The sequence below is a fragment of the Nonomuraea sp. NPDC048901 genome, from assembly GCF_040649695.1.
Taxonomy (GTDB): domain Bacteria; phylum Actinomycetota; class Actinomycetes; order Streptosporangiales; family Streptosporangiaceae; genus Nonomuraea.
Map to the genome: position 1 here is coordinate 1 of NZ_JBEZFW010000018.1, position 56,860 is coordinate 56,860.

The 56,860-nt window shown below is 70.4% G+C and carries 50 protein-coding genes; 11 read left to right on the forward strand and 39 right to left on the reverse strand.

Features of this window, described 5'->3' with window-relative positions; genetic code table 11:
- Positions 1–1,395: 1,395 nt before the first annotated feature.
- Positions 1,396–1,839, reverse strand: coding sequence for a MarR family transcriptional regulator (locus AB0C30_RS44245; RefSeq protein WP_357955476.1), 444 nt, complete (start codon positions 1,837–1,839; stop codon positions 1,396–1,398).
- An 89-nt stretch (positions 1,840–1,928) separates the two neighbouring features.
- Between AB0C30_RS44245 and AB0C30_RS44250 the strand changes: the two genes are divergently transcribed.
- Positions 1,929–2,312: a PPOX class F420-dependent oxidoreductase gene (locus AB0C30_RS44250; RefSeq protein WP_357955478.1), complete on the forward strand. Its 384-nt coding sequence runs from the start codon at positions 1,929–1,931 to the stop codon at positions 2,310–2,312.
- A gap of 561 nt (positions 2,313–2,873) precedes the next feature.
- Here AB0C30_RS44250 and AB0C30_RS44255 read toward each other — a convergent pair.
- Entirely contained in the window at positions 2,874–3,473 is a 600-nt protein-coding gene (locus tag AB0C30_RS44255) for an HAD family phosphatase (RefSeq protein WP_357955480.1), read from the reverse strand.
- Between the two features lie 31 nt (positions 3,474–3,504).
- Here AB0C30_RS44255 and AB0C30_RS44260 point away from each other — a divergent pair, with 31 nt between their 5' ends.
- Entirely contained in the window at positions 3,505–4,989 is a 1,485-nt protein-coding gene (locus AB0C30_RS44260; protein WP_357955482.1) for a glycosyltransferase family 39 protein, read from the forward strand.
- 91 nt (positions 4,990–5,080) lie between these two features.
- Here AB0C30_RS44260 and tyrS read toward each other — a convergent pair whose 3' ends face one another.
- Positions 5,081–6,346 (reverse strand): tyrosine--tRNA ligase, encoded by a 1,266-nt coding sequence (tyrS, locus tag AB0C30_RS44265; protein WP_357955483.1) that lies wholly within the window; start codon positions 6,344–6,346, stop codon positions 5,081–5,083.
- A gap of 84 nt (positions 6,347–6,430) precedes the next feature.
- Here tyrS and AB0C30_RS44270 point away from each other — a divergent pair, with 84 nt between their 5' ends.
- Positions 6,431–6,832 (forward strand): PH domain-containing protein, encoded by a 402-nt coding sequence (locus AB0C30_RS44270; protein ID WP_357955485.1) that lies wholly within the window; start codon positions 6,431–6,433, stop codon positions 6,830–6,832.
- On the opposite strand, the gene AB0C30_RS44275 is transcribed toward AB0C30_RS44270, so the two are convergent.
- From AB0C30_RS44275 to argC, 9 genes are read right to left on the reverse strand one after another with little or no spacing between them, the layout of a single operon-like run.
- A complete protein-coding gene (locus AB0C30_RS44275) occupies positions 6,772–7,551 on the reverse strand; it encodes a DNA-3-methyladenine glycosylase (RefSeq protein WP_357955487.1) in 780 nt (259 codons plus the stop codon). The two genes, AB0C30_RS44270 and AB0C30_RS44275, sit on opposite strands and share 61 nt — an antisense overlap.
- A gap of 8 nt (positions 7,552–7,559) precedes the next feature.
- The gene (gene argH / locus AB0C30_RS44280) at positions 7,560–8,981 is read right to left on the reverse strand and encodes an argininosuccinate lyase (RefSeq protein ID WP_357955855.1); all 1,422 of its coding nucleotides are present in this window, start codon (positions 8,979–8,981) and stop codon (positions 7,560–7,562) included.
- Positions 8,982–9,013: 32 nt separating this feature from the next.
- Complete coding sequence (locus AB0C30_RS44285; protein WP_357955489.1) at positions 9,014–10,213, reverse strand: argininosuccinate synthase; 1,200 nt, start codon at positions 10,211–10,213, stop codon at positions 9,014–9,016.
- A gap of 29 nt (positions 10,214–10,242) precedes the next feature.
- Positions 10,243–10,749, reverse strand: coding sequence for an arginine repressor (locus AB0C30_RS44290; RefSeq protein WP_357955491.1), 507 nt, complete (start codon positions 10,747–10,749; stop codon positions 10,243–10,245).
- Complete coding sequence (gene argF, locus AB0C30_RS44295; protein WP_357955493.1) at positions 10,746–11,717, reverse strand: ornithine carbamoyltransferase; 972 nt, start codon at positions 11,715–11,717, stop codon at positions 10,746–10,748. Before argF ends, AB0C30_RS44290 begins: the two co-directional genes overlap by 4 nt.
- A complete protein-coding gene (locus AB0C30_RS44300) occupies positions 11,714–12,880 on the reverse strand; it encodes an acetylornithine transaminase (RefSeq protein WP_357955495.1) in 1,167 nt (388 codons plus the stop codon). The genes argF and AB0C30_RS44300 overlap by 4 nt, the downstream gene beginning before the upstream one ends.
- Positions 12,880–13,752, reverse strand: a complete 873-nt coding sequence (argB, locus tag AB0C30_RS44305; protein WP_357955497.1) for an acetylglutamate kinase — start codon at positions 13,750–13,752, stop codon at positions 12,880–12,882. The genes AB0C30_RS44300 and argB overlap by 1 nt, the downstream gene beginning before the upstream one ends.
- Positions 13,749–14,900 (reverse strand): bifunctional glutamate N-acetyltransferase/amino-acid acetyltransferase ArgJ, encoded by a 1,152-nt coding sequence (gene argJ, locus AB0C30_RS44310; RefSeq protein ID WP_357955499.1) that lies wholly within the window; start codon positions 14,898–14,900, stop codon positions 13,749–13,751. Before argJ ends, argB begins: the two co-directional genes overlap by 4 nt.
- A gap of 55 nt (positions 14,901–14,955) precedes the next feature.
- Complete coding sequence (gene argC, locus AB0C30_RS44315) at positions 14,956–15,984, reverse strand: N-acetyl-gamma-glutamyl-phosphate reductase (protein WP_357955501.1); 1,029 nt, start codon at positions 15,982–15,984, stop codon at positions 14,956–14,958.
- 211 nt (positions 15,985–16,195) lie between these two features.
- Here argC and AB0C30_RS44320 point away from each other — a divergent pair, with 211 nt between their 5' ends.
- Positions 16,196–17,857: a class I adenylate-forming enzyme family protein gene (locus tag AB0C30_RS44320; protein ID WP_357955504.1), complete on the forward strand. Its 1,662-nt coding sequence runs from the start codon at positions 16,196–16,198 to the stop codon at positions 17,855–17,857.
- Here AB0C30_RS44320 and AB0C30_RS44325 read toward each other — a convergent pair.
- The 6 genes from AB0C30_RS44325 to nuoB are packed head-to-tail and all read right to left on the reverse strand — an operon-like array spanning position 17,854 to position 24,856.
- Positions 17,854–19,317, reverse strand: coding sequence for an NADH-quinone oxidoreductase subunit C (locus tag AB0C30_RS44325; protein WP_357955506.1), 1,464 nt, complete (start codon positions 19,315–19,317; stop codon positions 17,854–17,856). The two genes, AB0C30_RS44320 and AB0C30_RS44325, sit on opposite strands and share 4 nt — an antisense overlap.
- Positions 19,314–20,798 (reverse strand): proton-conducting transporter membrane subunit, encoded by a 1,485-nt coding sequence (locus AB0C30_RS44330; RefSeq protein WP_357955508.1) that lies wholly within the window; start codon positions 20,796–20,798, stop codon positions 19,314–19,316. Before AB0C30_RS44330 ends, AB0C30_RS44325 begins: the two co-directional genes overlap by 4 nt.
- The gene (locus AB0C30_RS44335) at positions 20,798–21,457 is read right to left on the reverse strand and encodes a hypothetical protein (RefSeq protein ID WP_357654682.1); all 660 of its coding nucleotides are present in this window, start codon (positions 21,455–21,457) and stop codon (positions 20,798–20,800) included. The genes AB0C30_RS44330 and AB0C30_RS44335 overlap by 1 nt, the downstream gene beginning before the upstream one ends.
- Positions 21,458–21,462: 5 nt before the next feature.
- The gene (locus tag AB0C30_RS44340; RefSeq protein WP_357955510.1) at positions 21,463–22,389 is read right to left on the reverse strand and encodes an NADH-quinone oxidoreductase subunit H; all 927 of its coding nucleotides are present in this window, start codon (positions 22,387–22,389) and stop codon (positions 21,463–21,465) included.
- A gap of 5 nt (positions 22,390–22,394) precedes the next feature.
- Positions 22,395–24,422 (reverse strand): proton-conducting transporter membrane subunit, encoded by a 2,028-nt coding sequence (locus tag AB0C30_RS44345; RefSeq protein ID WP_357955512.1) that lies wholly within the window; start codon positions 24,420–24,422, stop codon positions 22,395–22,397.
- The gene (nuoB, locus tag AB0C30_RS44350) at positions 24,419–24,856 is read right to left on the reverse strand and encodes an NADH-quinone oxidoreductase subunit NuoB (RefSeq protein ID WP_357955514.1); all 438 of its coding nucleotides are present in this window, start codon (positions 24,854–24,856) and stop codon (positions 24,419–24,421) included. The genes AB0C30_RS44345 and nuoB overlap by 4 nt, the downstream gene beginning before the upstream one ends.
- 280 nt (positions 24,857–25,136) lie before the next feature.
- Between nuoB and AB0C30_RS44355 the strand changes: the two genes are divergently transcribed.
- From AB0C30_RS44355 to AB0C30_RS44365, 3 genes are all read left to right on the forward strand, one after another.
- Positions 25,137–25,535 (forward strand): hypothetical protein, encoded by a 399-nt coding sequence (locus AB0C30_RS44355; RefSeq protein WP_357955516.1) that lies wholly within the window; start codon positions 25,137–25,139, stop codon positions 25,533–25,535.
- 41 nt (positions 25,536–25,576) lie between these two features.
- Entirely contained in the window at positions 25,577–25,936 is a 360-nt protein-coding gene (locus AB0C30_RS44360; protein ID WP_357955518.1) for a nuclear transport factor 2 family protein, read from the forward strand.
- 176 nt (positions 25,937–26,112) lie between these two features.
- Positions 26,113–27,405, forward strand: a complete 1,293-nt coding sequence (locus AB0C30_RS44365; protein WP_357955520.1) for an MFS transporter — start codon at positions 26,113–26,115, stop codon at positions 27,403–27,405.
- 136 nt (positions 27,406–27,541) lie between these two features.
- Here the strand turns inward: AB0C30_RS44365 and AB0C30_RS44370 are convergent, their stop codons facing one another.
- The 17 genes from AB0C30_RS44370 to AB0C30_RS44450 form a co-directional block, all read right to left on the reverse strand.
- Complete coding sequence (locus tag AB0C30_RS44370; protein WP_357654690.1) at positions 27,542–27,775, reverse strand: hypothetical protein; 234 nt, start codon at positions 27,773–27,775, stop codon at positions 27,542–27,544.
- A 144-nt stretch (positions 27,776–27,919) separates the two neighbouring features.
- Positions 27,920–30,475 (reverse strand): phenylalanine--tRNA ligase subunit beta, encoded by a 2,556-nt coding sequence (locus AB0C30_RS44375; protein WP_357955522.1) that lies wholly within the window; start codon positions 30,473–30,475, stop codon positions 27,920–27,922.
- Positions 30,475–31,515 carry a phenylalanine--tRNA ligase subunit alpha gene (pheS, locus tag AB0C30_RS44380; protein WP_357955858.1) on the reverse strand — a complete coding sequence of 347 codons (1,041 nt, stop codon included), beginning with the start codon at positions 31,513–31,515 and terminating at the stop codon, positions 30,475–30,477. The genes AB0C30_RS44375 and pheS overlap by 1 nt, the downstream gene beginning before the upstream one ends.
- A gap of 169 nt (positions 31,516–31,684) precedes the next feature.
- Positions 31,685–32,773, reverse strand: a complete 1,089-nt coding sequence (locus AB0C30_RS44385; protein WP_357955524.1) for a PAS domain-containing sensor histidine kinase — start codon at positions 32,771–32,773, stop codon at positions 31,685–31,687.
- Between the two features lie 50 nt (positions 32,774–32,823).
- A complete protein-coding gene (locus AB0C30_RS44390) occupies positions 32,824–33,627 on the reverse strand; it encodes an RNA methyltransferase (RefSeq protein ID WP_357955526.1) in 804 nt (267 codons plus the stop codon).
- 199 nt (positions 33,628–33,826) lie between these two features.
- The gene (gene rplT / locus AB0C30_RS44395) at positions 33,827–34,210 is read right to left on the reverse strand and encodes a 50S ribosomal protein L20 (protein WP_219538506.1); all 384 of its coding nucleotides are present in this window, start codon (positions 34,208–34,210) and stop codon (positions 33,827–33,829) included.
- Between the two features lie 23 nt (positions 34,211–34,233).
- Positions 34,234–34,428 carry a 50S ribosomal protein L35 gene (rpmI, locus tag AB0C30_RS44400; RefSeq protein ID WP_225298242.1) on the reverse strand — a complete coding sequence of 65 codons (195 nt, stop codon included), beginning with the start codon at positions 34,426–34,428 and terminating at the stop codon, positions 34,234–34,236.
- A gap of 124 nt (positions 34,429–34,552) precedes the next feature.
- On the reverse strand, positions 34,553–35,170 hold the full coding sequence (infC, locus tag AB0C30_RS44405) for a translation initiation factor IF-3 (RefSeq protein WP_357955860.1): 618 nt from the start codon (positions 35,168–35,170) through the stop codon (positions 34,553–34,555).
- Positions 35,171–35,670: 500 nt separating this feature from the next.
- On the reverse strand, positions 35,671–36,528 hold the full coding sequence (locus AB0C30_RS44410) for a shikimate dehydrogenase (RefSeq protein WP_357955528.1): 858 nt from the start codon (positions 36,526–36,528) through the stop codon (positions 35,671–35,673).
- A gap of 331 nt (positions 36,529–36,859) precedes the next feature.
- Positions 36,860–38,014 carry an endolytic transglycosylase MltG gene (gene mltG, locus AB0C30_RS44415; RefSeq protein ID WP_357955529.1) on the reverse strand — a complete coding sequence of 385 codons (1,155 nt, stop codon included), beginning with the start codon at positions 38,012–38,014 and terminating at the stop codon, positions 36,860–36,862.
- Between the two features lie 226 nt (positions 38,015–38,240).
- On the reverse strand, positions 38,241–39,263 hold the full coding sequence (gene mltG, locus AB0C30_RS44420; protein ID WP_357955531.1) for an endolytic transglycosylase MltG: 1,023 nt from the start codon (positions 39,261–39,263) through the stop codon (positions 38,241–38,243).
- A gap of 934 nt (positions 39,264–40,197) precedes the next feature.
- Positions 40,198–40,680, reverse strand: coding sequence for a Holliday junction resolvase RuvX (gene ruvX / locus AB0C30_RS44425; protein WP_357955534.1), 483 nt, complete (start codon positions 40,678–40,680; stop codon positions 40,198–40,200).
- A 1-nt stretch (position 40,681) separates the two neighbouring features.
- On the reverse strand, positions 40,682–43,354 hold the full coding sequence (gene alaS, locus AB0C30_RS44430) for an alanine--tRNA ligase (RefSeq protein ID WP_357955536.1): 2,673 nt from the start codon (positions 43,352–43,354) through the stop codon (positions 40,682–40,684).
- 17 nt (positions 43,355–43,371) lie between these two features.
- On the reverse strand, positions 43,372–43,602 hold the full coding sequence (locus AB0C30_RS44435; protein WP_225298225.1) for a hypothetical protein: 231 nt from the start codon (positions 43,600–43,602) through the stop codon (positions 43,372–43,374).
- Positions 43,599–43,973 (reverse strand): DUF948 domain-containing protein, encoded by a 375-nt coding sequence (locus AB0C30_RS44440; protein ID WP_357955538.1) that lies wholly within the window; start codon positions 43,971–43,973, stop codon positions 43,599–43,601. Before AB0C30_RS44440 ends, AB0C30_RS44435 begins: the two co-directional genes overlap by 4 nt.
- Before the next feature lie 259 nt (positions 43,974–44,232).
- Positions 44,233–45,534: a replication-associated recombination protein A gene (locus AB0C30_RS44445; RefSeq protein ID WP_357955540.1), complete on the reverse strand. Its 1,302-nt coding sequence runs from the start codon at positions 45,532–45,534 to the stop codon at positions 44,233–44,235.
- 179 nt (positions 45,535–45,713) lie between these two features.
- On the reverse strand, positions 45,714–46,193 hold the full coding sequence (locus tag AB0C30_RS44450) for a hypothetical protein (RefSeq protein ID WP_357955542.1): 480 nt from the start codon (positions 46,191–46,193) through the stop codon (positions 45,714–45,716).
- A gap of 152 nt (positions 46,194–46,345) precedes the next feature.
- Between AB0C30_RS44450 and AB0C30_RS44455 the strand changes: the two genes are divergently transcribed.
- Positions 46,346–47,263, forward strand: a complete 918-nt coding sequence (locus AB0C30_RS44455; RefSeq protein WP_357955544.1) for a peptidylprolyl isomerase — start codon at positions 46,346–46,348, stop codon at positions 47,261–47,263.
- A 67-nt stretch (positions 47,264–47,330) separates the two neighbouring features.
- On the opposite strand, the gene aspS is transcribed toward AB0C30_RS44455, so the two are convergent.
- The 3 genes from aspS to AB0C30_RS44470 are packed head-to-tail and all read right to left on the reverse strand — an operon-like array spanning position 47,331 to position 51,014.
- Positions 47,331–49,067: an aspartate--tRNA ligase gene (gene aspS, locus AB0C30_RS44460; RefSeq protein ID WP_357955546.1), complete on the reverse strand. Its 1,737-nt coding sequence runs from the start codon at positions 49,065–49,067 to the stop codon at positions 47,331–47,333.
- Positions 49,064–50,323: a histidine--tRNA ligase gene (hisS, locus tag AB0C30_RS44465; protein WP_357955548.1), complete on the reverse strand. Its 1,260-nt coding sequence runs from the start codon at positions 50,321–50,323 to the stop codon at positions 49,064–49,066. Before hisS ends, aspS begins: the two co-directional genes overlap by 4 nt.
- Positions 50,324–50,333: 10 nt before the next feature.
- Positions 50,334–51,014, reverse strand: coding sequence for an MBL fold metallo-hydrolase (locus AB0C30_RS44470; protein WP_357955550.1), 681 nt, complete (start codon positions 51,012–51,014; stop codon positions 50,334–50,336).
- Positions 51,015–51,153: 139 nt separating this feature from the next.
- On the opposite strand from AB0C30_RS44470, the gene AB0C30_RS44475 reads away from it, so the two are divergent.
- The 3 genes from AB0C30_RS44475 (at position 51,154) to AB0C30_RS44485 (ending at position 54,626) form a co-directional block, all read left to right on the forward strand.
- The gene (locus AB0C30_RS44475; protein WP_357955552.1) at positions 51,154–52,047 is read left to right on the forward strand and encodes a peptidylprolyl isomerase; all 894 of its coding nucleotides are present in this window, start codon (positions 51,154–51,156) and stop codon (positions 52,045–52,047) included.
- A 60-nt stretch (positions 52,048–52,107) separates the two neighbouring features.
- Positions 52,108–53,337 carry a DUF349 domain-containing protein gene (locus AB0C30_RS44480; protein ID WP_357955554.1) on the forward strand — a complete coding sequence of 410 codons (1,230 nt, stop codon included), beginning with the start codon at positions 52,108–52,110 and terminating at the stop codon, positions 53,335–53,337.
- 173 nt (positions 53,338–53,510) lie between these two features.
- Positions 53,511–54,626, forward strand: a complete 1,116-nt coding sequence (locus AB0C30_RS44485; protein WP_357955556.1) for a cupin domain-containing protein — start codon at positions 53,511–53,513, stop codon at positions 54,624–54,626.
- Between the two features lie 13 nt (positions 54,627–54,639).
- Here the strand turns inward: AB0C30_RS44485 and AB0C30_RS44490 are convergent, their stop codons facing one another.
- Positions 54,640–56,829, reverse strand: coding sequence for a bifunctional (p)ppGpp synthetase/guanosine-3',5'-bis(diphosphate) 3'-pyrophosphohydrolase (locus tag AB0C30_RS44490; protein ID WP_357955558.1), 2,190 nt, complete (start codon positions 56,827–56,829; stop codon positions 54,640–54,642).
- Positions 56,830–56,860 lie beyond the last annotated feature (31 nt).

A 56,860-nucleotide genomic window follows, 5' to 3' on the forward strand; every position in this document is an offset into this window, starting at 1 on the left:
GCAGACATGACGGGGTTGTGCATCATGCACTGGCTTTTAACACACTGTTGAGTTCTCAAGAAACGGACGCGTACTCCCCAACCTGCGAGAGGCGTTCATTTCGTTGTGTCCTAAGCTTATCCAGCTTGTCAGCTTCGCGTCAAATCGGAGACTTGCTGGAAGCTGCACAAACCGTCTAAGATTGTGCACCCTGCCTCCAGGGCAACCCTCATAACTTACCGTGCCATCCTGGGCTTGTCGAATCAACCGATTTTCCGGTGATCTGAGCGCACCCGAGACGACTCGTGCCAGCGAGCGCATGTAAGCGCCTGGCCGAGTGGCTCGTTTCTCAAGGGGTTCGCCCTGGGGGCCCGTCCGCCTGATCGGCGTCCGGCTCACTCCCGGGGCGAAGAGAAGATTAGGTCGCCGTTCGCCCCACGTCAAATCGGCGTTCACGCCCGCTCTCTAGGTGTCCACGGGACCTCCAGCAAGGCCGGTTCTGATCTGCGCAAACGCCGAGCAGATCGGAGACACGAAGCGTCCAAGCCGCGGCAACTAGCGACATGGCGGGACATATCCCTAGTTTCCTGGAGGGAGATGGCGGGACATGACGAGGCTCGGAACCCATTGCCGATATGCGGATGAGCAAGATGAGCAAGATGAGCTTTGGGGCGGGGCGGGCAACCCTGAGTCCGGTGCACCGTCCGGACCGACAGCGGTCCGGACCGACAGCGGACCGGATAGAGGGCGGGCCGAGCAGAGCTCGCACCGGACAGAACGCGGACCAGATAGAGGGCGAGCTGAGCAGAGGGCGAGCCGGACCGACCACGAAGCGGGCAGAAGGCAGAGAGCGCGGACCGGGAGAGCGGGCGGGGCCTAACGGAGGTGATGTCCCACCCAGGGGTGGGTCAACGATCTCGCCGTGCGTTTCCTACGCGGAGCCACAGGGCTGAGCGGGTGAGAAACGACGCCGCTCTGCGGGACGTCATCCGAACGGCTCGCGGGACAGGCCTCGTGCATGGCTGGGGTGAACAAGTAGACACCCATCAGCGTCAGGTCGCTCTTGCGTGCTGCGGTTTCTCCTCCACGAACGGATCCAGGACCCGACGGATCACGACCGGACGGACCCAGGACCGGACGGACCCAGGACCAGAGGGATGGCGACCGGACGGCGGCCGGACGGATCGCGACTGGACGGACCGGACGGACCGGACGGATCGGACGGATGGCGAGCCGAACAGGAGCGCGGACCGAACAGGTGAACGTGGTACCGCGGGGATGACATCCCACTAAGTGATGATCCACGATCTCGTTACATGGCTTCTACCAGGGATGATCGGGGTCGAGCGGCCGAGAATCCACACCGCGGGACGTCATCACTGCGGAACGCCCGGTGTAGGCGCCGAGGGCAAACCTTCACAGTTGCGAGGATGCCCGGTCGATCGCCGTTCCGCAGCGTCGGAGGAGGGAGCGCAGGGTGTCACGCTCCTCTGCGGTGAGTTCGTCCGCTATCGCCTGCTCTATCCGCACCGCCCGCTCGTCCGCCTCCTCCAGCGCAAGGCGGCCGGCGTCCGTGAGTCGGGTCTCCAGGACATTGCCATGCCATGGGTGCGGCGTACGTTCGACCAGGCCACGTGCCTCGAGGTTTTTCAGCACCACGGTCATCGCCTGCGGGGTCACCAAGCAGGCTCGGGCGAGAGCGGCGGCCGAGATGCCGGGGTTGGCCGCTAATACGTAGAGCGTCGCGTACTGCGGCACCGTCAGCCCCGCGGGCCTGACCGCGACCTGCTTGGCGGCGATCAGTTCCTGCTCGGCTCGCTTGATGTCGAGGCCGAGGCGCTCCTCCGCGGGCATGCCCATGACACGAGATGCTACAAGCAATCTAGCATTGACGACTATCAAAGCTTTGATAATGTGCAGAGCCGTACACCCGAATGAGGAGGCGTCACGTGATTCCTGAGAGCCATCTGGACCTGTTGACCAGGCCGCTGTTCGCGCATCTGGCCACCATCGCGCCAGACGGGAAGCCACATGTGAACCCGGTCTGGACGGTGTGGGACGGCGAGTTCCTGCGCTTCACGACGACCACGGACCGTCAGAAATACCGAAATGTCGCGGCAAATGGGAACCTGGCGGTCTCCATCAACGACCCCGACAAGCCGTACCGGTACCTGGAGATCCGGGCCGTGGTGGACCGGATCGACCCCGACCCGTCGGGCGACTTCTTCGACGTGCTCGCCACCCGCTACGGCCTGCAGTACGACCGGCCGGTGGGCGACGCGGAGCGGCGGGTGGTCATCGTCGCCCGGCCGACACGTACGACCAGCCAGTGACGACAACACATACGACCAACCAGTGAAACGATCAGCGACCAGCCCGTGAAGACCGGGGGCGGCCACCATGGCCCGAGCCGCCGCCGCCCGAGCGGGCCTGGAAGCGCGAGACCGCTGCGGGAAGACAAGACCGCCGCGAGTGAGTGGCGAGAGCTGCGGGGGTGCAAGACGGCTGCGGATGGGCGAGAACCGCGAGTGGGCGAGATGGCCGAGGGTGGGCGAGATGGCCGAAGCTGGGCGAAACCTGCGAGTGGGCGAGACCGCTGCGGGTGAGCGGTGCTGGTCAGGCTCGCCCGCGACCGCCCAGGGCGGGTGACGGCTTGGCCAAGGCCCACGCGAGAGGCAAGCCCGGCGTCCCGCAGACCGGCGCCGCGGCTGTTACTACGCGAACGACGCTGCTCGAACGAATCAAGTGATGTCCCCCCAGCGGTGGGTCAACGATCTTGTTGTTCGTTTCCTACGTGGACGCACAGGGCTGACCGGGTGAGAAACTACACCGCTCTGCGGGACGTCACGCTCAGCGCCGACGGATCGAGACCCACCCGAAGACCCGGTGGACGGTCAAGACCCACCGGAAAGCGTGAGCGCGCGTACCTGCGCCGGCGAGACGAACAGTTCCGCCGCCATCCCCGTCTCCCGAGCCGCGACCACATTGACCTCGTTGTCGTCGAAGAACAGCGCCTCCCCCGGCTCCACTCCCAACCGCTGCGCGCAGATCTCGTACGCGCGCCGGTCCGGCTTCGCCACCCCGATCCGGCACGAGTACGTCAGCGACGCGAACCGGCCCAGCCAGTCACCGTGCCGCGCCTCCCACAGCGGCACCAGGTCCGGAACGATGTTCGACAGCAGCCCGAGCGTCCGTCCCTGATCGGCCAGTTCGTGCACCACTGCGACCATCTCGTCGTCCACGTGGCACCAGCTCTCCAGGTCGGCCGCCATCAGCGCGTCCACGTCGGCGAACCGCGTGCCCAGCCGTCCGGCGACCGCCGCCCAGTAGGCCACGGCGTCCTGACCGGCGTCATAGTCGGGCCGGCACCCCCAGTACGCCTCCCAGAAGCTCTCCCCCGGCACTCCGGCGAGGTCGACGAGGCCCTGTTTGGCGTCAGCGGTCTGAACGCGGGCGATAACTCCGTAAAGGTCAAACACGATCACTTCAGGCATAAATCTGAGCCTATGCGCGTATTCTGCCCCGGTGACCACCGCCTCCACCCTCGCCCCTCCAGCCCGGCCAGTCATACGTTCGCGCACGTCAAGCCCGTGGTGGGTGGCCGGAATCGCCGGAGTCGTGGCGTTCAGCGGCTCGGGATCCGCCTCTCTCAACGGTGACGAGCTGGCCACGATCAGCGCCGCGTCCCGGTCGCTGCCGGGGTTGTGGGAGCTGGCGAGGCACATCGACGGTCATTTCCTGCCGTACTACCTGTTCATGCAGCTCTGGGCGAAGGCCGGGACCGCGGAGCTGTGGCTGCGGCTGCCATCGGCGCTGGCCATCGGGGTCGCCGCGTGGTTCCTGGTGGACCTGGGGCGGCGGGTGCACAGTACGTGGGCGGGGGTGACGGCCGGCCTGCTGTTCGCGGCGCTGCCGTCGGTGTCGTACTACGGCGCCTTCGCCCGCTCGTACGCACCCGCGGCCGCCGCGGTGGTCTTCTCGTTCTGGGCCCTTCACCGCGCCACGCGAGCCCAGGAACAGGAACAGACCACGCGAGCCCAGGAGCAGGCCGAGCGCGCGCCCTGGGTGGTCTATGCGGCGGCGGTGGCGTTGGTGTGCTGCACGCACCTGTTCGCGGTGCTCGTGCTGCCCGCTCAATTGGTCACCGCCGTAGCGCTGCTCCCCCGCCGCGCCGTGCTCCTGAGGTGGGCGCCCGCGGTCGCCGTCGGCTGCCTGCCCGCGCTCGTTCTCGGTCTGGTCGGGTACGGCGAGCGGCATGCGATCAGCTGGATCCCGCAGCGCGGGCCGGAGGTGCTGCTGAAGTTCCCGAAGATGGCGGCGGGGAGCACCGAGGTGGGGGTGGTGCTGTTCGTGGTGGCGCTGGCCGGTGTGGTGCTGCTGCGCAACAGGGCGTGGGCGGGGACGCTGTTGGGCTGGCTGGTGCTGCCGCCCGTCCTGCTGCTGGCCGTGTCGCATCTGGTGACGCCGGTCTATGTGGATCGGTACCTGTTCGTCGCCGCGCCCGCTCTGGCGTTGCTGGCGGGGATCGCGGTTGCGAGTGTTCCGCGTGGAGGGGTGGTGGCCTGCTGCGGGCTGGTGGTGGTCGCCGTGGCGGTGGGCGTACCGCAGCAGGTGGAGGTACGGGAGGCCAACGGGCGCTTCGAGGACTTTCCGTGGGCCGTGCGGAAGGTGGAGGCGCGGCCGGGGGACGCGGTCGTGTTCGGGCAGAGCTCGGTGCGTGCGGGGTTCGACTACTACCGTGACGGGTCGATGCCGGACGACGTGCTGCGGCTGGGGGCCGCTCCGGAGGCGGAGGGGTTCGGCTTTCCTGAGCGCGATGACGTCGCCGCCGCGCTGGCCGATCGAGAGCGGGTCTGGGTCGTGTGGCGCGGGGTCAAGTCCGCCGGGCAGAAGCTGCCGCGGGTTAAGGCCGTACTGGAGGCGGGTTACAAGCAGACCGGGGCCTGGCACTCGGCGGAGACGCCCGGCCTCACCGTGGCCGTGTTCGCCCACAAACAGGCCAGCAAATAGGCCCACAGATAGACCGGGCCCTTCCCACACAACCTGGGAAGGGCCCGCACAACTCACGCGAAAAGCGAAAGGCGAAAAGCGAAAGGCGCGGTCAGCCGACCTCGACGCCGCCGACCGCCTTCTTGCCGCGCCGGAGCACCATGAACCGCCCGTGGAGCAGGTCCGAAGCCTCAGGCACGTACGACTCGTCGGTGATCTTGACGTTGTTGAGGTACGCGCCGCCCTCCTTCACCGCCCGCCTGGCCGCCGACTTCGACTCCACCAGCCCGCTGTCCGCCAGCAGGTCCACGAACGGCGCCCCGAGAGCCGGAACCGTCGCCTTCGGCACCTCGGCCAGCGCCGCGGCCAGCGTCGAGCCCGGCAGCTCCTCGAGCGACCCCTGACCGAACAGCGCCTTGGACGCCGCCACGACCGCCGCCAGTTCGTCGGCGCCGTGGACGAGCGTGGTCAGGTCCTCGGCCAGCGTCCGCTGCGCCTCGCGGGCGAACGGGCGGTCGGCCACCGCCTTCTCCAGCGCCTCGATCTCCTCGCGCTCGCGGAAGGTGAACACCTTCAGGAAGCGCACCACGTCGCGGTCGTCGGCGTTGAGGAAGTACTGGTAGAAGGCGTAGGCCGAGGTCAGCGCGCCGTCGAGCCAGACCGACCCGCCCGCGGTCTTGCCGAACTTGGTGCCGTCGGCCTTGGTGATCAGCTTGCCGGTCAGGGCGTGCACGTGGCCGCCCTCGACGCGCCTGACCAGGTCGACGCCGGCCGTGATGTTGCCCCACTGGTCGCTGCCGCCGACCTGGAGCGTGCAGCCGTTGCGCCGGTAGAGCTCCAGGTAGTCGTTGGCCTGCAGGATCTGGTAGCTGAACTCGGTGTAGCTGAGGCCCTCACCGCCGAGCCGGGCCGCCACCGACTCGCGGGCGAGCATCCGGTTGACGGGGAAGTGCTTGCCGATGTCGCGCAGGAAGCCGATGGCCGACATCTCGGCGGTCCAGTCCAGGTTGCTGACCAGCGCGGCCGAGGTGGGGCTGTCGTCGAAGGTCAGGAACTTCTCCACCTGCACCCGGATCCGGGAGACCCATTCCTCCACGACCTCGGTGGTGTTGAGTACGCGTTCGGTGCTGCGGCCGCTGGGGTCGCCAATCAGGCCGGTGGCGCCGCCGACCAGGCCGATCGGCTTGTGGCCCGCCCGCTGGAAGCGGGTCAGGATCAGCAGCGTGGCCAGGTTGCCCATGTGCAGGGACGGCGCGGTCGGGTCGAAGCCCGCATAGACCGTGATCGGACCTTTCGACAGCGCCGCGCGCAGGGCGTCGATGTCGGTGGTCTGCGCGAGGACGTCGCGCCATTCGAGCTCATCGAGAATGTCGGTCACGGTGCTGGCTTTCCAGGAGACGTCGAGTGGTTACAGAGTGCCCGATCGCGCCGGATGACCGCTACTTGGATAATCTCGGTCGCCATGTGGAAGGTCCGTCGCGAGCTGGCCGTTTTCAAGATCCTAGGGGCTGTGGCGTGTGCCGGTCTCGCCCTGTTCTGGTATGTCCAGGGTGATGTACGCGGGGTGGTGCTGGCGGTGCCGGCCGCCCTGCTGGTGGGGGCCATGGGGCTGCGTGACGTCCTGGTCCCGGTACGGCTGGCGGCCGACGAGAGCGGCGTCACCGTGGTGCACGGCTTCGCCGGGCGGCGGCACGTCCCGTGGGAGGCGATCGAGGACATCCAGGTGGACGTACGCAGGAGGTACGGCCTGCGCAGCGAGATGCTGGAGATCGACACCGGAGACCAGCTGCACATCTTCAGCGCTCACGAGCTGGGTGCCTCCCCGACCGAGGTGGCCGCGGTGTTGCGGCGGCGCGGCGTGTGAGGCCGGAAGGGTGAGACGGTCGGGTCACCGTCGATCCAGAACCGCCACGGGGTGTCCTTGGCGGTCGAGATCCCGGTGCGCGGCCCCGACCTGATCCTGTCCGCCTCTGCGGGCCGCCCGCCGAGCATGGCCACGGTCCCCTTGGGGAGCCCGGTGAGCCACGCCGCGTGTTCGGGCTCATCGCCGCGAGAAGCGTCATGGAAGTGCGGCAGCACAGCCGGTGAGCCCTCCCATACGGCGTCGAGCCCATTGTGCTCGCGCGCCAGCCCGAGGGCGACCGCCAGCCGGGCGGGGCCGCGAGCGAGGTCCCGGTCCGCGATCGGCTTGCGCCCGGAGACGGGCGGTCCGTCGCCGTCTCCTGAGCGGCGCGAGCGGGCCAGGTCGGCCCGCGCCACCACCTCACCGGCCCGCAGCAGCACCGCCGACCCGTGGTCCTCGGGCAGGCACACCAGGTTCGCGCAGAAGTGCATGCCGTAGGTGAAGTACACGTACAGATGCCCAGGTGGCCCGAACATGACCGCGTTCCTGGGGGTCCGTCCCCGGTAGGTGTGGGCCGCCGGATCCTCGCCGGGGCCGCCGTACGCCTCGACCTCGGTGAGCCGGACCGCGACCGGGCCGTGCACGAGCACGCGCCCGAGCAGGTCGGGCGCGACCTCGTGCGACGGCCGGTCGAAGAAGCTGCGCGGCAGGGGCGCCGAATCCAGGGTCCCGGAGTCCATGCCGGAGACTAGGCCCCCGCGGCCCACGCCGCCTGGGCGTCGACCGTCTCGCGCAGCGCGGCGAGCTGGTCGCGGACCCGGTCGGGCGCCGTGCCGCCGTGGGCCTTGCGGGCGGCGAGGGCGCCGGGGACGTTGAGCACGTCGCGGACGTCGGGGGTGAGGTGCGGCGAGACCTTGCCCAGCTCGTCGTCGGTCAGGTCGCCCAGGTCCTTGTCGTTGACCTGGCACCACACCACCAGGTGGCCGACCGCCTCGTGCGCGTCGCGGAACGGCACGCCGCGGCGTACGAGCAGCTCGGCGAGGTCGGTGGCCAGCGCGAAGCCGTCGGGAGCCGACGCCTCCAGGCGCGCGGTGTTGACCCGCATGGTGGCGACCAGGCCGGCCATCGCGGGCAGGACGAGCAGCAGCGTGTCGACCGAGTCGAACACCGGCTCCTTGTCCTCCTGCAGGTCGCGGTTGTAGGTGAGCGGCAGGCCCTTGAGCGTCGTGAGCATCGCCATGAGGTTGCCGATGAGCCGCCCGGACTTGCCGCGGGCGAGCTCGGCGACGTCGGGGTTCTTCTTCTGCGGCATGATCGACGAGCCGGTGGAGTAGGCGTCGTCCATCTCGATCCAGCGGAACTCCTGCGAGGCCCAGAGCACGATCTCCTCGCCGAGCCGCGACAGGTGCACGCCGATCAGGGCCGCGGTGAACAGGAACTCCGCCGCGAAGTCACGGTCGGACACCGCGTCCATGGAGTTGAGCGAGGCGAAGGAGAAGCCCAGCTCTACGGCCACGGCCTCCGGGTCCAGCGGCAGCGACGAGCCGGCCAGCGCGCCGGCGCCGAGCGGCGAGACGGCCGCGCGGCGGTCCCAGTCGGTGACCCGGTCGATGTCGCGGGCAAAGGCGTGCACGTGCGCGAGCAGCTGGTGTCCGAAGGAGACCGGCTGCGCGTGCTGCAGGTGGGTCATGCCGGGCGCGGCCGTGTCGGCGTGCTGCTCGGCCTGGGCCATCAGCGCCGTCTCCAGCTCGACCAGCCGGGAGACGATCGTGCGGGCGTGGTCACGCAGATAGAGGCGCAGATCGGTGGCGATCTGGTCGTTGCGGCTGCGGCCGGCGCGCAGCTTGCCGCCGAGCGAGCCGAGCCGCTCCAGCAGGCCGCGTTCGAGCGCGGTGTGCACGTCCTCGTCGGCGACCGTCGGCCGGAACTCGCCCGCCTTGCAGGCCCGCTCCAGGTCATCGATCGCGCCGATCATGCGTTCGAGCTCGTCGTCGCTCAGCAACCCCGCCTTGTGCAGCACCCGGGCGTGCGCCCTGGACGCCGCCAGGTCGTACGGCACCAGCCGCCAGTCGAAGTGCACGCTCACCGACAGCCGGGTCAGCGCGTCGGCGGGACCCCCTTCGAATCGCCCGCCCCACAGCCGCATCGGCTTGCCATCACTCAACGTCATCTCCTTCTCGTCCCCCGCGACCATAGTGCACATCATCCTTTCTTCGCGTCGCGCGCGGCGGCGATCTTGGAGGGCAGACTGAACAGCTGGACGAAGCCCTTGGCCAGCGACTGGTCGAAAGTGTCGCCGGTGTCGTAGGTGGCCAGCGAGAAGTCGTACAGCGACTGCTCGGAGCGGCGGCCGCTGACGGTGGCCTTGCCGCCGTGCAGAGTCATCCGGATGTCGCCGGTGACGTGCTTCTGGGCCTCGGCGATGAGCGCGTCGAGGGCGTCCTTGAGCGGCGAGAACCACAGGCCGTCGTAGACGAGCTCGCTCCAGCGCTGGTCGACGCCGCGCTTGAAGCGGGCCAGGTCCCGTTCGACGGTGACGTTCTCCAGCTCCATGTGCGCGGTGATCAGCGCGATCGCGCCGGGCGCCTCGTACACCTCGCGCGACTTGATGCCGACGAGCCGGTCCTCGACCATGTCGATCCGGCCGACGCCCTGCGCGCCCGCGCGGGTGTTCAGCTCGTCGATCACCTGGTACGGCGTGAGCGGACGCCCGTCGAGCTTGACCGGGACGCCCTGCTCGAAGGTGATGACCACCTCGTCGGCGTCACGGGGGACGGCCGGGTCGGCGGTGTAGGCGTAGACGTCCTCGGTGGGGCCGTTCCAGATGTCCTCGAGGAAGCCGGTCTCGACGGCCCTGCCCCACAGGTTCTGGTCGATGGAGAACGGGTTCTTCTTGGAGGTCTCGATCGGCAGGCCCCGCTGCTCGGCGTACTCGATCGCCTTGTCGCGGGTCCAGGCGAAGTCGCGGGCCGGGGCGACAACCTGCAGGTCGGGGGCGAGCGCGGCCAGGCCGGCCTCGAACCGTACCTGGTCGTTGCCCTTGCCGGTGCAGCCGTGGGAGACGATCGTGCCGCCGAACTGCTTGGCCGCGCTCACCAGGTGCTTGACGATGAGCGGGCGCGACAGCGACGACAGGAGCGGATAGCGGTCCATGTAGAGGGCGTTGGCCTGCAGCGCGGGAACGCAGAAGTCGGCCGCGAACTCCTCCTTGGCGTCCACGACGACGGATTCGACCGCGCCGCAGTCCATGGCCCGCTTCTGGATCACCTCCATGTCCTCGCCGCCTTGTCCGAGGTCCACGGCGACGGCGATCACCTCGGCGTCCATCTTCTCGGCCAGGAACGGGATCGCGACGGAGGTGTCCAGACCTCCGGAGAAGGCGAGTACCACTCTCTGAGTCATCGGTACCTCCAAAATCTTGGTAAAACGGGCTAAGTACGCCGGGCGGCGACCCTCAGCAAGGCCTCTGCCACGACGCTCCCGCCCTGGGGATCGCGGCTGATCACGAGGATCGTGTCGTCGCCCGCCACCGTGCCGAGGATGGACTCCCAGTCGGCGTGGTCGATGGCCGAGGCCATGAACTGGGCGGCGCCCGGCGGAGTCCTGACGATGACCAGGTTGGCCGACGCCTCGGCGGAGACCAGCAGTTCCTCGGCGATCCGGTGCAGCCGGGCGGCCGGGGACTCGCCGGTGCCCAGCCTGGCCACCCGGATGCGGCCGCCGCCCTCACCGGGCAGCGCGTAGACCAGCGAGCCGTCCTCGGCGCGCAGCTTGAGCGCGCCGAGTTCGTCCAGATCGCGCGAGAGCGTGGCCTGGGTGACCTCCACGCCGCTCTCGGCCAGCAGCTTGGCCAGCTCGGGCTGGGAGCGGACGGCCTGCCGCTGCAGCAGGTCGGTGATCTTCGCCTGCCGCGCGACCTTGGTCATCGGAATGGTCATGCGGGGCTCACCAGCCAGTGGAGCAGCGCCTTCTGGGCGTGCAGGCGGTTCTCGGCCTGGTCCCACACGGCGCTGCGCGGGCCGTCGATCACTTCGGAGGTGATCTCGTAGCCGCGGTAGGCGGGCAGGCAGTGCAGCACGATCGCGTCGTGCGCGGCGTGCTCCATGAGCTCGGAGTTGACCTGGTACGGCATGAGCGCGCGCACCCGCTCGTCCTTGCCGTCCTGGCCCATCGACACCCAGGTGTCGGTGGCGACGATGTGCGAGCCCTGGATCGCGGCGGCCGGATCGGTCAGCGAGATCACCGAGCCGCCGGTCGTCGCGGCGATGGCGGCGGCCTGGTCGAGGATGACGGCGTCCGGCTGGTAGCCGACGGGGGCGCCGATCCGTACGTGCATCCCGGCCGTGGCGCCGCCCAGCAGGTAGGAGTGGGCCATGTTGTTGGCGCCGTCGCCCAGGTAGGTCAGGGTCAGCCCGGCCGTCCTGCCGAACCGTTCGCGGACGGTCAGCAGGTCGGCGAGGATCTGGCAGGGGTGGAACTCGTCGGTCAGCGCGTTGACCACCGGCACGGCGGTGCCCGCGGCCATGCCGTCGAGGCCCGTCTGGGCGCCGGTGCGCCAGACGATCGCGGCGACCTGCCGTTCGAGCACCCTGGCGGTGTCCTCGATCGGCTCGCCCCGGCCCATCTGGGAGCTGCCGCCGTCGATGACCAGCGGGAGCCCGCCCAGCTCGCCGATGCCGACGGCGAAGGAGACTCGGGTCCTGGTCGAGGGCTTGTCGAACAGGACGGCGACGGTCTGCGGCCCTTCGAAGGGGCGGTATCCGTAGCGGTCCTTCTTCATCGCGGCGGCCAGGTCGAGAACGTCGGCCTGCTCGGCGGGCGACAGGTCATCGTCTCTCAGGAAATGCCGGACACGCGCCGCGGCCGCGCCCTGCTCGATCGGCCCCGAGCCCGCACGCGCCGTCATTTCGCCGCCTCGGCGAGGATCCCGGGGAACGCGGCGACGAGCGCGTCGACCTGCTCGGCCGTCACGACCAGCGGCGGCGCGATCCGTACGGCGTCCGGCTGCAGCGCGTTGACCAGGAAGCCCGCCTCGGCCGCCGCCTGCTGCACCTTGCCGGAGACCGGCTCGGCCAGCACGGCGGCCAGCCACAGCCCGCGTCCGCGCACGCCTTTCAGCAGCGGATGAGCGACCGTTTCGAGCCCGGCCCGCAGCCGGGCTCCGGTCGTCCGCACGTGGTCGAGGTCGAGGTTGTCGAGCACGGCCAGCGCCGCGGCGCACGAGACCGGGTTGCCGCCGAAGGTGGAGCCGTGGTCGCCCTTGTCGAACAGCCGGCCCGCGTCGCCGAAGCCGACACACGCCCCGATCGGCAGGCCGCCGCCCAGGCCCTTGGCCAGGGTCAGGATGTCGGGGGTGACGCCGTCGGCCTGGTGGGCGAACCAGTGCCCGGTGCGGCCGATCGCGGACTGGATCTCGTCGGCGACCAGCAGCGCGCCGGTCGAGTCGCAGATCTCGCGGGCCGCCGCGAAGTAGCCGTCGGGCGGCGGGACCACGCCTGCCTCGCCCTGAGTGGGCTCCAGGAACACCGCGATGCAGTCGCCGGTCACGGCCTCCTTGAGGGCGGTGGCGTCGCCGTACGGGACGAACTGGACCTCTACCGGGAACGGGCCGAACTGGTCGCGGATCGACTTCTTGCCCGTCAGCGAGAGGGCGCCGATCGTGCGGCCGTGGAAACCGTTCTCGGCGGCGACGAAGTAGGTGCGGCCGTCGCGCCTGCCGTACTTGAGCGCGAGCTTGTAGGCGGCCTCGTTGGCCTCGGTGCCGGAGTTGGCGAAGAAGACGCGGCCGGGGGCGTTCAGCAGGCCGAGGAGCCGCTCGGCGAGCAGCACCTCCGGCTCGTGCAGGTAGAGGTTGCTGGTGTGCGCGAGCGTCGCGACCTGCTTGGAGACCGCCTCGACCAGGGCCGGGTGGGCGTGGCCGAGCGAGCTGACGGCGATGCCGCCGACGAAGTCGAGGTATTCCCTGCCGTCGACGTCCCACACGCGGGTGCCCTCGCCTCGTGCCAGGGCGATCGGCGGGACGCCGTAGTTGGGCATGAAGGCTTGTTCGAACCTGTCGCGAAGGTTCATCAGGGCATCACCATGGTTCCGATTCCTTGGTCGGTGAAGATCTCCAGCAGCAGCGAGTGGGAGACCCGGCCGTCGAGAATGTGCGCTTGGGGGACGCCGCCCTGGACCGCCGTCAGGCAGGCCTCCATCTTCGGCTTCATGCCGCTGGACAGTGAGGGCAGCATGGCCTCCAGCTCGGCGCCGTCGAGCTTGTCGATCACGTCGGTGTCGTCGGGCCAGCCGGCGTACAGGCCCTCGACGTCGGTCAGGACGATGAGCTTCTGCGCCTTGAGGGAGACGGCCAGCGCGGCGGCGGCGGTGTCGGCGTTGACGTTGTAGATCTCGCCGTCCTCGCCGCGGGCGACGCTGGAGACGACGGGGACGCGGCCGTTGTCGATCATGGCCTGGACGGCGCCCGGGTCGACCTTGACGATCTCGCCCACCTGGCCGATGTCGACGTGCTCGCCGTCGACGAGCGCGTGCTTGCGCTCGGCGGTGAACAGGTGGGCATCCTCGCCCGACATGCCGACCGCGAGCGGGCCGTGCCTGTTGATCAGGCCGACGACGTCGCGGTTGACCTGGCCGACCAGGACCATCCTGACCACCTGCATGGCCTCGGGCGTGGTGACCCGCAGCCCGGCCGTGAACGTCGACTCGATGCCGAGCCGGTCGAGGTGCTTGCTGATCTGCGGGCCGCCGCCGTGCACCACGACCGGCCGCAGACCGGCGTAGTGCAGGAAGCCGATGTCCTCGGCGAAGCCCTCCATGAGCGATTCCTCGATCATCGCGTTGCCGCCGTACTTGATGACGACGGTCGCGCCGTGGAAGCGGGCCAGCCAGGGCAGGGCCTCGATGAGGGTGTCCGCCTTGGTGTGGGCGGTGATGGTCCTCATGAGGAGTACGCCGAGTTCTCGTGGACGTAGTCCGCGGTCAGGTCGGTGGTGTGGACGGTGGCCGAGTGGGTGCCGGCCGACAGGTCGATGGTGATCGTCACGTCGCGCGGGCGCATGTCCACCTTGTTCCGGTCGTCGCCGACGGCGCCGCCGCGGCAGATCCAGATGCCGTTGATGGCCACGTTCAGCCGGTCGGGCTCGAAGACGGCGTCGGTGGTGCCGACGGCGGCCAGCACGCGGCCCCAGTTGGGGTCCTCGCCGTGGATGGCGCACTTGAGCAGGTTCGAGCGGGAGACGGTGCGGCCGACCTTGACCGCGTCGTCCTCCGACGCCGCGCCGACCACCTCGATGGCGATGGCCTTGGACGCGCCTTCGGCGTCGACCAGCAGCTGCCTGGCCAGGTCGGCGCAGACCTCGGTGACCTTCTGCCCGAACTCCGCCAGGTCCGGCTTGACCCCGGCGGCACCGCTGGCCAGCAGCAGGACGGTGTCGTTGGTGGACATGCAGCCGTCGGCGTCGAGGCGGTCGAAGGTCTTGGAGGTGGCCTCGCGGAGCACGGCGTCGAGCTCTTCCGCGGTCAGGTCGGCGTCGGTGGTGATCACGCAGAGCATGGTGGCCAGGGCCGGGGCGAGCATGCCCGCGCCCTTGGCCATGCCCCCCACCATGTAGCCGTCGGCGCGCTTGAAGGAGATCTTGGAGACGGTGTCGGTGGTGCGGATGGCGTCGGCCGCGGCCAGCCCGCCGTCGCGCGACAGCTGAGCGGCGGCGCGCTCCACCCCGGCCAGCAGCGCGTCCATGGGCAGCCGCTCGCCGATCAGGCCGGTGGAGCAGACCGCGATCTCGCCCGCCGAGTCTTGGAGCACCTCGGCCGCCTTCTCGGCGGTGGCGTGCGTGTCCTGGAAGCCCTCGGGGCCGGTGCAGGCGTTGGCGCCGCCCGAGTTGAGGACGACCGCACGGACCCGGCCGCCGCGCAGGACCTGCTGCGACCACAGGACCGGGGCCGCCTTGACGCGGTTGGCGGTGAAGACACCGGCCGCGGCGTGGTTGGGTCCGTCGTTGATGACCAGGGCCAGGTCACGGGCGTCGCCGGACTTGATGCCCGCGGCGACGCCCGCGGCTCTGAAACCGAGGGGAGCGGTCACGCTCATGCGTTCTCCTCTGCCGGCCGCTGGACTGCTGTGTCGGTTGGTACGCTGCGCTCTCTCACGGAGCAACTCCTGTCAGGGGGAGGCCGAGCTCTTCCGGCAGGCCGAGTGCGAGGTTGACGCTCTGGATCGCGCCTCCGGCCGTGCCCTTGGTGAGGTTGTCGATGGCGATGACGGCGACCACGCGGCCCGCGCGCTCGTCGAGCGTCACCTGCAGGGCGGCGGTGTTGGCGCCGTAGGTCATCGCGGTGGCGGGCCAGGTGCCCTCGGGCAGCAGGTTGACGAACGGCTCCTTGGCCAGCGCGTTCTCGTACGCCTCGCGCACGGCGGCCTTGGTCAGCCCGGGCGCGGCGGGGGCGGAGCAGGTGGCCAGGATGCCGCGGCTCATCGGGGCCAGCGTGGGGGTGAACGACACCCGGACCGGGGTGCCCGCGACGGCGCCGAGCGCCTGCTCCATCTCCGGCGTGTGCCGGTGGACGCCGCCCACGCCGTAGGCGCTGACCGAGCCCATGACCTCGCTGCCGAGCAGGCTGGGCTTGAGCGACCTGCCCGCGCCGCTGGTGCCGCTGGCCGCGACGACGACCACGTCGGGCTCGGCCAGGCCGGCGGCGAAGGCGGGCAGCAGGGCAAGGATGACGGAGGTCGGGTAGCAGCCGGGCACCGCGATGCGCTTGGCGCTCTTGAGCACCTCGCGCTGGCCGGGCAGCTCGGGCAGGCCGTAGGGCCAGGTGCCGGCGTGCTCGCCGCCGTAGAACTCCTGCCAGGCGGCCGGGTCGGCGAGCCGGTGGTCGGCGCCGCAGTCGACGACGACCGTGCTCTCGGGGAGCTGGGCGGCGACGGCGGCGGAGTGGCCGTGCGGCAGGGCCAGGAAGACCACGTCGTGCCCGGCCAGCGTTTCCGGGGTGGTGTCCTCGATGATCCGGTCGGCCAGTTGCGGGAGGTGTGGCTGGTGGGCGCCGAGCGCGCTGCCCGCGCTGGCGGCCGCGGTGAGCGTGCCGATCTCGAGCTCCGGATGCCCGAGCAGCAGGCGCAGAAGCTCACCGCCCGCGTAGCCGCTGGCTCCCGCGATCGCCGCTCTCATTCCCAACCCCCTGCATAATCATGCACCTAAACTCATGTCCTTACTATGACGATGATGCACTCCAGGGCATGAACACGCAAGCTGGGCGCGCCATTGCGCTCACATAGCGAGACGGTTAACCCCCCGTTTCAGCCGGATTTCGCGCTCTAGCGCGACGTACCTACCGGTCGGTACTGTGATTTATCCGATAGCGCCGTCCACCGCGGGAGTACTTCGCATGACTCTTTCTCATGCCCAGGTCCAAGCCCAGCTCACCGGTCCTGGCCAGCTTTTCGAGATGGAGGAGATCGGCGATACGGGGGTGCGGACCTGGAAACACGCTCCGGCCCACTTCCGCGCCCTGCTGGAGATGAGCAGATACCACGGCGAGAAGGAGTTCCTCGTCTACGAGGACGAGCACATCACCTTCGAGGAGCACTTCAGGCGGGCGGCGACGCTGGCCAACCGCCTGGTGACCGACTACGGCGTGGCCAAGGGCGACCGGGTGGTCGTGGCCATGCGCAACTATCCGGAGTGGGCGGTGGCCTTCTCCGCCGCTCTCGCCGCCGGGGCTATCGCCGTGCCGCTCAACGCCTGGTGGACCGAGTCGGAGCTGGCCTACGGCGTACGTGACTGTGACGCCAAGGTGCTGATCGTGGACGGTGAGCGGGCCGTCCGGCTCGCCGGCACGGGCGTGCCGATGATCGTGGCCAGAGGCGAGGTGCCCGAGGGCGCGCGCTCGTTCGCCGACGTGCTGGGCGAGGTCAGCGGGGATGTGACGCTGCCGGACGTCCAGCTCTCCCCCGAGGATCCGGCCACGATCTTCTACACCTCCGGTACGACCGGGCAGCCCAAGGGCGCGCTGGGCAGCCACCGCAACCTGGGCCAGTCGCCGATGACCCTCGCCTACGGGCTGATCCGGGGGGTCGCGCTGGCGGGCAAGGACGTCGCCGCGGCGACGGGCACGCGCCGGGTGACGCTGCTGACCGTGCCGCTGTTCCACGTCACCGGCTGCTTCTCCGCGCTGACCACCACCATGTTCGCGGGCGGCGGGCTGGTCCTGATGTACAAGTGGGACCCCGGGCAGGCGCTGCGGCTCATCGAGCGGGAGCGGATCACCGCGATGATCGGCGTGCCGACCAACGCGTGGCAGCTGATGTCGCATCCCGACTTCGTCAAGTACGACCTGTCGTCGCTGACCACCCTCGGCTACGGCGGGGCACCGGCTCCGCCGAAGCTGCTGGAGCGCATCGGCGAGAACCTGCCCGACCGCGCCGCCTCCAACGGCTACGGCATGACGGAGACGACCGGCCTGGCCATCGGCAACGCCGGCCCCGACTACCTGGCCAGGCCCGACAGCATCGGCCTGCCCACGGCCGTGGTCGACGTCCGGGTGTCCGGCCCGCTGGGCGAGGAGCTGCCGCCCGGCGAGGTGGGCGAGCTGTGCGTACGCGGCGCGAACGTCATCATGGGCTACTGGAACAAGCCGGAGGCGACGGCGCAGACCTTCGTCGACGGCTGGCTGCACACCGGTGACCTGGCCAGGATCGACGAGGACGGCTTCGTCTACATCGTGGACCGGGCCAAGGACATGGTCATCAGGGCCGGCGAGAACGTCTACTGCGCCGAGGTGGAGGCGGCCCTGTTCGAGCACCCGGCGGTGGACGACGCCGCGGTGATCGGCGTCCCGCACGACGAGCTGGGCGAGGAGGTGGGCGCGGTGATCCGGCTCAAGCCGGGCACCTCGACCACCGCCGAGGAGCTCCAGTCCTTCCTGGCGGAACGCATCGCCAAGTTCAAGATCCCCGCGCACATCTGGTTCAGGGACGCGGAGCTGCCGCGCAACCCGGGCGGCAAGATCCTCAAGACCCACCTGCGCCGCGAGGTGCTGGGCGGCTAGAGATCGTTTCCCGCGTAGGACAGGTTGAAGCTCTTGTTGACCAGCGGGAAGTCGGGCACGATCGCCCCGCCCAGCGCGACCGGCAGGGCGGGCCAGTTGAAGAACGAGGGATCAGCGATCTTCACTCTGGCCAGCCGGCCGTCCGCGCCCAGCTCGACGCGGTGGACGATCGTGCCCCGCCAGCCCTCGACGATGCCCACGCCCGAGCCGCGCCGGCCGTCCGGCAGGCTCCAGTCACCCGAGGTGTGCGCCAGCCTCTCGATCAGCCCGATCGAGGCGGCGATCTCGTCGGCCCTGACCTGGAAGCGGGCCAGCACGTCTCCCCCGGCCCGCACCGCCACCGGGAACGGCCCCAGGTCGATGAACGGATGGTCGCGGCGGGCGTCGACGTCCAGCCCGCTGGCCCTGGCCACGTAGCCGAGCGTGCCCAGGTCCGCGGCGGCCCGCTCGGTGAGCACGGCGGTGCCGGTGAAGCGGTCCGACACCACGCCGTGGCCGAGCGCGAGCCCGACGATCTCGGCCACCTCGGCGCCGAGCGCCGCGAGCCTGGCGGTGTCGGGCAGGGCCAGCGGCTCGGCGCCGCCGAGCCGGATCGCGCCGCGCAGCAGGCGGTGGCCGGTGACCTCCGCGTTGACGCGCAGCAGCTGCTCGCGGACGGTGCCGCAGTGGGCCTGCAGCACGCTGTGGGCGACGTCGTTGCAGAGCGCGCCCAGGTCGGTGACGTGGTTGTAGAGGCGTTCGAGCTCCAGCAGCACGGCTCTGGCGCGCTGCGAGTCGGGGTCGACGGCCGTGCCGGTGGCCTCCTCGACGGCCAGGCAGTAGGCCAGGGCGTGGCCGACCGAGGTGTCGCCGCAGACCCGCTCGGCCAGGGCCAGCCCGTCTTCCGGCCGGCGGCCCTCGAAGAGCTGTTCAAGGCCCTTGTGCACGAACCACAGGCGGGCCTTGAGCTTGAGTATCGTCTCGCCGACCACCGAGAAGCGGAAGTGGCCCGGCTCGATGCAGCCCGCGTGCACGGGGCCGACCGGGATCTCGTAGACGCCGTCGCCCTCCACGTCGCCGAACGGGTACGGGCCCTCGGGGTCGCCGAACGACGGGGGCGGGCCCGCGTCGGGGAGCATCGGGTACCAGCCTCTGGGCCAGTGGTGGTGGCGGACCAGGCGGCTGGGCAGCGGGTGGTCTTCGGGGGTGATGCCGTACAGGTCGCGGATCTCCCGCTCGAAGCGCCCGGCCGGGAAGGAGAGGGTGGCCAGGCTGGGTACGGCGGGTTCGGTCAGGCGTACGTGGAGCTCGGCCCGCCTCGCCGGACGGGCGGCGGTGAACAGGTAGACCAGCCGGAAGCCGTCGTCCTCGGCGTGCGCGGCCACGAGCGCGACGCGGTGTCCCAGAGCCAGCAGCTCGGCGACGCACCCGGCGAGCTCGCCTGGCCCGATCTCGGCGACCAGCGGGAGCGTGGCCGTCATCGCGCACCTCCCATGGCGCTCAGCGGCGGTCCGGCGGTCGCGATGGTCACGGCGGACTCCAGGAGCGGCCGGAGCGGCCCAAGCGTCACTCCGAGCACCGCGCACGCCACCAGCCCGACGACCAGCGCCACACCCGCGCCACGCGACCGCCCGCCAGACCCCTCCTCCAAGCCCGGTGGCGCGGTGCCGAGCAGCATGCGGGCCGCCACCCTGCCCACCCCGGCGACGATCACCAGCATGAGCACCAGCGCGGGCGCCACCGCCCAGCCGAGCCCGGCCGCGAACCCCGCCCGCACGATCCCCAGCTCACTGGCGAACAGGCTGAACGGCGGCAACCCCAGCAGCGCCAGCAGCCCGAGCCCGAAGGCCGCGGCCAGCCCTGGCGCCCGCCCGCCGAGCCCGCGCACCGCGTCGACGCTGCTGCTCCCGGCCGCCTGCTGGATCCGTCCCGAGCCGATGAACAGTACCGACTTGCCCAGCCCGTGCCCGAGGATGTGCAGCAACACCGCGCCCAGCGCCAGCCCGTTGCCGATGGCCGCGCCGAGCGCGATCAGCCCCATGTGCTCGATGCTCGAATAGGCCAGCATCCGCTTGAAGTCGCGCTGCCCGATCAGCAGCGCCGCCGCCACGGCCAGCGACGCCAGCGCCACCACGATCAGCAGCATCCGGCAGAACCCCGCCCCGAGCGCCACGTCGGAGACCACCTTGACCCGCAGGATCGCGTAGAACGCCACCGACAGCAGCACCCCGGACATCAGCGCCGACACCGGCGCGGGCGCCTGGCTGTGGGCGTCTGGCAGCCAGGCGTGCAGCGGCGCGAGCCCGGCCTTGGCGCCGAAGCCGAGTACGAGCAGCACCACCGCGATCCGCGTCACCCCCGGGTCCAGCCGCCCGGCGTGCCCGGCGAGCGAGACCCAGTCGAGCCCTTCGCGCGAGGACAGCCCGGCGTGTACGGCCGCATAGTGCACCATCACCAGGCCGAGCAGCGCGAGCGCGATGCCGACCGAGCAGATCACCACGTACTTCCAGGCCGCCTCGGTGGCCTTCCTGGTGCGGCGCTGCCCGACCAGGAACGCGGTCAGGATCGTGGTCGCCTCGACCGCCACCCAGAGCATCCCGAGGCTCGCGGCCAGCACGGCCGTCGCCATCGCCGCGACGAAGCACTGGGTGAAGATCCCGTAGCTACGGGCGGCCCGCGACCCCGTATGGCCGGCGGCCGCCTCGGCCCGCAGGTAGCCGGGGCTGGCCAGCATCGCCAGCAGCGCCACGACGCCGATCACGATCAGCATGTACGCGCTGAGCGCGTCCACCCGCAGCAACCCCCACAGCCCGCTCCCCTCACCGGCCCGCGCGAGCAGGACGGCGGCGGCGAGCAGCCCGCCCGCGGACAGGGCGCCGAGCCACTCCGTCACGCGATTCCAGCCGAACACGGCATACAGACAGGCGGCCGCGAGCGGCAGCGCCACCGGGACGATCACCATCAGTCGTGCAGCTCCCGTAGCTCGTCGAGGTCGGTGCCGCCGAACGCGGCCCGCATCCGGGTGGTCAGAACCTGCAGCGCCAGTACGGCCAGCAGCACGTCGAGGGAGACGCCCAGCTCCACCACCAGCGGCACCCCGGTGGTGGTGAGGAAGGCGGCGGCGGTGATGGCGTTGTCCATCAACAGGAACCCGACCACCTGCGACAGCGCCCGCCTCCTGGTGACGAGGACGAAGAAGCCCACCAGCAGCACGGTCAGCGCGATCGGCACGGCCTGGGTGGCGGGCGTGGGCGCCAGGCGTACGAGGGGCTGGGAGACCGCGTACGCGAGCATCGTCAGGACGGCCGTGACCAGCAGCGACGCGGCGACGCTGACGTGCGGCCGGGCCTCGCGCCCCTCCTCGCCGGCCGCCAGCGCGCGCCGCATGAGGTAGGGCAGGAGCACCGCGCGCAGCAGCCCCACCCCGAGCCCGAGCACGGTCAGCTCGACGTCGGCCTCGTGCAGCCCCCTGACCGCGATCAGGGCGCCCAGCGCCACCCCCTGCAGCCCGAACAGCCAGATGATCGCGGCCAGGTCGCGCCGCCACAGGACCAGCACCCCCGTCAGCAGGAAGGCGCCGCAGGCCAGGTCGAGCGCCTGCACGTACACGGGATCAGTCATCTCACTCACGCCAGGAAGAAGGAGGCGGCGACCGCCAGCAGGGCCATCAGGAACGAGCCGGCCAGCAGCTCGGGGATGCGGAACAGGCGCAGCTTGGCCATGAACACCTCACCGGCCGCCAGCGTGCCGCCCAACAGCGCCACCTTCAGGGCGAACGCCACCACGGCGACCAGCAGCATGATCGGCCCGGCGCCCGCGGTGGCGATGCCGACCGGCGCGAACAGCGCGGCGAACAGCCCGAGCATGACCGTGAGCCGCATCGCCGAGGCCCACTCGATGAGCGCCAGGTCGGGGCCGGCGTACTCCAGGATCATCGCCTCGTGGATCATCGTCAGCTCCAGGTGGGTCGACGGGTTGTCCACCGGGATCCGGCCCGACTCGGCGATCGTGACCACCGCGAGCGCGACGGCGGCCAGCAGGCTCACCGGGGAGATGACCGACAGCGGGCTGCTCGCGGTCTCGGTGACGATCGCGCCGAGGTCGGTGGTGCCCACGCGGATCGACAGCGCGAAGACGGCCAGCAGGATCGTCGGCTCGACCAGGGCGAGCACGGTCATCTCCCGGCTGGCGCCCATCCCGCCGAACGCGGTGCCCGTGTCGAGCCCGCCCAGGGCCAGCGCCACCGAGCCGAGCGCGAGCAGCGCGGCGACCGCGAACAGGTCGGCGACGCCGTCGAGCGGCGAGGCGGCGGTGACCAGCGGCACCGCCGCCGCGACCACCAGCGTGGTTCCGGCCAGCAGCGGCGGCGCCGCCCTGAACAGGTAGCCGGTGCCGCGCGGGGCGATGGGCTCCTTGCGGGCCAGCTTGCGCAGGTCGCGCCACGGCTGCCGCACCCCGGCGCCCGCGCGCCCCTCCAGGCGGGCCCTGACCTGGCGCATCAGGCCGGCCAGCAGCGGCGCTCCGGCGGCCACCACGAGTACTTGCAGCACCATGGCGATCACGAGATCACCGCCAGCACGATCAGCACGCCGGTCAGCGCGTAGAAGCCGTAGGACAGGTAGCGGTGGACGCTGCCGTCGGCCAGCCGCCGCGCCCGCGCGCCGAGCCTGACGGCGGCGGCCAGTACCGGCTCGTACAGCCGCCGTTCGACCCGGTCGGGCACCCTGGCCCGGAACCGTACCCGCTGGACCAGGTAGGCCGACTCTTTGACGGCCGTCACGTCGATGGCGCTCTCCGGTTGCAGGGCGTCGACGAAGACCCGTTGGAGTGGTTCGGCGAAGGAGGTGGCGGTGTACTCCATGCGGGCCGAGACCGGTCCCGCGCCGCAGTCCCACAGGCGGGCCGGCCGGCGTGGGCGCCGGGCGGCCACCGCGCGGACCAGCGACAGCACCGCCGTCACGGCCCCGGCCAGCGCCAGCGCGATGAGGACCGGCGAGATCGAGCCGGTGATCGCGCTCAGCCGGAGCGTCACCTCCCCGGTGACCGGCCGGCTCGCGGGGATCACCCCCGTGACGGCCTCGGTGAGCGCGGGCAGGACCAGCGCGGGGTCGAGGGCGAGCAGCAGGCAGGCCGCCGCCGCCAGCGCCGTCCCGCAGATCGCCGTACGCGGGCTCTCCACCGCCCGTTCGGCGCCCGGGCTGCGCGGCCGGGCCAGGAACCCGACGCCGAACGCCTTCACGAACGTGGCCACCGCCAGCCCCGCCGTCAGCGCGATGGCGCCCACGGCCAGCGGCATCGTGACCGCGCCCGCCACCCCCGAGGCGGGCAGCGCGTGGATGAGGCTCTGCAGCAGCAGCCATTCGCTGACGAAGCCGTTGCCGGGTGGCAGCGCCGACGCGCACAGGGCGCCGACGGCGAACAGGGCCGTGGTGTACGGCATGCGGGTGCGCAGGCCGCCGAGCGCGTCGAGATCCCTGGTGCCCGTGGCCCGATGGACCGAGCCGGCCGCCTGGAACAGCAGCGTCTTGAACGCGGCGTGGTTGACGACGTGCAGCAGGGCCGCGGTGAGGGCGAGGGCGGCCAGCGGGCCGGCGCCGTCGGCCGCGAAGAAGCCGGCCGCGCCGACGCCGATGAGCACCAGGCCCATGTTCTCGGTGGAGGAGTAGCCGAGCAGCCGCTTCAGGTCGGTGGCCATGGCCGCGTGGAGCACTCCGTACAGCGCCGAGAGGGCGCCGAGCGCCAGGACGATCCACCACCACCAGACGGGGCCGCCGCGCAGCAGGTCGAGGCCGACCCTGACCACGCCGTAGACGCCCATGTTGACCATGGCGCCGCTCATCAGCGGCGACACGTGACCGGGCGCGGCCGGGTAGGCCCTGGGCAGCCACACGTGCAGCGGCACGATCCCGGCCTTGGCCGCGAACCCGGCCAGGGTGGTCAGGAAGATCACGTCCTTGGCGACGGGCGACAGCTCGGCGGCGCGCAGCTGGTCGAAGCCGTCGCCCGTGGCTCCGGCCGCCAGGTAGCAGAGGCCGCACATGATCGTCACCAGGCCGAGGTGGGTCATGACGGCGTACCAGAGCGCGGCCTTCCTGACCGACGGCCGGTCGCGGTGCTCGGCCGCCACGAGCAGGAGCGAGGTCATCGCCATCAGCTCCCAGCCGAACAGGAACGTGCTCACGCTGTCAGCCGCCGGCACCAGCAGCAGCGCGGCCACGAACAGCGGCATGACCGCCCGCGTCGGCCTGGCCCCGGCCACCGCCTGCGACTCCGCCGACCCGGCCACGAGAACCGCGGTGCCGGAGCCGATGCCGTGGATCGCCGCGCACACCGTAACCGCGCCCGTGATGGCGGTGAACAGGCCGCCGAGCGGGTCGAGCGCCAGGCGCAGGCCGCTCAGAGGCAGCAGGTCGGGCAGCCAGGCCGACCAGCCGTGGCCGAGCGTCGCCCGCACCCCCGCCACGGCCGCCACCACGCCGGCCAGCGCGGTGATCGCTTCCGCCGCGACGGTGATCGCGCGTGGGCGCGGCAGGGCGAGGAGGGCGGCGGCCAGGCAGAGGCCCAGGGCGCACGCGTAGAGGATCATCGCCCGGTCATCCCGCGCAGCGCCTCGATGATCGCCTCGGGCGGCGGCGGGCACCCGGTCACCTCGATGTCGACCGGGACCACGTCACCCACCGCCCCCACGACGCCGTACGCGCCCGCGAACACCCCGCAGTCACGCGCGCAGTCGCCCAGCGCGATCACCATGCGCGGCTCCGGCACGGCCTCGTAGGTGCGGCGCAGCGCCATCTCCATGTTGCGCGTGACCGGCCCGGTGACCAGCAGCGCGTCGGCGTGCCGCGGTGAGGCGACCAGGCGGGCGCCATAGCGCTCCGCGTCGTAGACCGGCCCGAACACCGAGGCGATCTCCACCTCGCAGCCGTTGCACGAGCCCGCGTCCACGTGGCGGATCTGCACCGATCCCGACAGCTCGGACGTTTCGCAATCTTTCCCGCGTTCCAGCGGCGGCTCGGCCATCCGCCCCGTCTTCCGGATTTTTCCCCACAGACCCACTGCGACCCCCCATCGCCCCGACCTGGGAGAACACCGTCCCGCGCCGGGCTGACCACTATGCCGCGCACGCGGGCGGCTCGGAGTGCGCACCGCTAAAGATCTCCCTCGGGACAGTCTTTTGAGAGCCGCGGCCCAGGTGGAGCCGGAGATAAGCGCGCGCATTACCTCTGGCGTAATCGCGGCGCCCGCACCCCCGCTGACATGGTTCTCATGTCCGAACGAACCGCTCGAAGGGAGCGCCGAAATGACCGCCCTCACTCTGACCGACCGGGCCAGGTTCCTGCGCCTGGCGCTGGCCTCCGACGCCGTCGTCACCGGTGTCAACGGGCTCGTCTACCTCGCCGCCGCCGGCCCCGCGAGCGACCTGCTCGGCCCGGACGCGGGCCTGCTCAGGGCGATCGGCGTCTTCCTTCTCGCGTACGGCGCCGCGGTCGGCCTGCTGGCGAGCCGCCACGTGATCAGCCTGGCGGCGACCAAGGCCGTGATCGCGCTCAACGCCGTCTGGACCGTGGGCAGCGTGGCCGCCGTGGTCACCGGGATGACGGAGTTCACCACGCCCGGCGCGGTGTGGGCGATCGGCCAGGCTCTCGTGGTCGGCGTCTTCGCCGAGCTGCAGATCATGGGCCTCCGCCGGCTCCGCTGACCCCCTCCTTCTCTCAATAACCCCCGAAAGGTAGAAAGATCATGAACAACGAACTGGTCGACCGCTACATCGCCGCCTGGAACGAGACCGACGCCGACGCCCGCGCCAAGGCCGTGGCCGAGGTCTGGACCGAGGACGCGACCTACACCGATCCGCTGGCCGAGGTCTCAGGGCACGCCGGGCTCGCCGCGCTGATCGAGGGCGCGCAGGGCATGTTCCCGGGCTTCGTGTTCAGCCCCGGTGAGGTGTACGACGCCCACCACGACATCGCCCGGTTCACCTGGCACCTGGGCCCGGCGGGTGAGGAGCCGGTGGTGGTCGGGTTCGACGTGGTGCAGTTGGCCGCGGACGGCCGGATCGCCAGGGTCCTGGGCTTCCTGGACAAGGTGCCCGCCGCCTGAAGACTGCTTCACCAGGCGACATCGCTTCGCCGGGCCCCTGGAGACTCTCCGGGGGCCCGGCCTTGTGCCGGAGCTTGCCCGTGCCATGGGCCACGGCATGAACCGCTTGCCCGTGCCATGGGCCATGGCATAAACCGTTTGCCCGTGCCGAGGGCCGCGACGCAGAATCAGATCTCGTGGCCGATCAACTGAAACGCCTGCTCCGCGGGCTGGCACCCGACCTGGGCCCGCTGCGCGACTCGCGTGACTATCGGCTGCTCATGGCATCCGGTGTCATCACGATGTTCGGCACGTTCATCACCATGGTCGCGGTGCCGTACCAGATGAAGGAGCTCACCGGCTCCTACGTGGCGGTCGGTCTGGTGAGCCTGGCCGAGTTCGTGCCGATGGTGGTGTGCGGGCTGTGGGGCGGCGCCATCGCCGACGCGCTCGACCGGCGCACGGTCATCCTGCTCAGCGAGCTGGGGCTGATGGTGACCTCGGGGCTGCTCATGGTCAACTCGCTGCTCCCCCACCCGCAGGTCTGGGTGCTCTATGTGGTCGGCGCCCTGGCGATGGGCGTGGGCTGCCTGCAGCGGCCCAGTCTGGAGGCGCTGATCCCGCAGGTGGTCAGGCACGACCAGCTCGCCGCGGCCGCGGTGCTGGCCAACCTGCGCTGGAACCTCGGCGCGATCGTCGCCCCGGCGCTCGGTGGGCTGCTGGTGTCGGCGTTCGGCACGGCCGTCGCCTACGGCCTCGACACGGTGAGCTTCGTCCTTTCCCTGATACTGCTGTGGCGGATCAAGGCCGTGCCGCCCGCCGAGGACGCCACGCCCGCGTCGCTGAGTTCGCTGGTGGAGGGTGTGCGCTACGCGGCCGGGCGGAGCGACCTGGTCGGCACCTACCTGGTCGACATCGCCGCCATGCTGTTCGCGATGTCGACGGCGCTGTTCCCGTTCCTGGCCGACCAGCTCGGCGCGCCTCAGGCGCTCGGGCTGCTCTATTCGGCGGGTGCGGTGGGCTCCCTCGTGGCCTCGCTCACCGGCGGCTGGACGGCGCGCGTCCACCGCCAGGGCATGGGCGTGATCATCGCCGCGACGCTCTGGGGTGCCGCGATGGCACTGGCGGCGGTGATCCCGAACGTCTGGGCGATCTTCCTCTGCCTCGCGCTGGCCGGGGCGGCCGACATGATCAGCGGCATCTTCCGCATGACGATGTGGAACCAGACGATCCCCAACGAGCTGCGGGGCAGACTGGCCGGCATCGAGCTGCTGTCCTACGCCAGTGGCCCGATGCTCGGCAACGCCCGGGCCGGGCTGATGGCGCAGTGGGGCGGCGCCCGGTTCTCCCTGGGCGCGGGCGGCGTGCTGTGCGTCGCGGCGGTGGCCGGGCTGGCGGCGGTGTTGCCGAAGTTCCGCGGGTACGACTCGCGCACCGACGAGCACGCGCTGACCGAGAAGGCGCGCCGAGAGAGCCGCCTCACCGCCTAGGCGCGGCTGCCCGCCTGGAGCCACGGCTGTGGCCGGCCCGCCGCACCGCCTGGAGCCGCTGTCTGCGGCCGGCCCGCTCCACCGCCTTGAGGCACGCTGTGGTCAGCCCACTCCACCGCCTTGAGGCACGCTGTGGTCAGCCCGGCTCGCGCCAGCCGTCGTGGTCTTCCACGAGGGCGTCGACCTCCGGCAGGCCGCCCTCGTCGAGCCCTTCCAGGACGACCAGCCACTGCGCGTCCTCGGCGTCGTCCTCTCCGGCGAGCGTCTCCCGCACCACCTGGGGTGTCCCCAGCGCGGGGAACCGCTCGCCCAGCGCCTCCGCCACCTCCTCGGCGTCGTCACGCTCGGCGAACACCAGCAGATGCCTCATCTCCGGCCTTTCATGCGTGCGGCCCGATACGCCGGGCTCCTGCGCGAGGTCGCGTACACCGGACTCATGCGCGAGTCTGTTTGGGGGACTCATGCGTGAGGTCCGGTACGGCGGACCGTACCGGACCTCGTGGCGACTGGACGGTCAGGCGCTGCGGAGCTGGGCGCCGACGCGGTCGGCGGCCATGGCCACGGCGGCGTCACGAGCCGCCGTCGTCTCCTCCACCGTCAGCGTCCGGTCGGCGGCGCGGAAGCGCAGGGTGTAGGCGAGCGACTTGTTGCCCTCCCCCACCTGCTCCCCCGCGTAGACGTCGAACAGCCGGATCGACTCCAGCAGCTCGCCCGCCCCGTCACGCAGCGCCGCCTCCACGTCGGCGACCGGCGTGAAGTCGGGCACGATCAGCGCCACGTCCTGGGTCGCGACCGGGTAGGACGAGACGGCCGGCGCGTCGACCGGGCCCGGCATGGCCGAGTCCAGCTTGGACAGTTCCAGCTCCATCGCCGAGGTGCGCGGCGGCAGTCCGTAGGCCTCGGCGACGCGCGGGTGCAGCTCGCCGGCGTGGCCGACGAGCGTGTCGCCGACGTAGAGGGCGGCGCACCTGCCGGGGTGCCACGGTTCGTGCTGGTCGGCGATGACCGACAGCTCGACTCCCGCCTCGGCCGCCACCAGCCGGGCCGCTTGTACGGCGTCTGCCCAGCACTCCTGGCGGCCCTGGCCCCACCAGCCGGACCGCTCGAACTCGCCGGCCAGCACGACCGCGACCCGGTGCGGCTGGTCGGGCAGAGCCGTGGCGATCGAGGCCAGCTCGTCGTCGCTGGGCCGGCGCTCGACACCCAGCACCGGCGCGGTGTCCGGCGCTCCCTCGCGCGGCCGGTAGACCAGCCCCGACTCGAACAGGGCCACGTCGGAGAAGCCCCGCCCGGCGTTGCGTACCAGGGTCTTGAGCAGCCCCGGCAGCAGCGTCGTGCGCAGCAGCGGCTCGTCCTCGGCCAGCGGGTTGGCCAGCCGCAGAGCGCGGCGGCGCGCGTCGTCGGCGGGCAGTTGCAGCGCGTCGAAGTCGCCCTCGCTGATGAACGGGTAGGCGAGCACCTCGACGTAACCGGCGGCGGCCAGGGTCCGGCCGACCCGCCTGCGCAGCCGCTGCCCCTCGGTCAGCCCGGCGCCGGCCGGAGCCTTGGGCAGCACGGAGGGCAGCCGCTCGTAGCCTTCGAGGCGGATGACCTCTTCGGCCAGGTCGTTGGGGTCGGTGAGGTCCGGCCGCCAGGACGGCGGGGTGACCGTGAGCATGTCGTCGCCGGTGACGGCCAGCTTGGCCGCCAGCTCGCCGCCGGTCACGACCCCGGTCGGGTCGACGCCGCCCCTGCGCACGGCCGGGTCGTCGCCATCGGTCACGACGCAGCCGACCTGCTCCAGGCGGCGTACGACGGTCTCCTTGGAGTAGGGCACGCCGGCCACGTCGCCCGGGTGGCTCGCCGGAATGGCGATGCGCGCCGGCTCGACGTCGACCTCGGCGTGCGTCAGACCCGGCCGTACGGTGGCGCCGCCCAGCTCGGCCAGCAGGCTCACCGCCCGCCACGAGGCCACCAGCGGCAGCTCACGGTCGACGCCGCGCTCGAACCGCTTGGACGCCTCGGACACGAGGTTGTGCCTGCGCGACTCCCGGGAGATGCCGGTCGCCGAGAAGTGCGCGGCCTCGATGACGATGTCGGTCGACTCGCCGGAGATCTCGGTCTCCAGTCCGCCCATCGTGCCCGCCATCGAGATCGGGCCCGACTGGTCGGTGATCAGGATGTCGTCGGGGTCGAGCTCGCGGGTGACGTGGTCGAGTGTTTCGAGCCGCTCGCCCTGCCCGGCCCGGCGTACGACGATCTCGCCGGTGAGCTTGGCCCGGTCGAAGGCGTGCAGCGGCTGGCCGAGCTCCAGCATCAGGTAGTTGGTGATGTCGACGGCCAGCGACACCGGCCGCATGCCGGCCCGCGTCAGGCGTACGCGCATCCAGAGCGGGCTCTGGGCGGCCGGGTCGAAGCCGGTGACCTCGCGCAGCACGAACCTGTCGCAGGCGGTCGGGTCGCCGATCGAGGCGGGCCACGCCTGCTCGTCGGCGGCGGGCAGCTCGACGTCGGCGGGGTCGTGGAAGGGCACCTCGAAGGCGGTCGCGGCCTCGCGGGCCACGCCCCTGACCGACAGGGCGTAACCGATGTCGGGGGTGATCTCCAGCTCGATCACGTCGTCGCGGAGCCCGAGCAGCTCGACCACGTCGGCGCCGATCGGGGTGCCGGCGGGCAGGACCATGATGCCGCCGTGGTCGTCGCCGAGACCGAGCTCGCGCTCGGAGCAGATCATGCCCTCGGACAGCCGCCCGTAGGTCTTGCGCGCGCCGACCTCGAAGCCGCCGGGCAGCACGCCGCCCGGCAGCACGACCGGCACGCGGTCACCGACGGCGAAGTTGGTGGCGCCGCAGACGATCTCGCGCGGCATCGCCTCGCCGACCTCGACCTTGCAGTGCCTGATCGGCTTCTTGAAACCGGTCAGCTCCTCGATCTCGAGCACCTCGCCGACCACGACGTTCTTCACGTCGTGGCCGTGGGAGGTGATCGACTCGAGCTTGAGCCCGGCCGCGGTGAGCTTGTCGGCCACCTCTTGTGCGGTGACCGCCGGGAGATCGGCGTGCTCCCGCAGCCAGGAGAGCGGGACCTTCATCAGATCTCCAATCCGAACGGAAGCGTGAAGCGCACGTCTCCCTCGACCATGTCGCGCATGTCCTCAGCGTTGTGGCGGAACATCAGCGTGCGTTCGATGCCCATGCCGAACGCGAAACCCGAGTATCTCGACGGGTCGACGCCGCAGGCGATCAGCACGCGCGGGTTGACCATGCCGCAGCCGCCCCACTCGATCCAGCCCTCGGACTTGCAGGTGCGGCACGGCGGGTTGCCGGGGATCGCCGAGGCGCCGCGGCAGACGAAGCACTTGAGGTCCATCTCGGCCGACGGCTCGGTGAACGGGAAGTAGTTGGGCCGGAACCTGGTGGTGATCCCCTCGCCGAACATGACCTCGGCGAACCGGTCGAGCGTGCCCTTGAGGTGGGCCATCGTCAGCCCCTCGTCGATCGCCAGGCCCTCGACCTGGTGGAAGACGGGGGTGTGGGTGGCGTCGAGCTCGTCGGTGCGGAACACCTTGCCCGGCGAGATGACGTAGCACGGCGCGCCCCGCTGCAGCAGCGCGCGGATCTGCACCGGCGAGGTCTGGGTGCGCAGGACCATGCCCGACTCGGTGGACTCCACGAAGAAAGTGTCGTGGTCGGAGCGGGCCGGGTGGTCCTTGGCGATGTTGAGGGCGTCGAAGTTGAACCACTCACCTTCGAGCTCGGGGCCCTCGGCCACCTCGTAGCCCATCGCGACGAAGGTGTCGGCGATGCGCTCCTGCATGGTGGTCAGCGGGTGGCGGGCGCCGCGCGGCTGCCGGTCCCACGGCAGGGTGACGTCGACGGCCTCCTCGACGAGCACCCGGGCGTCGCGCTCGGCCTCCAGCTCGGCCTGCCGGGCGGCGAGCGCCTCGTTGATCGCCTTGCGGGCGCCGCCGACGCGCTTGCCGGCCTCGGCGCGGGCCGCGGGCGGCAGAGCGCCGATCTCGCGGTTGGCCAGCGCGATGGGCGAGCGGTCGCCCGCGTGGGCCAGCCGCGCCTGCTTGAGTGCGTCGAGGTCGCCGGCCGTCTTGATCGCCGCCAGGGCGTCGGCCTCCATGCGGGACACCTCGTCGGCATGCAACGGTGTCACCTCGACGGGGTCGTAGTCAGACAAGAGTGAGCTCCGTATCCAGGGCTTGAGCGTGACAGAGTCTAGTGGGATCCGCCCACCGGGCCCGACTCCCGCCGCTTCCCGTAATCGGGCCGCGCGGACCGCACCTGGCTAACTACACCGTGGCGAAGTCGGGTGTGCCGGTGGGCACGGTAAATCGGAACTCCGCCCCGCCCTCGGGCGCGCGCTGCACGGTGATCGTGCCACCATGCGCCTCGACCAGGCCCTTCACGATGAACAGGCCGAGCCCGGTGCCGCCGCGCCGGCGGCTGTTGCCGCGCCAGAACTGCCGGAAGACGCGCGGAGCCAGCTCGGGCGCGATGCCCTCGCCCTCGTCGCGCACCGACACGGCAACTCCCCATCCGACGGACTCGATGTCTATGGTGACGGTGCCGCGTCCGTGGCGCACCGCGTTTTCCATCAGGTTACCGAGGATCTGGTCGACCTTGTCCTGGTCCAGCCACATTTCGGGCAGGTGGTCGCCGACGACGAGGCGGAAGCGGTCCTCGGCCTCCCCCGCCGCGACGCGGCCCGCGATGATGCGCCGCGCTCTGGCGGGCACGTCGACGACCTGGCGGTGCAGCTCCAGCCGGCCCGACTCGATGCGGGAGACGTCGAGCAGCTCCGTGATAAGCCTGGTCACGCGGTCGGCGTCGTTGTTGACGGTCTCGAGCATGACGCGTTTCTGCTCGTCGGTGAAGCGGGTCCACTTGGCCAGCAGCGTCGCGGTGAAGCCCTTGACGCTGGTCAGCGGCGAGCGCAGCTCGTGGGCGACCGTGGAGACCAGGTCGGCGCGGCTGCGCTCCAGCCGGGCGCGGGCGCCGCCGTCACGCAGGGTGATCGTCACCCGGTCGACGTCGCCGCACCGCTCGGGCTCGCGGGACAGCCGGGCCGCGACGTAGAGCTCCTGCCCGCCGGGCAGGTGGATGGGGCGCTCGGGCACCCTGCTGCGAGTGCGCAGGCCGCCCTCGGGGTCGAGGGCCTTCCACCACTCGCGGCCGTCGTGGTCGCGGAAGGGGAAGACCTCGTTCATGTCCCTGCCGACCGCCCGCTCGACGGTGACGCCGGTGAGCCGCGCGGCGGCCCGGTTGACGGCCAGCACGCAACCGAATCTGTCGGTCACGATGAGGCCGTCTGGAAGATCGTCAATGGCTATCGTGCACGCGGAGGCGACCACTCGACCATCGGTGTCTGCGCCGTGCACGAACTCGCCTCCTCCGCCTACAAGGCCGACAATAGCGGGTTTCCAGCCGCCTAGGGCACTCGCTGAGCCCTGGCGGAGGAGTAAAGGCATACCGCGGCCGCGGTGGCCAGGTTGAGGCTTTCGGCCTGTCCGTAGATGGGCACTCTGACCACATCGTCGGCTTCGGCGAGAACCTCCTCGGGCAGACCCCATGCCTCATTTCCGAAGATCCACGCGGTGGGGCCCGACAGGTCGACGTCGTCGAGCGTGTGCTTGCCCGCGCCGTCGGCCGCCAGCACGCGAAGTCCGCGCTCTCTGAGTTGACGCACGGCCCCTGCCACCGGAGTACCGATGGTGACGGGCAGGTGGAACAAGCTGCCCGCGCTGGCGCGTACACACTTGCCGTTGTACGGGTCGACGGAGGCGTCGGTGAGGATCACGGAGTCGGCGCCCGCGGCGTCGGCGGCGCGCATGACGGTGCCCGCGTTGCCGGGGTCGCGCACGTGCGCCAGGACCGCGACCAGGCGCGGGTCGCCCGACAGGGCTTCGTCGAGCGGCACGTGCACCAGCCGGCAGACGGCCAGCAGCCCCTGCGGGGTGACGGTCTGGGAGAGCTCGGCCATGACCTCGCCGCTGGCCCGGTGGATCGGGATGCCCTTGAGCGTCGCGTCGGTGATCAGCTCGGGGTGGCGCAGCTCGGCTTCGGCGGTGGCGAACAGCTCCAGCGTCACCCCTTCGAGCTTGAGCGCCTCGCGTACGGCCTGGGGCCCCTCGGCCAGGAACTTGCGGTCCTGCTCCCTGAAGGCGCGCTTGGCGAGCCGTCTGGCGGCCTTCACGCGCGGCGACTTCACGTTGGTCAGCTCGGATCCGGCCATGCTCTCCCCTGATGATCTGTACGGCCGGTCGCACCGGCCGCGTGCCCGGTCGTGGCGCCCGCGCGTACAGCGGTCGTACCCGTACACACAGCAGTCGTGCCCACGCGCGCAGCGGTCGCGGCTCCTGTGCACACAGCAAAGGGCCCACCATCAGGTGGGCCCTCGGCTAGAGCCTCGCCGGGCTCCTTTGTCAAGCGCCTCAGCTCGCGGCCGGGGCGTTCACGTTCGCCGGCAGCGCCTTCTTGGCGGCCTCGACGAGCGTGGCGAAGGTCTGGCTGTCGTTGACCGCGAGGTCAGCGAGGATCTTACGGTCGACCTCGATGTTGGCCAGCCGCAGACCCTGGATCAGACGGTTGTACGTCATGCCGTTCTGGCGGGCAGCGGCGTTGATCCGCTGGATCCACAGACGACGGAACGCACCCTTACGGTCCTTGCGGTCCCGATAGGCGTACGTCATCGAGTGGAGCATCTGCTCCTTGGCCTTGCGGTACAGACGTGACCGCTGGCCACGGTAACCGGAAGCCCGCTCGAGAACGACCTTGCGCTTCTTCTTGGCGTTGAGCGCCCGCTTCACGCGTGCCATGTTCTATCTCCCCGGGGGTCGCGCTACTTGGCGAGCAGCTTCTTGATTTTCTTGGAGTCAGCGTCGGACAGGACGACTTCGTTCTTGAGACGGCGCGTCAGCGTGGACGACTTCCACTCGTTGTAGTGCGCGCGATTGGCCCGGCGGCGCACGACCTTGCCGGTGCCGGTGAGCCGGAACCGCTTCTTCGCACCGCTGTGCGTCTTCATCTTCGGCATTCGCCGTCTCTCCTCAATTCGTCCGTGCCGGTGGCCGGGCCGGTGCTGGCCGACCCGGTCGCGGCGTCTTCGTCTGGCGGGGTGGCTGTCGGGGTGTGCTGTTAAGGCTAACCCCAACCGCGGGTCACGCTTCCTGTATGGGAGCTTCCTGCTCGGAAGTCTCCAGCTCGGAAGGCTCCTCGCCGCCACGCTGTGCCTTGGCTGCGGCCTTTTCGGCCTTTGCCTCGGCCTTCTTCTTGTGCGGACCGATCACCATGATCATGTTACGACCGTCCTGCTTGGCGTGGGACTCGACGAATCCCAACTCCTGGACGTCGTCCGCGAGCCGCTGCAGCAGCCGGAAGCCGAGCTCCGGCCGGGACTGCTCGCGACCACGGAACATGATCGTGACTTTGACCTTGTCTCCCGCCTTGAGGAACCGCACCACGTGACCCTTCTTGGTCTCGTAGTCGTGCGGGTCGATCTTCGGCCGGAGCTTGATCTCCTTGATGATCGTGTGCGCCTGATTCTTGCGCGCCTCGCGCGCCTTCATCGCGGACTCGTACTTGAATTTGCCGTAGTCCATGAGCTTGCACACGGGCGGTCGAGCCGTGGCCGCGACCTCGACGAGGTCGAGGTCGGCCTCCTGAGCGAGCTTGAGGGCATCGTGAATGGAGACGATGCCTACCTGCTCGCCGTTCGGGCCCACGAGGCGAACCTCGGGAACTCGGATACGCTCGTTGATGCGGGGCTCAGTGCTGATGGGGCCTCCTAGGTTTGCGTTCCCGTACGTGCTCGGTGCCGAGGAACTCCGCGCAAACGCGAAAAGCCCCGCACGTCGCGCATGCGGGGCCACTGAGCTCTTTGGCATCGTGGCCGTAAGCTCCCCGGAGTAAGTCCGGCGTGATCCTGGACCCGGCCGCCTCTCGGCGACTCAGGTGGGAGGGAGACCTCCGCTTGCGCGTCCAGCAAGGCATGCCGGACCGATCAGTGAGCTACGCTACCACAACAACGAGACTTCTTCGAATCATCCCCGCTGGCCAGGGGTCTGAGCGGTAAATTCTGTCCAGAAAATTAGCCAGAAGGAGGGCATGTGACCGATCTCGAAGAGAGCAAGTGGCAGCCGTAGGACGCTCGGGGCCCGACCTGAGCGCGCTCGACCTCACCCGCGACAAGAGCGGCATGATGCGGGATGTCGACCTCGAGGGCATCAAGTGAGCTACGTTCTCGACACCGCCTGGTTGATCCTGGCCGCTCGCTTGATCAACCCGTTCGACTGGCCGACCGTCTGAGGATCTCCGCCTCGCCGGCCGCGCGCATGGCCTCCACCGGCACATCCGTCCGGCCCGTCATCAGCTCCACCTGCCGTACCGCCTGGTGCAGCAGCATCCCGAACCCGCCGACCACGGTGCCGCGCCCAGCCTGGACGGCCGCCGCCGCGCTGGTCGGCCAGGGCGAGTAGACCACGTCGAAGAGCGCCGGAACCCGCGCCAGCCGCGCCGCGAAGGCGTCGGCCGCCCCGCTCGGCAGCGTGGACACCACCAGATCCACCCGCGTCGAGACATCGAGCTTGTCGAACGTCTCGATCGCCAGCGCCATCCCGAGCCGCTCGGCCACCCCGGCCGTGTCCCCCGCCCTGGCGGGATCGCGTACCAGCAGGGTCGCGGAGTGCAGCCCCAGGTTGCGCAGCGCGGCCAGCGTCGAAGCGGCGGTGGCGCCACCGCCCAGCACGGTCGCCGACCTCGGCGCCGGCACCCCCGCCTCGGCCAGCGCCCGCTCGATGCCGTAGACGTCGGTGTTGTCCCCATGGCTCGCGCCGTCGCGGAACACCACGGTATTGGCTCCGCCCACCTCGACGGCCAGGTCGGAGACGGTGTCGAGCAGCGGCAGCACGGCCCGCTTGAGCGGCATGGTCAGCGACAGCCCCGCCCAGGCCCCCTCGTCCCCCGGCACCTCTCCGCGGCGCGGCCTGAGCTCCCGCAACAGCCCGGGCAGCCGGGCCTCGTCACACTCGCGGGCCTCGTAGCTCCACCCGTCGAGCCCCATCGCCTGATAGGCCGCCCGATGCAGGTAGGGCGACAGCGAATGCGCGATCGGCGACCCCAGCACCCCTGCCCGCACGCGGTTCTCCTCTCCATGCCTTACTGCCTGCTGTTTTTCGTGGCTTGTCTTCTATGCAGCCGCTTTTGTACGGCATGCCCGTCCGTACGGCATGCCCGCTTTGGTGCGGCATGTCGCACGAAAGCGGCATGCCGCCCGTGCCGTTTGCCGCCTGTACGGCCGCCTTCGTACGGCATCCCTGTCTGCGGTACGGCATGCCCAGCCGACCCCAGTCGCCGTACAGGGCTCAGGGCCTCCAGGGAGACGGCCGCTGAGCCCGCACATGGCCGGGCGCCATTACGAGACGGTGAGACCGGTGGCGTGGCCGGCTTCCGCCGTTTACCCGGCGGCGTCAGCCACCGTTTCGGCGGTATTCGTTGAGCAATACCTGGAATTCCGCGTCCGTGACGGCGAACTTGGTGATGTGGCTCTTGGGGTCGGTGGCGACGAAGTAGAGCCAGGGACCCTTGGCCGGGTTGAGAGCCGCCTCGATCGCCGCGTCGCCCGGGTTGGAGATGGGGCCGGGCGGGAGACCCAAGTATTTGTAGGTGTTGTACTTGGAGGTGCTCTGCAGCTGCGCGTGCGTCGCGGACGTGCCCTTCTTGTTCGTCGCGTACATCACCGTGCTGTCCATCTTCAGCTGCATCTCCGGCTCATGGTCGAGCCGGTTGTAGATGACGCGGGCGATCTTCGGCATGTCCTCGTGCCGGCCGGCCTCGGCCTGGATGATGCTGGCGATCGTGATGATCTCGGCGGGCGTGCGCCGCAGGGCCTTGGCGCCGCCCACGAGGTCGGCCTTCTCCGCCGCCTGGTTGAACCGTTCGACCATCTGCGACAGCATGTCGGCCGGCGTGGCCTTCGGCTGGAACTCGTACGTGGCGGGGAAGGCGTAGCCCTCCAGCCTGCCCTTCGCGTAGGACGGCAACTCCATCTCGCTGGTGTCCTTGGCGGCGGCGGCGAAGTCCTTCAGCGGCTTGCCGGTCTTGTCGGCGAGCCGGGCGAGGACGTCGGAAAGGCGCAGCCCCTCCTCGAACGGGATCCTGACGATCAGCTTGTTGGCCGAGCCGAGCATCGTCACCGCGTTGGCGGCGGACATCCCCTTGCGCAGGGTGTATTGGCCCGGCTGGAGCGCGCCGCTCTTGTTGGCGTTGGCGATCGCGTTGGTGAACGCCCTGGCGCTGGCGACGACCCCCTGCCGCTCCAGCTCCACCGCCACGTCGGAGGCGGTCTGGCCGTCCTTGATCTCGATGGTCACGTCGCCCTTGCCCTGGCCGGTGAAGTCGTCGGGCACCAGAGCGCCGCTGATCCACTGATAGCCGAAGTAGCCGCCGCCGCCGAGGATGCCCGCCAGGACGATGAAGGCCAGCAGCGGTGCGATGAAGCCGCCTCGGTTACGGCGCCTGCGACGTCTGCGGCTGCCGCCTTTGCCGTTAGCTCGGCCGCGGCGCCGGGAGGAGCCTTCGTCGTCCTCGGCGCCGAGCAGGAAATCCATGTCGAGATCGTTCATAGGTGCGCAGGCCAATCTCCCGGTACGTACGGCCCGGCGTCAAGTGGCACTGCCGAACCGTTGGGGGTCACCGAGCGGGGGGTTCGCCGGCCGTGCACCCACGACCGGCGAATATCACTCTGGGTAGCCATGCTAGAGGACAAGGAGAGCGCGCGGGCCCCCTCCCGGGGGCTCCGCTCGGGGATTTCGAAGATCCCTCGCGGGAAGTGGGGGGTCCCGGCAAGCATCATTTCGTCCCGAGGTTTCGGTGCAACTCTTCCCGGTATCTCACGAACTCGCTCTCTTTGTCGGTGAATTTGGTGATTCTATGCGCCGGATCCGTCGTCACAAACCAGCGCCAATCACCGCTCGCCGGATGCAAGGCCGCTATCAGCGCCTTCTCTCCGGGATTGGCGATGGGCCCCGGCGGCAGTCCGGTGTGCCGGTAGGTGTTGTACGGCGATTGGACCTTGGTGTCGCTCTCGGTGACCTTCAGGGTCCGCTTGCCCAGGGCGTACAGGACGGTGCTGTCGATCTGGAGCCGCATGTCGCGCTTGAGCCTGTTGTAGATCACTCTGGCGATCTTGGGATAGTCCTCGTCCCTGCCGCCCTCGGCCTGGATCATGCTGGCCACCGTGACGGCCTCCAGCGGGCTCAGATGCACGTGCGGGGCCTTCTTCACCAGCTCCACCTGCTTCGCCGCCGCGCCGAACCGTTCCACCATCGCGGTCAGCAGGTCGACGGCCTTGTCCCCGGGCTCGACCTCGTACGTCGCCGGGAACAGGAACCCTTCGAGCCCCTTGGCGTATTTGGGCAGCCCGACGAGAGCCGTGTCAACCGCCCGCAACTCCTTGAGAGCCAGCCCGGACTGCGCGGCCAGCCGGACGAGCGTCTCGGACGCCCGCATGCCCTCGGGCACGGTGACCCGCCTGACCATCCTGGAGGCGGGCGCGAGCAGCAGGTCGAGCGCGGCGCCCGCGGCCATGCCCTTGCGCAGCCGATAGTGCCCCGGCCGCAGGTGTCCCGCCACGGCACGGTCCTCGGCCACGTTCACGAACGACCGCGCGCTGGCCACCACCCCGGCCTCGGCCAGCACCGCGCCGACGTCGCCCGCGTTGGCACCGGGCGGGATCCGCACGGTCACGGGCCCGCCGCCGGTGCCCTCGAAGTCGTCGGGGGTCAGGTACGGCTTGAGCGCCACATATACGCCTACGCCGAGCGCGGCGATCGACGCCGACACCACCACGCCGAGCAGCGCCACCGTACGCACGGCCGACCGCTTCTCGCGCCGCCGAACCCCACGAACGTCCCCGCCGCCCTCGGTCCCGGCTCTGCCCCCGGTCCCGGTCCCGGCTCCGGCCTCAGACGCGCCACTGCCACCGCCCCGGGCCGCCCCGGCTGCCAGGCCACCGACGCCCGGTGATTCGCCCGGATCGGTGCCAGCGACGCCACCATCGGAGACCTGGCCGTCAGAAGACGCGCCGCTGTGGGACGTGCCACCACCAGAAGGCCGCCCGCCGTAGGAAGGCGCGCCATCGTCGGATGGAGCGCCACCGTCGGAAGGCCCACCGCCGTCGGGCGAGGCGGCATCGGACTGCGCCCCACCCTCGGACGACGCATCACCGGAAACCCCGCCGCCGTCCGACAAAACGCCATCAGAAGGCGAGCCACCGTCGGATGGAGCACCACCGGCGAGCCTCCCACCGTCGGACAAGCCGCCGTCGAACGGCGCACCACCCTCCGACGACGCACCACCAGGAAGCCGCCCGCCCTCCGACAGCGCGCCATCAGAGCGCGCGCCACCATCAGACGGAGCACCACCGGGAGGCCGCCCGCCGTCCGCCGGGGCGGTCGCGCCCAGGTCGTCCGCGCGGCACTCTCGTCCGTCCGCTGCGTACTCCCCTGTCACCGGCACGTCCAGAGCCTCTGACGCGTCCGGCCCCAAGGGACCGTTGGAGTCCGAGGACACGCCGGTTCCCGAGGACATATCGGCGTCTGAGGACATATCGGTGTCTGAGGGTGTCGCGGAGTCCGAAAGCGCTTCGGTATCCGAGGGCACATCGGCGTCCGAAGACGGTGCTGTGTCCGAGGACGGGAAGAAGGGTTCCGGGACGAACGGGATCAGGTCGTCATCCTCGTCCGGAGGTGGCCCGCTCATGCGGCCACCCCCGCCCGTTCCCCGCCGCCCCCGGTGAGACGCCCGGTCATGAGGCGGGTCCGCCGTCCGCCCCGGAGGGCGGATCGACGGGCCTGCCGGGTGGTCTGTCCGTGGCTCTCTCGACGTCGAGCGCGTCCTGCAGCAGCACGACCGCCGCCGCCTGGTCCACGACCGCGCGCTGCTTCTTGGCCCGCACGCCGCTGGCCCGTAGTCCCTGCTGCGCCGCGACCGTGGTCAGCCGTTCGTCGAAGAGGCGGACGGGCGTGGGCGCCAGTCGCCGGGCCAGCGCTGTGGCGAATTCGCGGGCCAGCGCGGCGGCCTGCCCTTCGCGGCCCGACAGCGAGGTGGGCAGCCCGACCACGACCTCGATCGCCGAATGTTCGTCGGTGATCGCCGCGATGCGGTCGAGGTCGCCCTGGCCTCGCCTGACGGTCTCCACCGGAGTGGCCAGCAGGCCCGAGGGGTCACTGCGGGCCACTCCGATGCGTACGGACCCGACGTCCACGCCGATACGTGAACCGAACCGCATGTCAGCCGAGCTGCTCCGCGATGGCCTGCTCGACCAGTCGCAGCGCGTCGCCGACCGCCTCCGGTCGTGTGCCGCCGCCTTGCGCGACATCGTCCTTGCCGCCACCGCCACCCCCAAGCGCCTTGGCGGCGACGCCGACCAGTCGCCCGGCCTTGAGCTGACGCTCACGTCCCGCCTCGTTGACCGCGGCAACGACCACGGGCCGGTCGGAGGGGACACCCGCGATCACGATGACCGCCGGTCGGTCGGCCGGGAATCTGCCACGCACATCAAGCGCGAGCTTACGCAGGTCATCGGCTCCGGTGCCGTCAGGCGCGCGGTGCGTCACCACGAAGACTCCGCCCAGGTCACGAGCCTGCGCCGCCAGCTCGCCCGCCACTTGGAGCACCTGCGCGGACCGAAGCCGCTCCAGCTCCTTCTCGGCGGTGCGCAGGCGGGTGACGATGCCCTCGACGCGCTCGGGCAGCTCCTCGCGGCGCGCCTTGAGCTGCTCGGTGAGCTGGGCGACCAGCACGCTCTCGCGCGCCAGGAAGCGGAAGGCGTCGATGCCGACGAGCGCCTCGACACGGCGCACACCGGCGCCGACCGACTGCTCGCCGAGCACCTTGACCAGGCCGAGCTGGCCGGAGCTGTGCACGTGGGTGCCGCCGCAGAGCTCGCGCGAGTAGTCGCCGATCTCCACGACGCGGACCTCGTCGCCGTACTTCTCGCCGAACATCGCCAGCGCGCCCATCGCCCTGGCCTCCGTCTGGGAGGTGTAGAAGGCGTTGACCTTGAGGTCGTTGACGAGGACCGCGTTGACCTCGTCCTCGACGTCGCGCAGCACGCTCGGCGGCACCGCGCCCGCCGCGGTGAAGTCGAAGCGGAAGCGGCCGGGCGAGTTTTCCGAGCCGGCCTGCGCCGCCGTCTCACCCAGCGCGTTCTTGAAGCCGCGGTGGACGAGGTGGGTGGCGCTGTGGCTGCGCGAGATCGCGCGGCGCCGCTCGATGTCGATCTCCGCCTGGGCCTCGTCGCCGACCTTGAGCTCGCCCTTGCGGATCCGGCCGCGGTGCACGACGAGGCCCGCGAGCGGCGTCTGCACGTCGCGAATCTCCACCTCGGCGCCGCCGGTGCGGATCACGCCCTGGTCGGCGAGCTGGCCGCCGCCCTCGGCGTAGAAGGGGGTGCGGGAGAGCACGATCTCCACGTCGGTGCCCGCGCCCGCCGCGGGGACCGCGCCGCCGTCGACCAGGATGCCGACGATGCTCGTGTCGGCCTCGGTCTGGTCGTAGCCGAGGAACTCGACCCGGCCCGCCTTCTCCAGCAGCTGCCCGAAGACGGAGATGTCGGCGTTGCCGGTCTTCTTCGCCGCCGCGTCGGCCTTGGCGCGGTCGCGCTGCTCCTTCATCAGGCGGCGGAAGCCCTCTTCGTCGACCTGGAGCCCGTGCTCGGACGCCATTTCGAGCGTGAGGTCGATCGGGAAGCCGTAGGTGTCGTGCAGCTGGAACGCCTGCTCGCCGGAGAGCATCGAGCCGGACTTGCGCTTGGTCTCCTCCACCGTGACGTCGAACATGGCGGTGCCGGTGCGCAGCGTGCCGAGGAAGGACGCCTCCTCGGCGTCGATGACCCCGTGGATCTGCGGCGCGTCCGCCTTCAGCTGCGGATATTGCTCGCCCATGACCTCGATCGCGACCTCGGTCAGCGCGTGCATGTAGCGCTCGTCGCCGGAGCCGAGCAGGCGCAGGTTGCGGACCGAGCGGCGCAGGATGCGGCGCAGCACGTAGCCGCGGCCCTCGTTGCCGGGCATGACGCCGTCGGCGACCAGCATGGTGCCGGTGCGGACGTGGTCGGCGATCACTCGCAGGCTGACGTCGGAGCGGTGGTCACGGCCGTAGCGGGTCTTGGTGAGCTCGGCGGCCTTGTCGAGGATCTTGTAGGTGGTGTCGATCTCGTAGATGTTGTCGACGCCCTGCAGGATCGCCGCCATGCGCTCCAGGCCCATGCCGGTGTCGATGTTCTTGGCGGGCAGCTCGCCGACGATGTCGAAGTCGACCTTGCTACGGACCTCGCCGAGCTGGTCCTGCATGAAGACGAGGTTCCAGACTTCGAGGTAGCGGTTCTCGTCGGCGATGGGGCCGCCCTCGCGGCCGTATTCGGCGCCGCGGTCGTAGTAGATCTCCGAGCACGGTCCGCCGGGGCCCGGCACGCCCATGTGCCAGTAGTTGTCTTCGAGGCCGCGGCGCTGGATGCGCTCGAGGGGCAGCCCGACCTTGTTGTGCCAGATGTCGAGCGCCTCGTCGTCGTCGAGGTAGACGGTCGCCCACAGGCGGTCGGGGGGGAAGCCGAAGCCGCCCTCGGACTCCGGCTTGGTCAGCAGCTCCCAGGCGAACGGGATCACTTCGGCCTTGAAGTAGTCGCCGATGGAGAAGTTGCCCAGCATCTGGAAGAACGTCGCGTGCCGGGTGGTCTTGCCGACCTCGTCGATGTCGGGGGTGCGCACGCATTTCTGCGCGGTGGCCAGCCGGTCCGCCGGAGGCTTGCGCTGCCCCAGGAAGTACGGCTTGAAGGGCACCATACCCGCGTTGACCAGGAGAAGCGTCGGGTCCTCAGCGATCAGGCTGGCCGAGGGCACTACCTTGTGCCCACGCTCCTCGAAGAAGCGTAGGAAGCGGCGCGCGATCTCTGCCGACTCCATGGTGGCCATCCTTTGCGTTAGTCGTTGCTTTCAGGGTTGTCGAGCCCGAAACGGGCCCGCAACTCGATTTCGCGCTCCGCGGCCTCGCCGAGCGCGTCAGAAGTAAAGTCTCTCACCCGTCCGAGCATGCTCGCGGCGCCGCCGACGGTCCTGCGGGCCACGTGGTTGGGGTGGAGCGCCTGCAGCCTGCGCATCACCCAGAGGGTCAGCAGCGCGCCGAGCGACAGGTAGAACAGCCGTCTGATCATCGCCCTCGGCCCGCCTTGCGCGGCCTGCGGACCTCGATGGCCCTGCGTACACCGTAGCCGATGGAGGAGACCTTGATCAGCGGTCCGGTGAAGACGGTCTGGGTGACGGCGCTGAGCTTGGCGGCGTGGGAGCTCACCTGCTTGACGTCCTTGGCGATGGCCTCGACGGCCACCAGCTGCCGGTTGGTCTCGTTGACCGTCAGGCTCATGTCGTCGAGCAGCGGCGCCATGCGGGCGCTCAGGTCGGCCACCGCCCTGCTGGTCGCGGTGATCAGCCGGGTGAGCTTGACCAGCACCATGACGAGCACGCAGACCAAGACGATCCAGCCCGTGGCGGCGATCAGCCCGGCGACCTCTCCAGCGGTAAGCATCCGCTCATCTCCCTCGTACGCTGGGCCGGAACGGCAAGAACCCTATCGCGTTCGACGGCCCAGATTACTGGTGACGCCCGGCTCCATCAGGCCGCCACGTCGGCGGCCCCCGTTTCCCCGCTCGAACGGACCGGCCCGCGAGCGACACCGACCCCGAGGCCGACCAGCCGAACCCCGGCCCGTGCCGGACGGCCAGAAGTTCGTCTAGAGCCCGCCAGAAACCCGTCAACGGCCCGCCCCGGAGCCCGCCAAGCGACCGTCAAGAGCCCCGCAGGAAGTCACGTATCCGAGCCCACCGCTCGGCCAGCACGCCCTCCCCGCCGTGCTTGGTGGGCTCGTAGTAGCGCTTGCCGCGCACCTGCTCGGGCGCGTAGTCCTGGCGGACCAGCCCGTGGTCGAAGTCGTGCGGGTATTTGTAGCCGTCGCCGTGGCCCAGCTTGGCGGCGCCCGGATAGTGGGCGTCGCGCAGGTGGCCGGGCACCTGGCCGATCAGGCCGCGGCGTACGTCGCCGATCGCCGCTCCGATGGCCTTCACGACGGCGTTGGACTTGGGCGCCAGCGCGCAGTGGAGGACCGCGTGGGCCAGGTTGATCTGGCCCTCCGGCAGGCCGATGAGCTGCACGGCCTGGGCCGCGGCGACCGCGGTCTGCAGGCAGGTCGGGTCGGCCAGGCCGACGTCCTCCGAGGCGAAGATGACGATGCGGCGGGCGATGAAGCGCGGGTCCTCGCCCGCCTCGATCATGCGGGCCAGGTAGTGGAGCGCGGCGTCGGCGTCGGAGCCGCGCATCGACTTGATGAAGGCGCTGATGACGTCGTAGTGCTGGTCGCCCTGCCGGTCGTAGCGTACGGCCGCCTTGTCGACGGCCTTCTCCACGACCTCGACCGTGATGTCGTCGGACAGCAGCGCGGCGGCTTCGAGGTAGGTCAGGGAGCGGCGGGCGTCGCCGCCGGCCAGGCGTACGAGATGGTCGACGGCCTCGGGGGCGACGGTGGCGCGGCCGCCGAGGCCGCGTTCGTCGGCCACCGCCCGCTCCAGGACCGCGCGGATGTCGTCGTCGGTCAGGGACTCGAGCGTGAGCAGCAACGAGCGCGACAGCAGAGGGGAGATGACCGAGAAGAAGGGGTTTTCGGTGGTGGCGCCGATGAAGGTGACCCAGCGGTTCTCGACGGCGGGCAGCAGGGCGTCCTGCTGGGCCTTGTTGAAGCGGTGGACCTCGTCGACGAAGAGCACGGTCTGCCGGCCGCTCATGCCCAGCTCGCGCTTGGCGACGTCGATGGCGGCGCGTACGTCCTTGACCCCGGCCGAGACGGCGGAGACCTCGACGAAGCGCCGCTTGGTGACGTTGGAGACGACGTAGGCGAGCGTCGTCTTGCCGGTGCCGGGCGGCCCCCACAGGAAGAGCGACATCGGCGCCTCGCTCTCGACGAGCCTGCGCAGCGGGGTGCCCGCGCCGAGCAGGTGACGCTGGCCGATCACCTCGTCGAGCGTGCGCGGCCGCATCCGGACCGCGAGGGGCTGGGGTGTGGCCTCCTCAGCCGCCGAATCGAACAGACTCTCCACAACGCGAGTTTACGGGGTGGACCGCGTCCAACGGTCCACCATCAGGCAAGCGGGCGTCGGTCCACCACCAGGCACACGGGCTTCGGTCCAAGGAGCGGGCCAGGCATCACAGACAACCCTTTCACCACAAGCGAGCGGCCCGGGCATCCCAGACAGCTCTTCCACCACCAGGGAGCGGGCTACGCACCCCAGACGGCTCTCGCGCCCGAGTCACCGGCCCGGAAGACGAAGTAGCCGACCACCACGGCCAGCAGCACCGTCACGCCGGACAGCACGAGGGTGACAGGGCGGCCGAACCTGTCGCCGAGCGAGCCGCGACTCGGGCTCGTGGCGTAGACGAGCAGCAACGCGGCGACTCCGAGGCCGGCCGTCGACAGGAGCAATGGGTTGGCGAAGCTCTCATGGGTCTCGATCCGCTGGCCCAGGGTGCCGTCGACCGAGGCGAAGCGGGACGCCTTGAGGCTCTCGCCGCTCTCCTTGGCCGCGAAGACGGCCACAGGCGCCCCCAGGGAGAGCAGTACCACCGCCCAGGCCAGCAGCGGCCGCCAGCGGTGCAGGATCGTGTACGCCACAGAGGCGGCCGCGAGGAGCGGGGTCAGCACCACGGCGAAGTGGATGATCAGCGGATGGGCGGGCAAGCCGAAGATCTCGTCGAACATGTCTGCACTCCTAGTTCTCATTTCAACTACGAATGGCGACACGATATGGTTCGCGGTCCATCCCGTCACTACGAGTGGTTTCCTCCTCTTACGTCCGGCACATCGCAGGGCCGGTAGCATTCCCGGAGTTGTTTGGTCATGTACTGGCAAAAGTGGAGGACATACCGGTGAGCGGCGAGGACGACCGCCAGAGCCAGTTGGCTCGGGAACACAAGGAGCGGCAGGAGCAGCGCGCGGCGGCGGACAGCGCCAAGGGGAAGCGGAACGTCTTCATCGGCGCGGGCTTGGCCGTGGTCGTGGTGGCGGGCGGCATCTTCGCCGCGACCACGCTGGTCAACAAGGATGACGCGGGCAAGAAGGTCTCGGCCGAGAGCACTCCGTCGGCCTCCACGCCGCCCAGCGCCGCACCCTCGCCGACGCCGTCGCTGTCCTCGATACCGAAGAAGACCGGCAAGATATCCTGCACCTACAAGCGGGACACCTCGGACGTACCGATGAAGTACGTGGGCCTGCCGGGCAGCCACCCTAACATGAAGCTGAAGACGATGACCGTCTTCACCAACCACGGCAAGATCGTCATCGACGTCGACCCGGCCGCCACCCCCTGCTCGGTCAACTCGATGGACTTCCTGGCCAAGAAGAACTTCTACAACAACACCAAGTGCCACCGCCTGGTGACGCCGGAGACGGCGGGGCTGTTCCTGCTGCAGTGCGGCGACCCCAAGGCCAAGGCCGACGGCAAGAACCCGACGGACGGCCAGGGCACGGCGGGCTACGTCTACCAGGACGAGGCCGTCGGCGCGATTCCGTACACCCGCGGCGTGGTGTTCCTCACCCAGCCGCAGGACGCGGCCGGGCAGAACAGCAGCCAGTTCGCCATCTCACTGTCGGACGAGAACTCGCAGATCGAGGGCCAGTACTCGGTGCTCGGCATGGTCCGCTCGGGCCTGGAGATCATTGAGAAGGTCGCCAAGGACGGCGTCATCGTCAACGACCAGGACATCGTCGGCGACGGCGGCTCGACCGCCCCGAAGAACCCGATCATCATCGAGAAGGTCACGCTCCGCTAGCCGGACACGAAGAGGGCGCCCCGCCTCTCCTGAACCGGAGAGGCGGGGCGCCCTCTTTCGTCGTCGGTCAGCCTTCGTTCTTGGGCTTGGCGTCGACGCCCGCCTCCTTGCGCTGGTCCACCGTGATGGGCGTGGGCGCGCCGGTGAGCGGGTCGAAGCCCGAGGCGGTCTTCGGGAAGGCGATCACGTCGCGGATCGACTCACCGCCGGACAGCAGCATGCAGATGCGGTCCCAGCCGTAGGCGATGCCTCCGTGCGGGGGCGGGCCGTACTTGAACGCCTCCAGCAGGAAGCCGAACTTGTTCTCGGCCTCCTCCTTGGAGATGCCCAGCACATCGAAGACCCGCTGCTGCATCTCCGCCCGGTGGATACGGATGGAGCCGCCGCCGATCTCCATGCCGTTGCAGACCATGTCGTAGGCGTAGGCCAGGGCCTCGCCGGGGTGGTCCTGGAAGTTGTCCGCCCATTCGGGCTTGGGGCCGGTGAACGGGTGGTGCACGGCCGTCCAGCCGCCCTCGCCGTCCTCCTCGAACATGGGCGCGTCGACGACCCACAGGAACGACCACAGCGACTCGTCGATGAGGCCACAGCGGCGGCCGATCTCCAGCCGGGCCGCGCCGAGCAGGTCGCGCGCCGCGTTGCGCGCGCCGGCCGCGAAGAAGACCGCGTCGCCCGGCTGGGCGCCAACCTTCGCCGCGAGTCCGGAAATTTCCTCTTCTGAGAGGTTCTTCGCCACCGGGCCGCCGAGCGTGCCGTCCTCCTGGACGAGCACGTACGCCAGGCCCTTGGCGCCGCGCGAGCGCGCCCAGTCCTGCCAGCCGTCGAGCTCCTTGCGGGTCTGCGAGCCGCCGCCCGGCATGACGACCGCGCCCACGTAGTCGGCCTGGAACACGCGGAAGGAGGTGCCGGCGAAGTAGTCGGTCATCTCGACGAGCTCCTGGCCGAAGCGCAGGTCGGGCTTGTCGGAGCCGTAGCGGGCCATCGCGTCGGCGTAGGTCATGCGGGGCAGCGGCGTCGGGATCTCGTGGCCGACCGTCTCCCGCCACACGCGGCCGATGAGCTTCTCGCCGACCGCGATGACGTCTTCCTGGTCGACGAACGACATCTCGACATCGATCTGGGTGAACTCCGGCTGCCGGTCGGCCCGCAGGTCCTCGTCGCGGTAGCACTTGGCGAGCTGGTAGTAGCGCTCGAGCCCGCCCACCTGGAGCAGCTGCTTGAACAGCTGCGGCGACTGCGGCAGCGCGTACCAGTTGCCCGGCTGGAGCCGGACCGGCACCAGGAAGTCGCGCGCGCCCTCAGGCGTGGACCTGGTCAGCGTCGGCGTCTCGACGTAGACGAAGCCGAGCTCGTGCATGACCTCGTTGGCCAGGTAGGTGGCCTTCGAGCGAACCCGCAGGGCATTGGCCACCTGCGGGCGGCGAATGTCGAGATAGCGGTATTTGAGGCGGGCCTCCTCGGAGACGCCCGCGCTGCCCTCGATCGGGAAGGGCAGCGGCGCGGACTCGCTGAGCACCTCGACCCGCTCGGCGACGACCTCGATCGCACCGGTGGGCAGCTCGGGGTTCTCGTTGCCCTCCGGCCTGACCCGGACCTGGCCGACCACCTGCACGCAGTATTCGGCGCGCAGGTCGTGGGCGTGGTCCTCCTCGCGGAAGACCACCTGCGCCGAGCCGGAGGCATCGCGCAGGTCGATGAAGACCACACCGCCGTGATCACGGCGCCTGGCCACCCATCCTGCCAGCGTCACCTGCTGCCCGGCGTGCTCCTCTCGGAGCGACCCGGCGGTATGCGTGCGCATCACTGCACTTTCCCCTTCAAGACATCGACGACCTGGGCCAGCGGCACCTCGGTCTGCTCAGCGGTGGTCAGGTCCTTCAGTTGTACGGCCTGCGCGGCCAGGTCACGCTCGCCCAGGATCAGCGCGAACCGGGCACCCGAGCGATCGGCGCCCTTCATCGCGCCCTTGAGCCCCTTGCCGCCGTAAGCAAGGTCGGCGCTGACGCCCGCCTGGCGCAGCTCGGTCACGAGCAGGAACATCCGGCGGCGGGCTTCGTCACCCAGCGGGACACCGTACACCTGGACGCGTCCCGGTGCGCTCTCGCCGATCAACCCCTCGGCCTCCATGGCGAGGAACGTGCGATCGACGCCCAGCGCCCAGCCGACGCTGGGCAGGGGCGGCCCGCCGAGCATCTCGCTCAGCCCGTCGTAGCGTCCGCCGCCGCCGACCGCGGACTGCGAGCCGAGCCCGTCGTGCACGAACTCGAACGTGGTGCGCGTGTAGTAGTCGAGCCCGCGCACCAGCCGCGGATCGTCCTCGTAGGCCACGCCCGCGGCGCTCAGCAGCCCGCGGACCTCCTCGTGGTAGGACTTGCAGGCGGCGCACAGGTGGTCGACGACCAGGGGCGCGCCGGTCAGCTGCGCCTGCACCTCGGGCCGCTTGTCGTCTAGCACCCGCAACGGATTGATCTCGATCCGGGCCCTGGTGTCGGCGTCGAGGTCGAGCCCGCGCAGGAACTCCTGCAGCGCGGCCCGGTAGGCCGGCCGGCAGGTCTTGTCGCCCAGCGAGTTGATCAGCAGCCGGACGCCCGTCAGGCCGAGCGCGGCGAAGCCCTGGGCGCCCAGCACGATGATCTCGGCGTCGAGCGCGGGATCCTCGGAGCCGAGCGCCTCGGCGCCGACCTGCCAGAAGTGACGGTAGCGGCCCTTCTGGGAGCGTTCGTAGCGGAACTGACTGCCGGAGTACCACAGCTTGACCGGGAGCTGGCCGTTGTGCAGACCGTGCTGCAGGACGGCGCGTACGACCGACGCGGTGCCCTCTGGACGCAGCGTCAGGGAGCGGCCCGCCTTGTCGGGAAAGGTGTACATCTCCTTGGACACGATGTCGGTCGACTCACCCACGCCCCTGGCGAACAGCTGGGTGTCCTCGAACACCGGCGTCTCGATGTAGCCGTAGCCGGCTAGCCGCGCGGGCGCGACGAGTGCCTCGCGCACGGCGAGGACCTGCTCGGAGCGGGGCGGCAGCCAGTCGAAGGTGCCCTTTGGCGCTTGGAAACTCATGAGATCCCTGTTAGATGCCTCGTGTGGGACCGGCGTGCGGCGCGGCTTCCTTCAGATATGGATTGGTGGCGCGCTCGTGGCCGATCGTGGTCTGTGGTCCGTGGCCCGGCAGGACGACCGTATCGTCAGGCAGCGGCAGGCACTTGCCGGCCAGGCTGCGCAGGATCGTCGGGTAGTCGCCGCCCGGCAGGTCGGTGCGGCCGATGGAGCCGGCGAACAGCAGGTCACCCGAGAACAGGATGTCGTCATCGGGCAGCCGGAAGCTCACCGACCCCCTGGTATGGCCGGGGGTGTGGTCGACCACGAGCTCCAGCCCGGCCAGCGGCAGCACGGCGCCGTCGGACAGCTCCCGCACGTCGTCGGGCTCGCTCAGCGTGATGCCACCGAACATCGCCGAGCTCGACGGCGACCAGCCCGCGGCCGGATCGCTCAGCAGGTGGCGATCGTCGGGATGGATCCAGGCGGGCACGTCGCGCGCGCCGCAGACCGGGGCCACCGACCAGACGTGGTCGAGGTGTCCGTGGGTGAGCAGCACCGCCACCGGCTTGAGCCGGTGTTCTCTCAGCAGTTCCTCGACCCCGTCGACCGCGTCCTGACCTGGATCGACGATCACGCACTCCTCGCCCGCTGCGGGCGCGACGACGTAACAATTGGTCTGGAAGGCCCCTGCGGGGAAGCCTGCGATGAGCATCTGCCTCAGCTGATCTCGTCAAAAAAGCCAATGGGAATGTAACCGAAGGGTACCGGTGCGGGTCGCCGGGCTGCGAATCATTACCCGTTGGCCGATACGATTCGCCCACCTCAGTTGATTGACTATGGGAGGCAAAGCGGTGGCCACGGGGAAGGACCGGCAGAAACAGCTGGCACGCGAGCACCACGAGCGGCAGCTGGCACGCCGTCTCGAACGCGAGCAGCGCGCCAAGCGCACGGCGATCATCGGCTCCACGGTAGGCGTGGTCGTCGTGGTGGGGGGCATCGTGGCGGCGGTCGCGTTGCTGGGCGGCGGCGATGACTCGAAGACCGACGCCGCCGCGACGGCGCAGCCTTCGACCTCCGCCCAGGACACGGCGGCGCCCACGGCCTCGGCTTCGGCCGCCGCCGGGCCCAAGCCGTTCGACGCCAAGACCGGCACCTGCGACTACGTCGCCGAAAAGGGCGGCGGCGTGGTCAAGGACGTCGGGCTGCCGCCGAAGAAGGTGAAACTCAAGCCGGCGACCAAGACGATGACGCTCAACACCAACCTGGGCGACATCGAGGTGCAGCTCGACAACGCCAAGGCGCCGTGCACGGTCAACTCGCTGGCCTACCTGGCGGAGAAGAAGTTCTACGACGGCAGCAAGTGCCACCGGCTCGGCAGCGCCCAGTTCCCGATGCTGCAGTGCGGAGACCCGCAGGCCAAGGCCGACGGCAAGGGCGAGTCGGACGGCGCGGGCGGCCCCGGCTACGTCATGGCCGAGGAGAACCTCAAGGGCGCCACCTACAAGCGCGGCGTGATGGCGATGGCCAAGACGCAGGCGCCGGGCAGCACCGGAAGCCAGTTCTTCCTGGTCTTCGGCGACCTCGGACTCACCCCGGATTACACACCGGTGGGTACCATCACCAAGGGTCTGGACATCCTAGACAAGGTGAACAAAGCAGGTGTCATCACTCCCATGCAGGATGGTACGGGCGCACCTAAGGAAACCGTCGAAATCAAAAGCGTGACATTCTCTGGCAAGAGCTGACGTAATACAAACTAGGGACAGTAGTCCCGAAGGGTCTGATGGATAGTGCGGGAGGACACGGTGAGCACCGACCCGTGGGGCCGGGTAGACGACGACGGCACCGTCTACGTGCGTACGGCTGAGGGAGAGCGAGCCGTCGGGTCCTGGCAGGCCGGTGAACCGGACGAGGCGCTGGCCTACTTCCATCGCAAGTACGACGAGCTGGCCGGCCAGGTCACGCTGCTGGAGCAGCGGCTGAAAGGCACCGACCTGGCCCCGGCGCAGGCCGAGGCCAGCATCGTCAAGCTCCGCGAAGCGGTCGCCGACGCGCACGCCATCGGCGACCTCGCCGCGCTGACGGCCCGTCTCGACGGCCTGACGGAGGCGGTCGCGCAGCGGCGCGAGGAGGTCAAGGCCGCGCGCGAGCACGCGCGCGCCGAGGCCAGGACGGTCAAGGAACGCATCGTCGACGAGGCCGAGCGCATCGCCGACGAGACCACCCACTGGAAGTCGGGCGGTGAGCGGCTGCGCCAGCTGGTCGAGGAGTGGAAGGCGGCCGACCGCATCGACCGCGTCACCGAGGCGGCGCTGTGGAAGCGGCTGTCGGCCGCCCGCACCGCCTTCGCCAAGCGGCGCAAGCAGTACTTCGCGGGGCTCGACGAGCAGCGTGAGGGCGTACGCGCGGAGAAGGAGCGCATCGTCGCCGAGGCGGAGGCGATCGCCGACTCGACCGACTGGGGCACGACGGCGGCCGTCTACCGCGACCTGATGCAGCGCTGGAAGAGCGCGGGCCGGGCGTCGCGGGAGGCCGAGGACGAGCTGTGGGCGCGCTTCAAGGGCGCCCAGGACCTGTTCTTCCAGGCCCGCTCGGCGGTGTTCGCCGAGCGCGACGCGTCCCTGGCGGCCAACGCCGAGCTCAAGGAGGTGTTGCTGACGGAGGCCGAGAAGATCCTTCCGGTCACCGACGTCCGCACGGCCAGGGCGGCGCTGCGCCACATCCTGGAGCGCTGGGAGGCGGCCGGTCCGGTGCCGCGCGAGCAGCGCGACCGCCTCGAAGGCGGCCTGCGCAAGGTGGACGACGCCGTGCGCAAGGCCGAGGACGCCGAGTGGAAGCGGTCCAACCCCGAGGCCAGGGCCCGCGCCCAGAGCACGGTCGACCAGCTGCGCACCTCGATCGAGCAGCTGGAGAAGCGCCTGGCCAAGGCTCAGGCGGCCGGACGCGCCAAGGACGTGAAGGAGGCCGAGGAGGCCATCACGGCCCGCCGCTCGTGGCTGGAGGAGGCCGAGCGGACGCTGGCCGAGTTCAGCTGAGGTTCGCGAAGATCCACTGAGGGCCGATCCACTGAGGTTCGCGCCGATCCGCAGGCGAAGGGGGTCGCCTGCGTACCCGGCGCCCGGCATGTCCTGCGTTGGGGCTGTCCGGCGTCGGGGATGCCCCGTGTTCGGGGTGCCCGGCCGGCTCGGGGAGTTCTAAGGTGTTGGGCATGGAACCTGTGCCCGCCGCGCGCGCCCTGGTCGCCGAGCTGTTCCCGGACGCGCTCTACGCCTTCCTGGGCGGCAGCGCGCTGACCGGCCACCGCACGAGCCGGTCCGATCTCGACGTGGTCGTGGTGCTGGACGGCCTGGCCGTGCCCTACCGCGAGTCGCTGCGGTGGCATGAGTGGCCGGTCGACCTGCTGGTGCACACCGAGCTGAGCCTGACCGGCTGGGCCGACCGCGATCTGGCCGCCCGCTGGCCGACCCTGCCGCGCCTGTGCGCCGAGGGCGTGGTGCTCACCGACCGGGCGGGCCGCGCCGCCGAGGTCCAGGCGGTCATGCGCGAACGCCTCTCCGCCGGTCCCGCCCCCGCCGCGCCCCGGATGCTGGACCGGGCCCGCTACGTCCTGTCGGACCTGCTCGACGACCTGGCGGGCGCGACGGACCCGGGCGAGCTGGCGTTCATCCGCTGGCAGGTCGTCGAGGAGTCGGCCCGGCTGGCGCTGACGTCCGCGGGCCGCTGGCACGGCTCGGGCAAATGGCTGCTGCGCGAGCTGCGCGCGTACGACGCCGCGCTCGCCGACGAACTGCTGTCCGCCCACGACGATCCGGTACGCCTGGCCGCCACGGCAGGAAGCGTGCTGGAGCAGGCCGGAGGGCGCCTGTGGGAGGGCTACCGGGCCGATGGGGACCCGTTCCACCAGCGGCTGCGCCACATCGCCTCAGGCGATCTGACGTCCGAGACCGCCCAGAGCTCCGGCATGCACCGCCTGGCCGCCGTCAGCGGGCGTACGGCCGGGTCCGGCAAGCTGTGGATGGGCCAGACCCACGTCGCCCCGTCGACGCGCTCGGCCGATCACCACCACGGGGAGTCGGAGACGGCCATCTACGTGGTCAGCGGCACACCGTCGTTCGTGTTCCTCGACCCCCAGGACGCATGCGAGACGCGGCTGGAGACGAAGCCCGGTGACTATATCTTCGTCCCGCCCTATGTCCCGCACCGCGAAGAAAATCCCGATCCGGAGCAGGAGGCCGTGGTCGTCATCGCCCGCAGCACGCAGGACGCGATCGTGGTCAACCTGCCCGATCTCTCCACCCACCTGAGCCGCCGGCCCGGCACCTGATCTCCTGGTCCGGCTACGTGCTCGCGCCGCTGACCCGGTAGACGTCGAAAACGCCCTGGATGTTGCGGACGGCCTTCAGCACATGACCGAGATGCTTGGGATCGCCCATCTCGAAGGTGAACTTGCTGACCGCCACCCGGTCCCGCGACGTGGTCACCGAGGCGCTGAGGATGTTGACGTGCTGGTCGGACAGGGTCCGGGTGACATCGGACAGCAGGCGGGGCCGATCGAGGGCCTCGACCTGGATGGCCACCAGGAAGACCGAGTCGTCGCCCGGCGACCAGCTCACCTCCACCAGGCGGTCGGGCTGCGACTTGAGCTGCATGATGTTGGTGCAGTCGGCGCGGTGCACGGACACGCCGTGCCCCCGGGTGACGAAGCCGACGATCTCGTCGCCGGGCACCGGGGTGCAGCACTTCGACAGGCGTACCCAGACATCGGAGTCGCCCGCGACGACCACGCCCGCGCCGCCGCCCCGGGGACGGCCGCGCAGGCGCGTCGGGAGCGAGGTCTCGGCGATGTCCTCCTCGGCGCTGTCGACGCCGCCGATGGAGGCCACGAGCTTCTGCACGACCGTCTGCGCGGCGACGTGCCCCTCCCCCACGGCCGCGTAGAGCGCGGACACGTCGGGATAGCGCAGGTCTCGGGCCAGGGCCAGCAGCGACTCGCCGGACATCAGGCGTTGCAGCGGCAGCCCCTGCTTGCGCATGGCCCGGCCGATGGCCTCCTTGCCCGCCTCGATCGCGGTCTCGCGGCGCTCCTTGGAGAACCACTGGCGGATCTTGTTGCGGGCGCGGCCGGACTTGACGAACTTGAGCCAGTCGCGTGACGGACCGGCGTCGGGCGACTTCGAGGTGAAGATCTCGACCGTGTCGCCGTTGCCCAGCCGCGATTCCAGCGGCACCAGGCGGCCGTTCACGCGGGCGCCGATGCAGCGGTGACCGACCTCGGTGTGGACCGCGTAGGCGAAGTCGACCGGGGTCGCCCCCTCCGGCAGCGCCACCACCTGGCCGCGCGGGGTGAAGACGTAGACCTCGGAGACCGACAGGTCGAAGCGGAGCGATTCCAGGAACTCGCCCGGGTCGGAGGTCTCCTTCTGCCAGTCGAGGAGCTGGCGCAGCCAGGCCATGTCGCTGCCCGGCTTGACCTTGCCGGCGGGGCCCGGGGCGCCGACCTCCTCTTTGTACTTCCAGTGGGCGGCCACGCCGTATTCGGCCCTGTGGTGCATGGCGTGCGTGCGGATCTGCAGCTCGACGGGCTTGCCCTCGGGACCGATCACCGTGGTGTGCAGCGATTGGTACATGTTGAACTTGGGCATCGCGATGTAGTCCTTGAACCGGCCGGGGACCGGGTTCCAGCGCGCGTGGATCGTCCCAAGGGCCGCGTAGCAGTCGCGCACGCTGTCGACGAGGACTCTGATGCCCACCAGGTCGTAGATGTCGTCGAAGGCCACGTCCCTGGCGATCATCTTCTGGTAGACCGAGTAGTAGTGCTTGGGCCGGCCCTTGACCAGCGCGCGGATCTTGGCGTCGCGCAGGTCGCCGGAGACCTTCTCGATGACCTCCTGCAGGAACAGGTCCCTGCGCGGGGCCCGCTCCGACACCATGCGCGCGATCTCGTCGTAGCGCTTGGGGTAGAGCATGGCGAAGGCGAGGTCCTCGAGCTCCCACTTGATGGTGTTCATGCCCAGGCGGTGGGCCAGCGGGGCGAAGATCTCCAGGGTCTCGCGGGACTTCTGGTGGCGCTTGTGCTCGGGCAGGTAACGCATCGTGCGCATGTTGTGCAGCCGGTCGGCCAGCTTGATGATCAGCACCCGGATGTCGCGCGACATCGCCACGACCATCTTGCGCACGGTCTCGGCCTGCGCGGCGTCGCCGAACTTGACCTTGTCGAGCTTGGTGACCCCGTCGACCAGTGAGGCGATCGTCTCGCCGAAGTCGCCGCGCAGCTCGTCGAGGCCGTAGGCGGTGTCCTCGACGGTGTCGTGCAGCAGGGCCGCGCACAGCGTCTCGTCGTCGGTGCCCAGCTCGGCCAGGATGGTGGCCACGGCCAGCGGGTGGGTGATGTACGGGTCGCCGCTCTTCCGCTTCTGGTCGCGGTGATGGTAGGCGGCGACGTCGTAGGCGTGCTCGATCAGGCGCAGGTCGGCCTTGGGGTGGGTGGCGCGAACCGTCCTGAACAGCGGCTCCAGCACCGGATTCATGGCCCCACCCCCAAATCGCCGTCGACGCACC

What these genes read in the sequence shown, in the direction of transcription:
- AB0C30_RS44245 (WP_357955476.1), bottom strand. Translation starts at nt 1,839, where the DNA reads ATGGGCATGCCCGCGGAGGAGCGCCTCGGCCTCGACATCAAGCGAGCC.
- AB0C30_RS44255 (WP_357955480.1), bottom strand. Translation starts at nt 3,473, where the DNA reads ATGCCTGAAGTGATCGTGTTTGACCTTTACGGAGTTATCGCCCGCGTT.
- AB0C30_RS44270 (WP_357955485.1), top strand. Translation starts at nt 6,431, where the DNA reads ATGTGGAAGGTCCGTCGCGAGCTGGCCGTTTTCAAGATCCTAGGGGCT.
- AB0C30_RS44275 (WP_357955487.1), bottom strand. Translation starts at nt 7,551, where the DNA reads ATGGACTCCGGGACCCTGGATTCGGCGCCCCTGCCGCGCAGCTTCTTC.
- argH (WP_357955855.1), bottom strand. Translation starts at nt 8,981, where the DNA reads ATGACGTTGAGTGATGGCAAGCCGATGCGGCTGTGGGGCGGGCGATTC.
- AB0C30_RS44285 (WP_357955489.1), bottom strand. Translation starts at nt 10,213, where the DNA reads ATGACTCAGAGAGTGGTACTCGCCTTCTCCGGAGGTCTGGACACCTCC.
- AB0C30_RS44290 (WP_357955491.1), bottom strand. Translation starts at nt 10,749, where the DNA reads ATGACCATTCCGATGACCAAGGTCGCGCGGCAGGCGAAGATCACCGAC.
- argF (WP_357955493.1), bottom strand. Translation starts at nt 11,717, where the DNA reads ATGACGGCGCGTGCGGGCTCGGGGCCGATCGAGCAGGGCGCGGCCGCG.
- AB0C30_RS44300 (WP_357955495.1), bottom strand. Translation starts at nt 12,880, where the DNA reads ATGAACCTTCGCGACAGGTTCGAACAAGCCTTCATGCCCAACTACGGC.
- argB (WP_357955497.1), bottom strand. Translation starts at nt 13,752, where the DNA reads ATGAGGACCATCACCGCCCACACCAAGGCGGACACCCTCATCGAGGCC.
- argJ (WP_357955499.1), bottom strand. Translation starts at nt 14,900, where the DNA reads ATGAGCGTGACCGCTCCCCTCGGTTTCAGAGCCGCGGGCGTCGCCGCG.
- AB0C30_RS44320 (WP_357955504.1), top strand. Translation starts at nt 16,196, where the DNA reads ATGACTCTTTCTCATGCCCAGGTCCAAGCCCAGCTCACCGGTCCTGGC.
- AB0C30_RS44325 (WP_357955506.1), bottom strand. Translation starts at nt 19,317, where the DNA reads ATGACGGCCACGCTCCCGCTGGTCGCCGAGATCGGGCCAGGCGAGCTC.
- AB0C30_RS44330 (WP_357955508.1), bottom strand. Translation starts at nt 20,798, where the DNA reads ATGGTGATCGTCCCGGTGGCGCTGCCGCTCGCGGCCGCCTGTCTGTAT.
- AB0C30_RS44335 (WP_357654682.1), bottom strand. Translation starts at nt 21,457, where the DNA reads ATGACTGATCCCGTGTACGTGCAGGCGCTCGACCTGGCCTGCGGCGCC.
- AB0C30_RS44340 (WP_357955510.1), bottom strand. Translation starts at nt 22,389, where the DNA reads ATGGTGCTGCAAGTACTCGTGGTGGCCGCCGGAGCGCCGCTGCTGGCC.
- AB0C30_RS44345 (WP_357955512.1), bottom strand. Translation starts at nt 24,422, where the DNA reads ATGATCCTCTACGCGTGCGCCCTGGGCCTCTGCCTGGCCGCCGCCCTC.
- nuoB (WP_357955514.1), bottom strand. Translation starts at nt 24,856, where the DNA reads ATGGCCGAGCCGCCGCTGGAACGCGGGAAAGATTGCGAAACGTCCGAG.
- AB0C30_RS44355 (WP_357955516.1), top strand. Translation starts at nt 25,137, where the DNA reads ATGACCGCCCTCACTCTGACCGACCGGGCCAGGTTCCTGCGCCTGGCG.
- AB0C30_RS44360 (WP_357955518.1), top strand. Translation starts at nt 25,577, where the DNA reads ATGAACAACGAACTGGTCGACCGCTACATCGCCGCCTGGAACGAGACC.
- AB0C30_RS44370 (WP_357654690.1), bottom strand. Translation starts at nt 27,775, where the DNA reads ATGAGGCATCTGCTGGTGTTCGCCGAGCGTGACGACGCCGAGGAGGTG.
- AB0C30_RS44375 (WP_357955522.1), bottom strand. Translation starts at nt 30,475, where the DNA reads ATGAAGGTCCCGCTCTCCTGGCTGCGGGAGCACGCCGATCTCCCGGCG.
- pheS (WP_357955858.1), bottom strand. Translation starts at nt 31,515, where the DNA reads ATGGAGGCCGACGCCCTGGCGGCGATCAAGACGGCCGGCGACCTCGAC.
- AB0C30_RS44390 (WP_357955526.1), bottom strand. Translation starts at nt 33,627, where the DNA reads ATGGCCGGATCCGAGCTGACCAACGTGAAGTCGCCGCGCGTGAAGGCC.
- rplT (WP_219538506.1), bottom strand. Translation starts at nt 34,210, where the DNA reads ATGGCACGCGTGAAGCGGGCGCTCAACGCCAAGAAGAAGCGCAAGGTC.
- rpmI (WP_225298242.1), bottom strand. Translation starts at nt 34,428, where the DNA reads ATGCCGAAGATGAAGACGCACAGCGGTGCGAAGAAGCGGTTCCGGCTC.
- mltG (WP_357955529.1), bottom strand. Translation starts at nt 38,014, where the DNA reads ATGAACGATCTCGACATGGATTTCCTGCTCGGCGCCGAGGACGACGAA.
- ruvX (WP_357955534.1), bottom strand. Translation starts at nt 40,680, where the DNA reads ATGCGGTTCGGTTCACGTATCGGCGTGGACGTCGGGTCCGTACGCATC.
- alaS (WP_357955536.1), bottom strand. Translation starts at nt 43,354, where the DNA reads ATGGAGTCGGCAGAGATCGCGCGCCGCTTCCTACGCTTCTTCGAGGAG.
- AB0C30_RS44435 (WP_225298225.1), bottom strand. Translation starts at nt 43,602, where the DNA reads ATGATCAGACGGCTGTTCTACCTGTCGCTCGGCGCGCTGCTGACCCTC.
- AB0C30_RS44440 (WP_357955538.1), bottom strand. Translation starts at nt 43,973, where the DNA reads ATGCTTACCGCTGGAGAGGTCGCCGGGCTGATCGCCGCCACGGGCTGG.
- AB0C30_RS44450 (WP_357955542.1), bottom strand. Translation starts at nt 46,193, where the DNA reads ATGTTCGACGAGATCTTCGGCTTGCCCGCCCATCCGCTGATCATCCAC.
- hisS (WP_357955548.1), bottom strand. Translation starts at nt 50,323, where the DNA reads ATGAGTTTCCAAGCGCCAAAGGGCACCTTCGACTGGCTGCCGCCCCGC.
- AB0C30_RS44470 (WP_357955550.1), bottom strand. Translation starts at nt 51,014, where the DNA reads ATGCTCATCGCAGGCTTCCCCGCAGGGGCCTTCCAGACCAATTGTTAC.
- AB0C30_RS44485 (WP_357955556.1), top strand. Translation starts at nt 53,511, where the DNA reads ATGGAACCTGTGCCCGCCGCGCGCGCCCTGGTCGCCGAGCTGTTCCCG.
- AB0C30_RS44490 (WP_357955558.1), bottom strand. Translation starts at nt 56,829, where the DNA reads ATGAATCCGGTGCTGGAGCCGCTGTTCAGGACGGTTCGCGCCACCCAC.